The sequence below is a fragment of the Pseudonocardia abyssalis genome (assembly GCF_019263705.2).
Classification (GTDB): Bacteria; Actinomycetota; Actinomycetes; order Mycobacteriales; family Pseudonocardiaceae; genus Pseudonocardia; species Pseudonocardia abyssalis.
This window is the reverse complement of sequence record NZ_JADQDK010000001.1, coordinates 3,116,099-3,172,541: the sequence shown is the minus strand read 5'-3', so window position 1 is coordinate 3,172,541 and position 56,443 is coordinate 3,116,099. Positions and strand designations below refer to the sequence as shown.

The following is a 56,443-nucleotide window of genomic DNA, read 5'->3' as shown; positions in this document are numbered from 1 at the left end:
CGCGATCACCGAGGGCGACGACCTCGTCGGCACGGTGTTCCTGCGACCCGGACCGGGTCCGCGGGTCGCGCACCGGGCCGAGGTGATCCGGCTGATGGTCGACCCGTCCCGGCAGGGCCGCGGCTGGGGCTCCGCGCTGCTGACCGCCGCCGTCGCGCACGCCCGCGCACTCGGCCTGGAGCAGCTGCTGCTCTCCGCCCGCGGCGGGACGCCCCTGCCCGCGTTCTACACCGCCCGCGGCTGGACCGCGGCCGGTGTCTGGCGGGGCGCCCTGCACCTGGGCCCGGACGATCGCCGCGACGAGCACTGGTTCCAGCTCGTCCTGTGAGTATCGGGCCGCCGGCGGGCCGCTCTGCCCGACGAGCCGTCACGGAGGAGTGCGCGATGTCGGAACTGCGCTACGTCGAGTCGGGGGACGGAACCGAGCTGGCCATCGAGCGGGTCACCGGCGGCCCCGAGGACCTGGTGCTGGTGCCGGGCGCGGTGAACGTCCGGCAGGCGTGGGCCGAGGTCGCGGCCCGGCTCGACGGGCGCTTCGCCTGCTGGCTGCTCGACCGCCGCGGCAAGGGGGACTCGGGCGACACGCTCCCGTACTCGCTGGGGCGGGAGGCCGACGACCTGGCCGCCGTCGCCGCGTCCTTCGGTGGGCCGGTCGGTTTCGCGGCCCACTCGTCGGGCGCGGTCTGCCTGCTGATCGCGGTGTCCCGCGGGATGCCGGTCACCCGGACGGTCCTCTACGAGCCGCCGTGGTCGGCCGTGGGCGTCCCCGATCCCGGGGTCGACGCGATCGAGGCGCTGATCGCCGCCGGTGACCGGGACGGCGCGCTGAGGTTCGCGCTGCGCGAGCTGGTGCAGATGCCGCCGGAGGCGATCGCGGGGCTGCGGGCCGGTCCGGCGTGGCCGCTGTGGCTCTCGCTGGTGCACACCTGGCCGCGCGAGATACGCGGGCTGCAGGCGATGTCCCCCGCCCTCGCCTGGGACACGGTCACCGCCCCGGTCCTGCTGCTCGACGGCGCGGTCTCCGGCCCGTCGCTGCGGGCCTCGACGGCCGCGGTGGCCGCGGCCCTGCCCCGCGCGACGGTCACCGTGCTGCCGGGGCAGGCGCACGCGGCCCTCGCCACGGCACCGGATCTCGTCGCGGGCGCCATCCTGTCCTTCGCCGACGGGTGACGCCGGAACATCCGAGCGTTCTGTCGGGGGTGCGGGTTACCGTCCCTCCCATGGGGGACGGACTGGTGCAGGCCAGGGGCCTGCGGAAGCGCTTCGGCGAGTTCGAGGCGGTGCGCGGCGTCGACGTCGACGTCGCGCCGGGGGAGGTGTTCGGCTTCCTCGGCCCCAACGGGGCGGGCAAGTCGTCCACGATGCGGATGATCGCGTGCGTGTCGCCGCGCACCGGCGGCACCCTGCAGGTGCTCGGCATGGACCCCGACGTCGACGGGCCGCGGATCCGCGCGCGCATCGGCGTCGTGCCGCAGCTCGACAACCTCGACGCGGAGCTGACGGTCCGGCAGAACCTGCAGGTCTACGGCCGCTACTTCGGGCTGTCGAAGGCGCACGTGCGCGAGAAGGCCACGGAGCTGATGGAGTTCGCGCAGCTCACCGACCGTGCCGACGATCCCGTCGAGCCGCTGTCGGGCGGGATGAAGCGCCGGCTCACCATCGCGCGCGCCCTGGTCAACGACCCGGAGCTGCTGCTGCTCGACGAGCCCACCACCGGGCTCGATCCGCAGGCCCGGCACCTGCTGTGGGAGCGGCTCTACCGGCTCAAGCGCGAGGGCGTCACGCAGATCATCACCACTCACTACATGGACGAGGCCGAGCAGCTGTGTGACCGGCTCGTCGTCATGGACGGCGGGGTGATCGCCGCGGAGGGCTCGCCCACGGAGCTGATCGCGCGGTACGCCACCCGCGATGTGCTGGAGCTGCGTTTCGCACCCGAGGACCGACCCCCGGCCGAGGCGTTCGCCCGGCTGGCCGACCGCGTCGAGGAGCTGCCCGACCGGCTCCTGCTCTACGCGGCCGACGGCGAGCACGTCCACACCGAGGTCGCCCGCGCCGGACACCGGCCGCTGTCGGCGCTCGTGCGGCGCTCCACGCTGGAGGACGTGTTCCTGCGGCTCACCGGCCGGACGCTGGTCGACTGATGGCCGCCACCTCCACCCTCGCGCCGTCCACCGGGTGCGCGCCGTCCCGCGTCGGGGGCGTGCTGCTCGTCGTCGAGCACTTCTGGATCTGGTACCGGCGCAACTGGCGGGCCACCGCGGTCTCCTCGATCCTGCAGCCGCTGCTGTTCCTGCTGGCGTTCGGCGTGGGTTTCGGGTCGCTGGTGGGCGACTCCGGGGCCACGGGCGGCGCGCCCTACCTCGTGTGGCTGGCCCCCGCGCTGCTGGCGGTGTCGGCGGTGCAGAGCGCGGCGTTCGAGTCGACGTACCCGGTGCTGTCCGGGTTCAAATGGCAGCGGGTCTACCACGCGATGGCGGCCGGGCCGATCACGCCGGGACAGGTCGCGCTGGGCCAGCTGTCGTGGACCACGGCGAAGATCACCGGGTCGGGCGCGGTCTACATCGGGATCATCGCCCTGTTCGGCGGCGTCGCTCGGCCCACCATCGTGCTGTCGCTGCTCGCCGCGGCGCTCACGGGTGCGGCGGTCGCGTCGCTGGTCACGGCGTTCGCGGCCACGGTCGAGAGCGAGGGCGCCGCGTTCAACTCGCTGTTCCGCTTCGTCGTCGTGCCGATGACGCTGTTCTCCGGCACGTTCTTCCCGGTCGACCGGTTGCCGGGCTGGGTCCAGCCGATCGCGTGGATCTCGCCGCTGTGGCACGGCACCGAGCTGGCCCGCGACGCCGCGCTCGGGGTGTGGCGCCCGCTCGCCGCGCTCGGCCACGTCGTGGTGCTCGTCGGGCTGCTCGCCCTGGGCACCGCGCTGTCGGTCCGCTTCTTCCGACGGAGGCTCGCGTTGTGATCGGCTTCCTCCCACGCGGCGGCTACGCCGGCCGGTCCCTGGTCCTGCTGGAGCGCTCCGCCCTGATCTCGCGCCGCGGCTGGCTGGTGTTCGTCTCCGGCTTCTTCGAGCCGGTGTTCTACCTGATCGCGATGGGTCAGGGCCTGGGCTCGCTGGTCGGCACGCTGCCCGGCCCCGACGGCGCGCCCATCAGCTACGCGGCGTTCATCGCGCCGGGGCTGCTGGCGGCGTCGGCGATGAACGGGGCGGTGTTCGACTCCACGTTCAACGTCTTCTTCAAGCTCAAGTACGCCAAGCTCTACGACGCGATGCTGGCCACGCCGCTCGGCCCCGTCGACATCGCGCTCGGCGAGATCGGCTGGGCGCTGATCCGCGGCGGGCTCTACGCGCTGGGCTTCCTGTCGGTGATGGCCGGGTTCGGCCTGCTCACGTCGCCGTGGGCGCTGCTCGCCCTGCCCGCGGCACTCATCGTGGCGTTCGCGTTCGCCGCGGTGGGGATGGCGGCCACGTCGTTCATGCGGTCCTGGCAGGACTTCGACCTCGTCACGCTCGCGATCCTGCCAATGTTCCTGTTCTCCACCACGTTCTTCCCGCTCTCGGTCTACCCGCCGGTGCTGCAGACGGTGGTGCAGTGCCTGCCGCTCTACCACGCCGTCGAGCTCATGCGCGGGCTCACGACGGGTGCGGTGCACGTCGGGATGCTGGGCAACCTGGCCTACTTCGCGGTGATGATCGTGCTGGGGGTGGCGGTCACGTCGCGGCGGTTGGACAGGCTGTTGTTGCGCTGATGTCGCAGGGTTGCAACCGTCGGGCGACTCGGGTGGCCCACGTCGGTCGCGGGGCAGATGATGTGCCCATGACCGTCACGTCCCGACGCTCCGCCACCGCCGACCTCGTCCGTGGATCCGCCGTCGCGGTGCTCGCGGTCGTCCAGATCGTCGTCTCCGGTCTCGGGGGCAGCGGGGCCGTGGGGGAGTCGGTCGGGGTGGTGGCGCGCGACTACGCGACGCCGCTGCTCGCCGCGGGTTGGGCGTTCGCGATCTGGGGCCCGATCTACGTCGGGTTCCTCGCCTACGCGGTCTACCAGCTGCTCCCGTCGCAGCGCGGCCGCGAGGTGCACCGCCGCACCGGGTGGTGGCTCGTCGCGTCGGCGGTGCTCAACCCCGCCTGGATCCTCGCGTTCGGGGCCCGGTGGGTGCCCGTCGCCGAGCTGTTCATCATCGGGCTGCTGGTCTGCCTCGCCACGGTGTTCGGGCGCCTGAGCCGCGAGCCGGCCACCGGCGTGCTGGAGCGGATCGTGTTCCGCGGGTCGATCGCCCTCTACACCGGCTGGGTGTCGCTGGCCACCGTGCTCGGCACCGCCTCCACCGGCGTGTGGGCGGGCCTCCCCGGCACCGGCGCGCTCCCCGCGATCGCCGCCGTCGTCGTCCTGCTCGCCGCGGCCGGGATCCTGATGTGGGTGGTCCTGTCGGGCACCGCGGTCGTCGGGTACGCCGTGGCCGCCGTGTGGGCCCTGGTCGGCATCGTGCTCGGCGACGCGCCCGTGGCCGTCGCGGGGGCCGGGGTGATCGCGATCCTCGCGGTGGTCGGGGCCACCGCCCGCCGCATCACGACCGCGGGCAACCCGATGCGCGCAGCGTTCGGCTGACCTGCGTCGGGATCGGTCCGCGCCGCCCGCGTCACGGCAGGTCGACCCGCAGCAGCACCCCGTCGACGGACTCGACGAGCCCGCCCTCCGCGGTGAACGGTGCGTCGAGCCGCGGGTCCTGCGCGACAACGGCGACGGCTCCGCTGTCGTCGATCCGCAGCACCACCCCGTCGCTCACGGCCACCGCCCGGCCGCCCGCGTCCAGACCGACCGCGGCCCGGCCCAGGGAGAGCTGCTCCGGTGGCACGCCCTTCGCGAGCTGCACCGCGACCGGGACGTCCGTCCGGGTCGGGGAGGCGACCACGGGTCCGAGCACGCGGTCACCGTCGAGGGCCATCAGCCGCCCGTCGGCCAGCACCCAGCCGCGGCCGTCGGCCCGCACCACGCCACCGGCGATCGCGCCGTCCACCACGCGGACCGCAGCGCCGCCGTCGATCCGGAAGGCCCCCACCGCGGTGGCCAGCAGCGGCGGACGCCCACCCAGATCGGGGACCAGTGCCGATCCCTCGCGCGCCGCCGGGTGCTCCACCGGCGCGGACCGCACCTGGTCCCCGCCGGGGAGCGCGTGCACCAGCGTCAGCAGGTCCTCGTCGGGGCCCGCGACCTCCAGCCACCACGCGCCGCCCCCGCCGTCCGGCCAGACCTGACCGAGGTACCCGTCGCGGCGCGGTCCGAGCGTCGTCGTCGCGCCGTCGGGGGAGACGACCGCGAGGTCACCACCGCCGATCCGCCCGCCCGCCCACCGCCCGTCGACGCCGAGGGGGACGCCGAGCTGGTCACCCCCGGTGTGCGCGACCGGTACGAGCGCGACGGGCGGGCCCACCGCGGGCGGGTCGGCGACGCAGCCGGTGGGGACGGGCGGGAGGTCGGCGAGCGCACCGGTGGCGTCCGGCAGTCGCCACAGCGCGTCGGCGGTGCCCAGGACGATCGCGCCGTCGGGCAGCGCCACCAGCGCGTACGGGATCCCCGGCAGCGGCGACGGCACCGCGCTCATGCCCCCGGCCGGGTCGATCCGCGCGAGCCACCCGTCGACGGCGAGCCAGATCCCGCCGTCGGCGTCGACGGTGATCGGGCCGGTGGAGGTCAGGACGCTGGAACGGGCGTCGCTGGTGAGCCCGCACGCCGGGTCGGCGGCCCCGGCCAGCACCTGCGCGGCGATCCCGGTCGAGGTCGGTGCGAGGCGCTCCAGGCGGCCGTCGGACAACCGCAGCGCGGTCCCACCGGCCGTCGGGCGCACGTCGCGGAGGTCGATGCCGTCGGTGTCGTCGGGGTCGCGGATCGTGACGACCGGCAGGTAGACCGCGGGGACCTCCTGCACCCCGCCGTACGCGGCGAGGTCGAATCGACGCACGGAGCCACGCGGGTCGGCGTCGGCGTGCAACCACACCGACCCGTCCGTGCCCACCCGGCTCACCGATCCGACGTCGTCCACGCGCACCCGGGTCGGGTCGCCGGGCGCCGTCCCGGTGACGAGCAGTGCGCCGCCGCCGACCAGGCGCGCGATCCGCCCGCCCGCGACGCCGAGCACCGCGTCCCCGTCGGTCCGGGCGACGACCCGGGCCCGTCCGGACGCGTCGGGGACGACGAGACCGTCGCCGCCGAACACCACGGGCACCCCGTCGAGCGCTCCCAGCCCGGAGCCCTGCTCGGACACCGACGCGGGCAGCACGGGTTCGCCGGAGCGCAGCGGACGGTCGGCGTCGAGCACGGCGATGCGCACGAACGGCCCGTCGACCATGCGCTCCGGGACCCGCGGCACTCCCGGGAGCACCGCGGTGCCGACGGCTGCGACGAGCGCGCACGCGAGCACCCCGCGACCGGGTGCGGGGACGGCGAGGGCGAGGGCGAGCACACCCAGCGCCGCCATCCCCGCGACCACCGGCCCCGGGACGGCGGTGACGCCCCACGCGGCCACCGTCACCGCGACGGCGCTCGCCGTCGCGGCACCGGAGGCGGCGAGCAGCGCCCGCCCCGCCGTGGACCGGAGACCGGCCGTCGCGGCGACGGCGAGCGCCACGACCACGACTGCCACCGGGGTGCCGACGACCTCCCAGCCCGCCCACGGCCCGGACCCGCGCCACCACGGCAGGGCGAGCGCGCCGGCGCCGATCAGGGAGAACGCCGCAGCGACGAGCACCCTGCGGTTGCTCACCGGGCACCCCCCTCGCGTCGGTACGGCGACGCAACGGCCGTCCTACCGGAGCTCGATCACGAGCGGGTAACGTCCCGGGCCTATCCATCCCCTGGAGGGCTGATGATCACCGGAAGCCTGGTCGCACTGGTCACCCCGATGCGGGAGGACGGCGCGGTCGACCACGAGGCGCTCGCGAAGGTCGTCGACCGCGCGATCGAGGGCGGCACCGCGGCCATCGTGTCGGTCGGGACGACCGGCGAGTCGGCCACGCTCGACGTCGCCGAGCACACCGACGTCATCCGCCGAACGATCGACGTGGCGGCGGGCCGCGTACCGGTGATCGCCGGCACCGGCGCCAACTCCACCGCGGAGGCGATCCACCTCACGGCCGCGGCGAAGCGGGCGGGGGCCGACGGGGCACTGCTCGTCACGCCGTACTACAACAAGCCGCCGCAGGAGGGCCTGTACCGGCACTTCCGGGCGATCGCCGAGGCCGTCGACATCCCGCAGTACCTCTACAACGTGCCCGGTCGCACGGCCGTCGACATGCTGCCGTCCACGGTGGAGCGGCTCGCCTCGGTGCACAACATCGTGGGGCTCAAGGAGGCGCTGGGCGATCTCGACCGCGTCCGCGACCTCGTCGCACTGGCGCTGCCCGACTTCGCCCTCTACTCCGGCGACGACGGCACGGCCCGCGCCAGCATCCTCGCCGGCTTCCACGGCGACATCTCGGTCACGGCCAACGTCGCGCCCGAGATGATGGCGCGGATGTGCGCGGCCGCGCTGGCCGGTGACGCGGAGCTCGCCGCGCTGATCGACGGCGACCTGGCCGCGCTGCACCGCGCCCTGTTCTCCGAGCCGAACCCGATCCCGGTCAAGTGGGCGCTGGCCGAGCTGGGGCTCATCCCGCCGGGCATCCGGCTGCCGCTGGTGCCGCTCGACGAGGTGCACCACGACGACGTGCGCGCGGCGCTGCGGTCGGCGGGGCTGCTCTAGTCGGTCCGGGATCTCCACGCGGAAGACCCCGCCGTCGCGGTCGGCGACCACCAGCCCGCCGTCGACGGCACCCGTCCGGTACCCGTCGATCTCCGCGAGCACCTCGGCCGACGTTGGTGGTGCACGGCGCGGCCCGCGGCGAACGTGTGTCCGGTGAGGGGCACCGCGGAGGCCGTCCGTCCCGACCGGCGATCAGTTCGGGCCACGACGGTCGTCCTCAGGGCGTGACTCGCATCGTCGCCGACATCTCGGTCTCCCTCGACGGTTTCGTGACCGGGCCCGATCCCGGCCCCGCCGACGGGCTGGGTGCAGGGGGCGAGGCCCTGCACACGTGGGCGTTCTCCGACGACCCCGACGACGCCCGGATCCTGCGCGAGGGCACCTCCCGATCGGGTGCCGTGATCCTCGGCCGCCGGTTGTTCGACGTCGTCGACGGGCCGCACGGGTGGAGCGAGGAGGTCGGATACGGCGCGCGGGAGGCCGCCGCACCGGCCTTCGTCGTCGTGACCGGCGCACCGCCGGAGTCGGTGCGGCTCACCGGACTGGACTGGACGTTCGTCACCACCGGCCTGCGCGACGCCGTGGCCGCGGCCCGGGAGCGCGCCGAGGCGGTGGACCTCGACGTCGTCCTCATGGGGGGCGGCGCGGTGGTCGGGTCGGCGCTGGCCGCGGGCCTGGTCGACGAGCTCATCCTGCACCTCGCCCCCGTCGTGCTGGGTACGGGGACGCCGCTGTTCACCGGCGGTGGATCGTGCGCGCTGGTGCAGCGCAGCGTCGTCGCGACCGCGAACGCGACGCACCTGACCTACGACGTCGTCCGGTCCTGAGCGCGCGCCGCGGTGCGGGCGATACCGTCGATCACCGTCGGCCACACCCACCGGGCCAGGTCGTGGCCCATCCCCGGCACCTCGAGTAGCTCGGCTCCCGGGATCGCCGCGGCGGTCGCACGCCCGCCGGAGGGCACGATGACCTTGTCGCGCTCGCCGTGCAGCACGAGTGCGGGCATGGTCAGCCCGCTGAGGTCGGCGGTGCGGTCGCGCTCGCCGACGCACGCCGCGAGCTGGCGGCTGCTGCCGTCCCCGACCTCCCGGGACATGGAGCGGCGCATCGTCACGCGCACGTCCTCGTCGTCCTGCCCGGTGCGGTCGGCGGACCCGATCCGGCGGAACGCCGCCACCATCGCCTCGACGGGGTCGGCCGACGGTGGGCGGAGGAAGTCGGGGATGCGCGTCCAGTGGACTCTGCCGGTGCGTCCGTCACCGGGCCGCCCCATGATCGAGACGAGGGAGCGGGTGAGGTGCGGGTGCCGGATCGCGACCTCCTGCGCCACCATCGACCCCAGCGACGCCCCGACGACGTGCGCGCCCCGCGGGTCGAGGTGTGCGATGAGGCCCGCGGCGTCGTCGGCCATGTCGCCGAGCGTGTAGACGGGCGTGGCGCGACGGCGCAGGAACTCCCACGCGGTGATGCCGGGGCCGCGGACGTGGGTGGAGCGGCCGACGTCGCGGTTGTCGAAGCGGACGACGTGGAAGCCGCGGGCGGCGAGATCCGAACAGAAGTCGTCGCGCCACCAGTCCATCGACAGGTTCAGGCCCATGATCAGCAGGACGGTGGGGTGCTCGGGGTCGCCCAGGGACTCGTAGCAGAGCTCGATGTCCCCGACCCGCACGAATCGCTCGTTCATCGCGCGGACGTTCGACGCCGGGTCCGCGCCGGTTCAGGTCCGCAGCAGCGCCGGGTTGTCGTAGCGCCCGGCCCGCGCCCGCTGCTCACGGACGGCGTCCGGGTCGCCCAGCCGGGCCCGGTGCCGCGCTGCGCGGACGGCGAACTCGCCCAGCCCGGCCCGGTCGGCGCGGTCGGCCAGCACGTGGCACTCCGCGACGGCCGCGGGCTCGTCGAACGACGCCGTGACCGCGCACAGGGTGTCGCGCACGTGCAGCTCGATCCAGCAGCACACGTCGGCGTCGGCGACGAGGGTGTCGCAGGTGGAGCGCAGCGCGGCGGCGGCACCGGCGGGGTCGCCGAGCCGGGCCCGGGCCGAGGCCAGGCCGCGCCCGGTGAGCGCGACCCAGCAGGCGTCGTCGAGGACCTCGGCCAGGGTGCGGGCGTCGGCGAACACCGTCGCGGCGTCGGCGGCGCGGCCCGCCCGCAGCAGCACCTCGCCGTGCAGGAACTCCACCCACGGGCGCATCGGGGTCCAGCCGAGCTCGGCCACGAGCGCGCGGGCCCGGTCGATGTCGGACCCGGCCTGCTCGTCCTCGTCGCGCTGCAGCCGGGCCCGGCCGCGCATGGCGAGCGCCGCCGCGGTGGCGCGGGGCCGGTCGGCGGCTTCGCCGAGCGCGACGGCCCGGTCCAGCTCCCGCACCGCCCCGCCCGAGGCGAGCGTGTCGACGAGGGCGAACCCGCGCCCGTAGGCCACCCCGGCCTCCTGCTCCGGACGCCCCTCCGCCGCGGCGTCGGCCCGGGCGAGCTGCACCAGCGCCCCCGCCTGGTCGCCGGTCGCGGTGGCCACGAACCCCAGCTCGCGACGGGCGAGCGCGGCGACGTCGGCCAGGCCCTCCCGGGTGGCGAGGCGGTCGGCCTCGCGCAGGGCGGCGGCCGCGCCGCGGTCGGTGCTGGCGACCGCGTGCACGACGCCGCGGCCGTAGTGGGCCAGCGCCTGCGCGAGCACGGCGTCGTCGCCGAGCGCCCGGGCCCGGCGCACCGCCCCGGCGAGGATCGCGGTGCCGTCGCGGGCCGCGCCCGCGTCCATCACCTGCTCGCCCACCCGGACCAGGTCGCGGACGGCGCCCCGGCCGGCGGGGGAGAACGACCGGGTGCGCTGCGCGCGTTGCACCCGTGCCCCGGCCGCGGCGAGATCGAGGCGACGGCCGTGCAGCCACGCCGCGAACTCCGGCACGTCCGGCTCGGCGCCCTCCAGCAGCGGCAGCGTCGCCTCGGCGAGCGGCCACGCGGTGGGGGTGCGGCCGGCGAGCACGTCGAGGACGTCGACGTGCACGCCGTCGGCCACGTCCCAGGTCAGCGGGTCGCCGCCGAGGCGCACCGCGTCCCCGAGGGCGCGCCGGGCCTGGCTGAGCGTCCAGCGCAGCGCCGCCTGGGGGTCGACGGCGTCGGGGAACAGCAGGTCGATCACGCGGCTGCGCGGGACCGGACCGGTGGAGCACAGCAGCAGTGCGACGAGCGCCCAGGGCTTGCGGCCGCGCGGCAGCGTCGCGCCCCCCAGCTGGGGCGGCCCCAGCAGCCGCACGACCGTCATGGCCCCATCCTCCCGCGAACCCTCCGCCGCCGTCAGGTCCGAACGGCTGTGACCAGCAGATACTCCGTCTCCCACGCACCGTCCGTGCGCGTCTGTTCGAGCATCCGGAGGAACGCGGCGTCCAGCTCGGCGGCCCGGTCGACGTCCAGGCCGCGGTACACCGCGATCGTCGGGCCGTAGTTGGCCTTCCACCACTCGCGGAAGGCCACCGGGGAGTCGGCGACGGCGAACGTCGTGGTCCGCCGCTGCGCCCGCAGCTCGCGCACCCCGTCGCCGAACAGTCCCCGGAGGTGCTCCTCGTCGCCCCACAGCGGCGCGGGCGAGGCACCGGGCGGGGGCGCGGGGGCGAACGGCTTCATCGTCGCGAACAGGCGTCCGACGAAGCCCTCCGGCGTCCAGCTGAGCAGCCCGATCGTGCCGCCGGGCCGGCACACGCGCAGCAGCTCGGCCGCCGACCGGTCGTGGAACGGCGCGAACATGACACCGACGCAGGACAGCACGGTGTCGAACTCGCCGGTCTCGAACGGCAGCGCGTGGGCGTCGGCCTCGACCCACTGCAGGTGTGCCCCGCGGGCCGTGGCGATCACCTCGCCCGCGGTCAGCAGCTCCGGGGTCAGGTCGGAGGCGACGACGTCCGCGCCGGTCAGCGCGGCGGGGATCGCGGCGTTGCCGGTGCCCGCGCCGACGTCGAGGACGCGCTGTCCCGCCGTGACGCCGGCGAACTCGACGAGCGTGGCCCCGAGGTCGGGGATGAGGTCGGCGGCGACGGTCGGATAGTCGCCGGACGCCCAGAGGGCGCGGTGCTTCGTGCCGATGGCGGAGAGGTCCGTTGCTGTGGTCACGGCGCCACCGTGGCGGCCGCGCGTGTGCGGGAGCGTGTGCGTCGGGAACGGGGGCTACCCTGGGGCAGCGTGACTGCCGCGTCCGTGTTCCCTGACCTCGAAGCGCTGCTCCCGCGCGTCTCCAAGCCCGTCCAGTACGTGGGCGGTGAGCTGAACGCGCAGCTCAAGGACTGGGACGCGGCCGACGTCCGGTGGGCGCTCATGTATCCCGACGCGTACGAGGTGGGGCTGCCGAACCAGGGCGTCCAGATCCTCTACGAGGTCCTCAACGAGCGTGCCGACGCCCTGGCCGAGCGCTGCTACTCGGTGTGGCCCGACCTCGAGGCCCTCATGCGCGAGCACGGCGTGCCCGCGTTCACCGTCGACGGCCACCGCCCGCTCGGGGCGTTCGACCTGCTCGGCATCAGCTTCTCCACCGAGCTGGGCTACACGAACCTGCTCACCTCCCTCGACCTCGCCGGCATCCCGCTGCACGCCGCCGACCGGTCCGTCGACCACCCCGTGGTCGTCGCGGGCGGGCACGCCGCGTTCAACCCGGAGCCGATCTCGCGCTTCGTCGACGTCGCGGCGATCGGCGACGGCGAGGAGGTCGTCGGCGACATCACCGACGTCGTGCGGGAGTGGAAGGCCGAGGGTCGTCCCGGCGGACGGCGCGAGCTGCTGCTGCGCCTCGCGGCCACCGACGGCTGCTACGTGCCCTCGCTGTACGAGGTCGGCTACGGTGAGGACGGCGCGATCGCGTCGGTCACGCCCGTCGAGGACCGCGTGCCGCGCACCGTCACCAAGCGCACCACCACCGAGCTCGACGAGTGGCCCTACCCGAAGGCGCCGCTGGTGCCGCTGGCCGAGACCGTGCACGAGCGCGCGTCGGTCGAGATCTTCCGCGGCTGCACCCGCGGCTGCCGCTTCTGCCAGGCCGGGATGATCACCCGGCCGGTGCGGGAGCGGTCGCTGGAGGGCATCGGCAAGATGGTCGACGCGTCCGTCCGCGCCACCGGGTTCGACGAGGTCGGGCTGCTGTCCCTGAGCTCGGCCGACCACTCCGAGATCGCCGAGATCACCAAGGGCCTTGCCGACCGGTACGAGGGCACCAACACGTCGCTGTCGCTCCCGTCGACGCGGGTCGACGCCTTCAACATCGACCTCGCCAACGAGATCAGCCGCAACGGCCGCCGCTCCGGGCTGACGTTCGCCCCCGAGGGCGGCTCCGAGCGGATCCGTCGCGTGATCAACAAGATGGTGTCGGAGGAGGACCTCATCCGCACCGTCTCGGAGGCCTTCGCGCAGGGCTGGCGCCAGGTGAAGCTGTACTTCATGTGCGGGCTGCCCACCGAGGAGGACGAGGACGTCCTGGAGATCGCGGGCATGGCGCACCGCGTGATCAAGGCCGGGCGCATCGCGTCGGGGCGCAACGACGTCCGCTGCACGATCTCCATCGGCGGGTTCGTCCCCAAGCCGCACACCCCGTTCCAGTGGGCCGCGCAGGCCCACCCCGACGTCGTCGACGACCGGCTGCGCAAGCTCCGCGCCGCCGTCAACAGCGACCGCAAGCTCGGCCGCAACATCGGCATGCGCTACCACGACGGGCAGCCGTCGCTGGTGGAAGGGCTGCTGGCCCGCGGCGACCGGCGCGTCGGTGCCGTCATCGAGCGGGTGTGGCGCGAGGGCGGCCGGTTCGACGGCTGGAGCGAGCACTTCTCCTACGAGCGCTGGATGACCGCGGCCGCGGCCGAGCTGGAGCCTCTCGGCGTATCCGTCGACTGGTACACCACGCGCGAGCGCGGCCAGGCCGAGATCCTGCCGTGGGACCACCTCGACTCCGGCCTGGAGCGCGACTGGCTCTGGGACGACTGGCAGGACGCGCTGTCCGGCCGCGAGCAGGACGACTGCCGGTGGACGCCGTGCTTCGACTGCGGCGTCTGCCCGTCGACGGGTACCGACATCGAGGTGGGCCCCAGCGGCACCACCCTGCTGCCGCTGACCGTGGTCAATCCTCTGACGCAGAGTGGCTGACGGCCCCGCCTTCACCGTCCGTGTCGCCGACGAGCGCGACCTCGACGCACTCGCCCGGCTGCGGCGCGCGTGGCTCGAGGAGCGGGCCGGCCGCCCGGTCGACGACCCGGGGTTCGAGGCCTCGTTCGCGCAATGGTGGCGTTCGGAGCTGTCGCGGCGCACGTTCTGGCTCGCCGAGGTCGGCACCGAGCGGGCCGGGTTCACCGCTGTGGGCTCGCTCAACGTCGTCGAGATCGCGCACATGCCGCGGCCCGGGGCGCGCGGGGGAGCGATCGGGCACGTCGGCAACGCCTTCGTGATCGCCGCGTGGGCCGACCGCGGGGTGCCGCGCGCCCTGCTCAGCCACGCCGTCGCGCACGCCCGCGAGCGCCGATACCGGCGGCTGGTGCTCGCCCCGACGCCGGGCAGCGCGCCGTTCTACCGGCGGGCCGGGTTCGGGCCGGCCGGGGAGTCGCTCCTCGTCATGGACCCGGCCGTCCCGGCCTGACGACCCGACCCTCCCCGCGCCCGGCCGGCCGGCCGGCGGCTGACCTATCCTCGGCCGATGGCCCGAGTGAAGGCGGGGGAGGCGGCGAACCCGGCCCCTCCCACGGTGCAGCGGATCCGTGTCCGGTTCGCCAAGCGTGGGCGGCTGCGGTTCCTCTCGCACCGCGACGTCGCGCGCAGCGTCGAGCGGGCCGTCCGCCGGGCCGGGGTCCCGGTCGCGCACTCGCACGGCTTCAGCCCGCACCCCCGCCTGTCCTGGGTCGGCGCGGCCCCGACCGGCACGGCGAGCGAGGCCGAGTACTTCGAGGTCGGCCTGACCACGCCCGTGGAGCCGTCCGCGCTGGTCAGCGCGCTGGATTCGGCCCTCCCGGACGGCATCGACATCCTCGACGCCGTCGTCGCCGAGGCCCCGTCGCTGGCCGACCGGATCGACGCGAGCCGCTGGGTCGTCGAGCTGCCCGGGGTGGCGGTCACCGAGCTGAGCGCGGCCGTCGAGGCGCTGCTCGCCCTGGAGACCCTGGTCCTCGACCGCGTGATGCCCTCGGGCCGTCGCCAGATCGACGTCCGGGCCGCGGTGGCCTCGGCCACCGTGACCGCGGCGGACTCCCGCGCGAGTCACACGTCCGACGGGGGAGTCTGTGCGATACTGACCGCGGTCGTGCGGCAGACGACACCCGCCGTTCGACCCGATGACGTGTTGGGTGCACTCGACGTTGTCGCAGGCCTCAGGCCTCCGGTGCCCCCCAAGGCGACCAGGATGGCTCAGGGACTGCTCGACGACCGGGGTGAGCTCGCCGATCCGCTCGGACCGCCCCGGGTCACCACCCAGGTCTGAGCGGTACGGACGCCCACGTCGTCGAGCAGACCAGGATTGCTGCCCGCGCACCGCGCGGGGAGAGACGTACGTGGCCCCTGAGCGGCCGCCTTCCTCACCGGAGGCGCCCGGGGGCGAAGGAGTTCGATGTCTGACATCGCCACACCCGAACTGCCCGACAAGATGCGGGTGCACGCGCTCGCCCGGCTGCTGGGACGCACCAGCAGGGAGGTGCTGGCCGCACTCGCCGCCCTCGACATCGCAGCCCGCAGTCCGCAGTCCAGCATCGACCGCAAGGCCGCGGAGCTGGTGGTCTCTGCGCTGCAGGGCGACGCGGCGCCCGGGGCTCCCGTCGAGGAGCCCGCTCCTGCCGAGGAGCCCGCTCCTGTCGAGGAGCCGGCCGCGGTCGACGCCGCTCCGGTCGACGCGCCCGCACCCCGCACCCGGCGGCGTCGGGCGACCCGCGCCGCCGCGCCGGCCGGTGCCGCTCCCGTCGAGACGGCCCCCGCGGCCCCCTCTGCTCCGGCCGAGGCCGCTGCTCCCACCGCCGCTGCTCCCACCGCCGCTGCTCCGGCCGCTGCGACTGCGGCCGAGCCGGTCTCCGACCTGGCCGCCGCCGTGGCCGCCGCCGACCTCGCCGCCCCCGAGCTCCCCATCTCGTTCGGCTCCGAGCGCTCCGCCCGGTCCGCCGACGCCCCGCTGGCCCCACTGTTCGCGCCGCCCGCGCCGCTGTTCCAGGCCCCCACCCGTCCCGCCCGCGGTCGCCGCCGCGCGGCCGAGGTCGAGGAGCCCGCCGCCGAGGAGGCGGCCGAGGCCGCGGCACCGGTCGAGCCGGTCACCGCCGAGCCCGACACCACCGCTCCGGGGGCGACCGAGGCCCCGACCGGCGGGCCCGACACCGACGGCTCCGACGACTCCGACGACGACGGGTCGCGCCGCCGCCGTCGCCGCGGGCGTCGCGGCCGCGGGCGTGGCCGCGGGGCCGACGACGACTCCGACGACGAGACCACCGATTCCTCGGACGGCACCGACTCCTCGGACGGCACCGACTCCTCGGACGGCACCGACGACTCCGGGGCCGGCGACTCCGACGAGCCCGACGCGCCCGGTGACGACGCCGCCACCGAGGACGGCGACGCCGCGGAGTCCGGTTCCGACGAGGAGTCCGGCGACGAGGAGAGCTCCGGCTCGCGCCGCCGCCGTCGGCGCCGCCGCCGCGGGTCGAGCGACGAGGCGGGCGACGAGTCCGACCCGCCCGGCACCGTCACCCGCATCCGCGCCCCGCGCGAGCGCTCCGAGCGGTCGTCGGACGACTCCGACGGCGACGGCGTGCAGGGCGTCCGCGGGTCGACCCGCCTGGAGGCCAAGCGCCAGCGCCGCCGCGACGGCCGCGACGCCGGTCGCCGCCGCGTCCCGATCCTGTCCGAGGCCGAGTTCCTGGCCCGCCGCGAGGCCGTCGACCGCGTGATGGTGGCCCGCGAGCGCGGCGACCGCGTCGAGATCGGGGTGCTGGAGGACGACGTCCTCGTCGAGCACTTCGTCGCCGACGGCACCGGGCGTGACGGCGGCACCGGCCGATCGATGGTCGGCAACATCTACCTCGGGCGCGTGCAGAACGTGCTGCCGTCGATGGAGGCCGCGTTCGTCGACATCGGCCGCGGCCGCAACGCCGTGCTCTACGCCGGTGAGGTCGACTGGGACGCCGCCGGTCTCGGCGGCAAGGCCCGGAAGATCGAGCAGGCACTGCACAGCGGCGACCCGGTACTGGTGCAGGTCACCAAGGACCCGGTCGGGCACAAGGGCGCCCGGCTCACCACGCAGATCAGCCTGGCCGGCCGGTTCCTCGTCTACGTCCCGAGCGGCGGCGCGGCCGGGATCAGCCGCAAGCTGCCCGACGTCGAACGCAAGCGGCTCAAGGACATGCTCAAGGAGATCGTCCCCAGCGAGGCAGGGGTGATCATCCGCACCGCGTCCGAGGGCGTCAGCCACGAGGCGCTGGAGCGCGACGTCCGCCGCCTGCAGGCGCAGTGGGAGGTCATCGACGCCAAGGCGAAGGCCACCGGCCCGAGCAAGCCGAAGGCGCCGGTGCTGCTCTACGAGGAGCCCGACCTGCTGATCAAGGTCGTGCGCGACCAGTTCAACGAGGACTTCTCCAAGCTCGTCATCCAGGGCGACGACGCCTGGGACACGCTGCACAACTACATCGGCCACGTCGCGCCCGAGCTGGTCGACCGGATGCACCGGCACGTCGGCACGAAGGACGCGTTCGCCGAGTACCGCATCGACGAGCAGCTGCTCAAGGCCCTCGACCGCAAGGTGTGGCTGCCCTCGGGCGGCACGCTGGTGATCGACCGCACCGAAGCCATGACGGTCATCGACGTCAACACCGGCAAGTACACCGGCTCCGGGGGCAACCTGGAGGAGACGGTCACCCGCAACAACCTGGAGTCGGCCGAGGAGATCGTGCGCCAACTCCGGCTGCGCGACATCGGCGGCATCATCGTCATCGACTTCATCGACATGGTGCTCGAGGCCAACCGTGACCTCGTGCTGCGCCGCCTCACCGAGTGCCTCTCCCGCGACCGCACGAGGCACCAGGTCGCCGAGGTCACCTCGCTCGGCCTGGTGCAGATGACGCGCAAGCGGGTCGGTGGCGGGCTGCTGGAGCACTTCTCCACCACCTGCGAGCACTGCCGTGGCCGGGGCGTCCTCGTCGACGCCGACCCGGTGCCGGAGAAGCAGCCCGACGCCGGACGCGACCAGGCCCGTCCCGGCGAGGGCTCCGGCCGTCGTACGCGCGGGGGGCGTGGCCGGCGCGACGGCGAGGACCGCAACGGGTCCGAGCGCAACGGCTCGGACCGCAACGGCTCGGACCGCAACGGGCACGCCGCCGACCAGGGCGACGATCGCAACGGACACAGCCACGCGGAGACCGTCGAGGTCGCCGGGACGGCCGCCGCCGTCGACGTGGGTGCGCCCGCGGTCGTCCCCGACGTCCGGCCCGACGCGACCGGTGTGGTCGTCGGAGGGGTCGAGGACGCCGTCGAGGAGGCCGTCGTCGAGCGGGAGGCGGCGCGGGTCCGGGCGGTCGACCAGCCCGTCCTCACCGACGTCGACCCCGGCGTCGGTGGCGACGGCAACGGTCACCAGGCCCGCCCGGCCCGCCGCCGCGGACGCGTCACCCGCACCGCGGGGGCGCCCACGGCGACCGAGGGCGACACCCCGGTCGCGGCGGTCCTCACCGTGCCCGAGGTCGCGGCCCCGACGGTCGCTGACCCCGCTGTCGCGACCCCCGTCGTGGAGCCGGCAGCGGCCGCGGTGCCCCCGCAGCCCGAGCCGGCCCCCGCCGTCACCCGGGTGCGCCGCACCCGGCGCGCGGCGTCGCGGCCGGCGGGCCCACCGCCCGCCGTCGACGCCTCGGCCGACCCCTCGACCGGCGGGGGAGACCCGGTTTGACCCCCGCTCCGGCCCTTCCGTACCCTGGGACCCCTGCGCCGCACTCCGTGAACCCTGCGAGTGGCGGCCCGCGAGGAGGAAACTCTCCGCTTCGTCCCCCGAGCTTCAGGAGCAGTGCGTCCATGTACGCGATCGTCAAGACCGGCGGCAAGCAGTACAAGGTGGCCGTCGACGACGTGGTCACCGTTGAGAAGATCAACGGGAAGCCCGGCGCCGAGATCACCCTCCCGGCCCTGCTCCTGGTGGACGGCGACGACGTCACCAGCGCGGCCGACGCGCTGGCCGGTGTCACGGTGGCCGCGAAGGTCGTCGAGCACGCCAAGGGCCCGAAGATCCGCATCCACAAGTTCAAGAACAAGACCGGCTACCACAAGCGCCAGGGGCACCGTCAGCCCCTGACGCGCGTGCAGATCACCGGCATCTCGAAGTAGGGGAGACGCAGCCATGGCTCACAAGAAGGGTGCGTCCAGCTCCCGCAACGGGCGCGACTCGAACGCCCAGTATCTCGGCGTCAAGCGCTTCGGCGGCCAGGTCGTCAAGGCCGGCGAGATCCTGATCCGCCAGCGCGGCACCAAGTTCCACCCCGGCGTCGACGTGGGTCGGGGCGGCGACGACACGCTGTTCGCGCTCGCCGAGGGTGCCGTCGAGTTCGGCTACCGCCGCGGCCGCAAGGTCATCAACATCGTGCCGGTCTCGGTCTGAGGTCTGCACGACCAGTTACATCTCGACGACGGCGGGCCGCCCTTGAGGGTGGTCCGCCGTTCGTCGTGCGAGGGAGAATCAGCTGATGTCGAGGTTCGTGGACCGCGTGGTGCTGCACGCCACGGCGGGGGCGGGCGGCAACGGCTGCGCCTCGGTGCACCGCGAGAAGTTCAAGCCGCTGGGCGGCCCGGACGGCGGTAACGGGGGGCGCGGCGGGTCGATCGTGCTCGTCGTCGACCCCGGGGTGCACACCCTGCTCGACTTCCACCACCGCCCGCACGCGCTCGGCCGCAACGGCAAGCAGGGCCAGGGCGGATTCAAGATGGGTGCCAACGCCGAGGACATCGAGCTCCTCGTGCCCGACGGCACCGTCGTGTTCTCCACCGACGGTGAGATCATCGCCGACCTCACCGGTCCCGGCACGCGCTTCGCCGCGGCCGAGGGGGGTCGGGGTGGGCTGGGCAACGCCGCGCTGTCGTCCAACGCGCGCAAGGCGCCCGGCTTCGCCCTGCTCGGCGAGCCCGGCGAGCAGCGCGACCTCGTGCTGGAGCTGCGCTCCATGGCCGATGTCGGACTGGTCGGGTTCCCGTCCGCCGGTAAGTCCTCGCTGGTCGCGGCGCTGTCCGCGGCCCGGCCGAAGATCGCCGACTACCCGTTCACCACGCTGGTGCCACAGCTCGGCGTCGTCACGGCGGGGGCCGAGGTCTTCACCGTCGCCGACGTGCCCGGCCTCATCCCCGGTGCCTCGCAGGGGCGCGGCCTCGGCCTGGACTTCCTGCGCCACATCGAGCGCTGCTCGGTGCTCGTGCACGTCGTCGACTGCGCCACGTTCGAGCCCGGCCGCGACCCGGCCGCCGACATCGAGGCGCTGGAGGCCGAGCTCGCGCAGTACACGCCCGCGCTCGGCGGGGAGCTGGCCGACCGGCCGCGGCTGATCGCGCTCAACAAGATCGACGTCCCGGACGCCGCCGACATGGCCGAGATCGTTGCCGCCGACCTGACGGAACGCTACGGCTGGCGCGTCCTCGCGATCTCCACGGCGTCGCACGCCGGCCTGCGGGAGCTGTCGTTCGCGATGGCGGAGGAGGTCGCGGCCTACCGGGCCGCGCAGCCGGTCGTCGAGGCGACCCGGATCGTGCTGCGGCCCACCGCCGTCGACGACTCCGGGTTCACGATCGAGCCCGACCCGGAGATCGAGGGCGGGTTCCTCGTGCTCGGCGCCCGGCCGGAGCGCTGGATCCGCCAGACCTCCTTCGACAACGACGAGGCCGTCGGCTACCTCGCCGACCGCCTCGCCCGTCTCGGTGTCGAGGATGCGCTGGCCCGGGCCGGGGCGCACCGTGGGTCGCCGGTCACGATCGGCGACGTCACGTTCGACTGGGAGCCCACCACCCCGGCCGGTATCGCGGTGCTCATGTCCGGGCGCGGCACCGACCGCCGCCTGGAGACCGACGACCGCATCCCCGCCTCGGAGCGGAAGGTGGCCCGCAACGCGCGCCGCCTGCACCGCACCGACGCGGAGCTCGCGCAGGAGCGTGCCGAGGCGGAGGCGGCCGACGAGCTCGACCGCATCGCCGCGCTCGACCGGGAGGACGCGTGGGAGGAGGGGGTCTGGGAGGACGCCGGCCCTGTCCCCGCCGAGCCCGACACCGAACCTGCGGAGGCGTCTCCGCCCTCGGCCCGGTGAGCGGCTCCGCCGCCCGTGCGCGGAAAGGCGTGCTCCGGCCGCCTCTTCCGCGCACGACCTGTCAGGGCACGACCTGTCAGGGCACGACCTGTCAGGGCACGATCCGGGGGGCACGGTGAGTCCGGCCCGCGAGGCGGTGGGCGCGGCGCGGCGGGTCGTCGTCAAGGTCGGGTCGTCGTCGCTCACGTCGCTGTCCGGTGGGCTCGATCCCACCCGGCTCGACTCCCTGGTCGACGCCCTCGCCGCCCGTCGGGCGGCCGGCAGCCAGGTCGTGCTGGTGTCGTCGGGGGCCATCGCAGCGGGCCTCGCCCCGCTCGGGCTGACGAAGCGCCCGCGCGACCTCGCCACCCAGCAGGCCGCCGCCGCCGTCGGACAGCTGCTGCTCGCACAGGCCTACGGTGCGTCGTTCGCGCGGCACGGCCGGGCGATCGGGCAGGTGCTGCTCACCGCCGACGACATGATCCGGCGCGCCCACTACCGCAACGCGCAGCGCACGCTGGAGCGGTTGCTCGGGCTCGACGTGCTCCCGGTGGTCAACGAGAACGACACGGTCGCCACCGACGAGATCCGCGTGGGCGACAACGACCGGCTCGCCGCGCTGGTCGCGCACCTCATCGGGGCCGACGCGCTCGTGCTCCTCTCCGACGTCGACGGCCTCTACGACGGCGACCCCCGCCGCGCGGACTCCACGCTGATCCCCGAGGTCGGCGCGCCCGACGAGCTGGGTGCGGTCCGGATCGCGGCGCCCGGGCAGGGCAGCCTCGGCCGTGGCGGGATGGCCACGAAGATCACTGCGGCGGCGATGGCGTCGTCGTCGGGGATCCCGGTGCTGCTCGCCGCGGCCGAGGACGTCGCCGATGCGCTGGCCCCGGCCGGCGCGAAGGTCGGCACCGCGTTCCGGCCGTCGGGTCGGCGGATGTCGGCGCGCCGGTTCTGGCTGCTCCACGCCGCCGACGTCCGGGGGCGCCTCGACCTCGACGAGGGCGCGGTCGCCGCGGTGATCGGCCGGCGCCGCTCCCTGCTCGCCGCCGGGATCCACGGGATCTCCGGCGACTTCGTGGCCGGTGACGTGGTCGACCTCGTCGGCCCCGGCGAGATCGTCGTGGCCCGGGGGGTCGTCGGGTTCGACGCCGCCGAGCTGCCCGCCCTGATCGGGCACCGCAGCCGCGACCTCGCCCCGGAGCAGCGCCGCGAGGTCGTCCACGCCGACGACCTCGTCCCCCTGTAGAGCGCCCCGACTCGCGGGCGCGGATACAGCGACTCGCGGGCGCGGATACAGCGACTCGCGGGCGCGGATACAGCGACTCGCGGGTGTGCACCTCGCGAGTCGCTGTATTCCTGCCCGCGAGTCGCTGTTCTCCTGCCCGCGAGTCGCTGTTGTTCCGCCCGTGAGTCGCGGGGCCGGGTTGGCGGTGGGGTGGGGGTCCGGCCAGACTCGGTGGGTGTCCGATGTCGACCGTGCCCGCGCCGAACTGGTCGACGGTCTCGTCGCGACGGGGCGGATCCGGTCCGCGGCCGTCGAGGAGGCGTTCCGGGCCGTGCCACGGCACCTGTTCCTCCCCGACGCCCCGACGGAGACGGCCTACGCCGACGACGCGGTCGCCGTGCAGCGCGTCGACGGGGTGCCGACCAGCTCGGCGTCGCAGCCGTCGATGGTGGCGATCATGCTGGAGCAGCTGGACCTGCGGGCCGGGCTGCGGGTGCTGGAGATCGGAGCCGGGACCGGGTGGAACGCGGCGCTGGTCGCGCGGATCGTCGGCCCGTCCGGGCAGGTCACGACGGTCGACATCGACCCGCACCTCGTCGACTCCGCCGGGCGCCACCTCGCCACGGCCGGGGTCACGGGGGTGCGGCTGCGCTGCGGTGACGGTGTCGCGGGTGAACCCGACGGGGCCCCGTACGACCGGATCGTGCTCACCGTCGGCAGCGACGACGTGTGGCCGGAGTGGGTGGGCCAACTCGCACCGGGCGGGCGATTGCTGCTGCCGCTGTCGGTGCGCGGCAGCCAGCTGTCGGCGGCTCTCGACCTCGGTCCGGACGGCCTGCTGCGCAGCCACTCCCTGCGCAGCTGCGGGTTCATCCGGATGCGGGGACCCGGAGCCGTCGACGACGTGCCCGTGGCCCTGCCCGGTGGCGGCGCCCTGTGGGTGGTCACCGACGGTCCCGGCGCCGACCCGGTCGCCGTCGCCGCGGCTCTCGCCGACCCGCCGGGGACCGTCGCCTCGCCGGTCGGACTGGGTCCCGCCGACGTCCGGGACGGGTTCGGCCTCTGGCTCGCGCTCACCGAGCCGGGGGCGGGCCGTCTACTGGCCGACCCGGACGGGGAGCTCCCGGCCGGCCTCGGACCGGGATCCGCGGTGCCGGTGCTGGTGACGCCGACCGGTGCGGCCGCACCGGGGCTCGCGACCGTCACCCCCGGCCCGCACACACCTTCCGGGGCCCGCACCCAGGGCCGGACCTGTGTGCCGACCCCGCAGCCTGTGTGCGAGCCGGGGCGAGCACCGGCGGGCTGCGAGGTGCGGGTGTTCGGGCCCGGTGGCCCCGAGCTCGGCCACCGCATGCACCGCGCCCTCGACGCGTGGGCCGCGGCCGGGTCGCCCGGCGGGCCGGACTGGGTGCTGACCGTCGTCCCCGGTGGCTCTCCGGTGCCGACGGCGACCGCGGTCGTCCGCACCCCGCACGCCCACCTGCTGCTGGAGCCTCAGGCGCGGGGTTCGAGCACCACCAGCGGGATCTCACGGTCCGTGCGCTTCTGATACCCCGCGTAGTTGGCGTACCTCCCGGCGATCTGCGGCCACATCCGCGCCCGCTCCTGCGCCGTGACGATCCGCGCCGTCATCGGCGTGCGCGGCCCGCCCTTGATCGACACCTCGACCTCGGGGCGGTCGCGCAGGTTGAGGAACCAGGCGGGGTGGGTGTCGTCGCCACCGCGCGAGGCGACGATCACCGGGTGCCCGTTCTCGTGCAGCGGCGCCGTCAGCATCACCGACCGCGGTGTCCCGCTGCGCCGGCCGATCGTCGTCAGCTCCAGCACCGGCATACCCATCGCGTCGTACCCGACCCGGCCACCGGTGACCTTCAGCAGCGTGCGGTGGGCGGTGTTCATGGCCTTGAGCAGGAAGTCGGCGGGCATGGACCCGAGTGTGCCACCCCTACAGGACCGCCACCTTCGTGCTCCAGGCGCGCGGCGAGATGGCGGCGGGCGGCCTCGGTGCGGGTGGGCAGGTGGCCCGACCCGAACAGCGGCTCCCCGGGCTCGACATCGCGCAGCACCTGACGGGCGAGCGTCTGCCTGTGCACCTCGGTCGGGCCGTCGGCGGTGGCCATGACCTGGGCGTCGACCATCATCGCGGACGGGCCCGACCCGATCGCGGGGGGAGCGCTCGCCGCACTCGGCGGCCTGCCGACCCCCGCCGAGCTGGCTGCGCACTACGCGGCCCGCAGCGACCGCGACCTCTCCGCCCTCGCCCGGCTTCAATCTCGCCGTCGTCATCGAGGGCACCCACGCCCGCGCACTGGCCGGGCAGGCCGACCCGGCCACCGGCGCGCTGCTGCACCGGCACGCCGTCGGGCTGCTGGAGCGGGCGGCTGCGGTGGCGGGGGTCTGAGACTCAGCCCGACTGCGCCAGTGCGAAGGGCAGCACCGACCCGGCCCCGGCCCGGCGCAGCAGGCGGGCGGCGACCGTCATCGTCCAGCCGGAGTCGATCACGTCGTCGACGAGCAGGACCGGCCCGTCGGGCAGCGCGAACGACGGCTCCTCGAACGCGTTCCACACCGCGGCGAGGCGCTGCGCCGAGTTGGCGTGCGACTCCGGCCGCGGCCCGGCGGGCACCAGCGTGCCGAGCAGCGGGATCCGGCCGATGTCGGAGATGCGCCGGGCCAGGTGGTCGAGCTGGTGGGGGCGGGTGCGAGACCCGATCCCGACCACGCCGACCGGCCGCTGCTCCCAGCCCCACCCGGCGAGCACGCGCACCACGGCGTCGAGGACGTCCTTGGGCACCGGCAGGTCGGTGCTGGACACGGGCTCGCCGGTCTCGGGGTCGATGTCGGGGCCGAACTCGTCGTCGGGGACCGCCTCCGGGTCGAGCAGCGCCCGCAGACGGGTGCCCCAGCCGATGTCGGACAGCCGCCCGATGACCCGGCCCGCCTCGGCGAGCTCGCCCGCCGGGATCTTGCCGGACGCGGGGACGTCGAGGTCCTTCATCCCCGACGGCCACTGCTTGCGCGGCGCCACCTCGACGCCCGGGCGCGCGATCCGCTCGGCCGCGGCCTCGGCGGCGCCGGATTCGACGTCGGTGCTCCAGACCGTGCCCGCGCAGACGTCGCAGCGCCCGCACGGCTCGGCGCCCGGGTCGTCGAGCTGTTCGCGCAGGAACACGAGCCGGCAGCGGTCGGTGTCGAGGTAGCCGAGCATGGCCTGCTGCTCGGCCTTGCGGGCGTCGGCGATGCGGCGGTGGCGCTCCTCGTCGTAGACCCAGTCCTCGCCGGTGGCGACCCACCCGCCCTTGACGCGCTTGGCCGCGCCGTCGGAGTCGAGCACCTTGAGCAGCATCTCCAGCCGGGTGCGGGAGAGGTCGACGCGCGTCTCGATCGCGGCGGTGGACAGCGGGTCGGGCCCGAGCACCCGCAGCGTCTGGCGCACCACCGGCTCGGGCGGGAAGGCGAGCGAGGCGAAGTAGCGCCAGATGTCCTGGTCCTCGTGGCCGGGCAGCAACACCACCTCGGCGCGGTCGACGGCGCGCCCGGCGCGGCCGATCTGCTGGTAGTACGCCACCGGCGACGCGGGCGCGCCCAGGTGGACGACGAACCCGAGGTCGGGCTTGTCGAACCCCATCCCCAGCGCGGAGGTGGCGACGAGGGCCTTGACGCGGTTGGCCAGCAGGTCGCCCTCCGCCGCGAGGCGTTCCTCGGGCGGGGTCTTCCCGGTGTAGGAGGCGACGGGGTGGCCGCGCTCGCGCAGGAACTCCGCGACCTCCTCGGCCGCCTGGATCGTGAGCGTGTAGACGATGCCCGCACCGGGCAGCGTGTCCATCTGCGCGGCGAGCCAACCCAGCCGGTCGGCCGCCGTGCGCAGCTTGACGACCGACAGCCGCAGGCTCTCCCGGTCGAGCGAGCCGCGCAGCACCAGCGGCTCACCCGCTGACAGGCCCAGCTGCTCGGTGACGTCGACGACCACGCGGTCGTTGGCGGTGGCGGTGGTGGCGAGCACCGGGATGCCGTCGGGCAGCTCGGCGATCAGTGCGCGCAGGCGGCGGTAGTCGGGCCGGAAGTCGTGGCCCCAGTCGGACACGCAGTGGGCCTCGTCGACGACGAGCATCCCGGCCGACGCGGTGAGCCGGGGCAGGACGCGGTCGCGGAAGTCGGGGTTGTTGAGCCGCTCGGGGCTGACCAGTAGGACGTCGACCTCCCCGGCCTCGACGGCGTCGTAGGTGCGCTCCCAGTCGGCGGTGTTGGCCGAGTTGACCGTGGCGGCGCGGATCCCGGCGCGCGCGGCGGCGTCGATCTGGTTGCGCATGAGCGCGAGCAGCGGCGACACGATGACGGTGGCACCCGCGCCGTCCTGGCGCAGCAGTGCGGTGGCGACGAAGTACACCGCGGACTTGCCCCACCCGGTGCGCTGCACGACCAGCGCCCGCTTGCGCAGCGCCACCAGCGCGTGGATCGCCGTCCACTGGTCCTCGCGCAGCCGGGCGTCGGGACCGGCGAGCGTCACGAGCACCTCTTCGGCGCGGGCGCGGAGATCCTGCTCGGTGGTGGTCATGGCGTCGATAGTTCACGAGGGGTCCGACAGTCCGGGCACCGCACCGCCGTTGCGGGGACCGCACCGCCGCCCGGGCAGCGGTGCGGTCCCCCCGACGGCGGTGCGGTGCACGAGTTCCGCGGAACGACCTCGCGCGGCCCCCGTCCCCGCGCATCCTGTCCGGCGTGGATCTCCCGATCGCCGGCCCGCTGCTGCGGCCCCGCCTGCTCGCCGCCGGCGTCACCGACGACGAGCTGCGCCGTCTGCGCCGGGCGGGCGAGCTGGCCGTGCTGCAGCGCGGGGCCTACGCCGACCCCGCCGATCCGCGGCTGGAGCGCCCGGAGGGTCGGCACGCCCTCCTCGTGGCGGCGGCGGTCCCACGGGTCGCACCCGACGCCGTGCTCAGCCACGTCTCCGCCGTGGTGCTGCTCGGCCTGCCGGTCTGGAACGTGGCGCTGGGCCGGGTGCACACCACGCGGGCCCGGCGCTCCGGCGGCGTCCGGACCGGCCGGTTGCACGTCCACACCGCCCCGCTCGACGCCGACGAGGTCGTCGAGATCGGCGGGTTCCGGGCGACGTCCCCGGCCCGCACGCTCGCCGACATCGCGCGGACCGTCGGGTTCGAGCAGGCCGTCGTCATCCTCGACGCGGCGCTGCACCGGCACCTGGTCACCCGCGAGGAGCTGTGCGCGGCGCTGGAGCGGATGCCCCGGTGGCCGGGCCTCCCGGCGGCCCGCCGGGCGATCGCCTTCGCCCTCCCCGGCGCCGAGAGCCCGGGGGAGTCCCGCAGCCGGGTGGCGATGGCCCGGTCCGGGGTGGCGCCCCCGGTGCTGCAGAGGCAGGTGCGGTCGCCGGGCGGTGACGTGCTCGGCACCGCCGACTTCGGCTGGCCCGAACACGGCTGGGCGGGCGAGTTCGACGGCCTGGTGAAGTACGGCCGGCTGCTCGCGCCCGGGCAGCGACCGGCGGACGTGCTGGTCGCGGAGAAGCGCCGGGAGGACGCGATGCGCACGGCGCTGCGGGGCCTGACCCGCTGGACGTGGGGGGAGATCGACGGCTTCACGGAGGTGGCGCGCCGGCTCCCACGCTGACCGCACCGCCGTTCTCCCCGCCGCACCGCTGCCGGGACGGCGGTGCGGTCGGGGGAACGGTGGTGCGGTGCGGTGTGGGGCACACACCCTCAGCGCATCCACCGCGCGCAGGGCAGGATGGCCGCGTGAGTGCTCCCCAGTCGCCGCTGTTCGGGTCCGTCGCCGACGTCGCCGAGCGGCTGGCCGGAGTGGGCTACCTCGCCTCGACGGCCGTCGCCACCACCGTCTACCTGGCCGACCGCCTGGGAAAGCCGCTGCTCGTCGAGGGGCCCGCGGGCGTCGGCAAGACGGAGCTGGCGAAGGCCGTCGCGCAGGCCACCGGGTCGGGCCTGGTGCGGCTGCAGTGCTACGAGGGCATCGACGAGGCCCGCGCGCTCTACGAGTGGAACCACGCCAAGCAGCTCCTGCGGATCACCGCGGGCCAGGGCAAGGAGTCCTGGGACGAGACGCGTGACGACGTGTTCTCCGAGGAGTTCCTGCTGCCTCGCCCGCTGCTCACGGCGATCCGGCGCAGCGAGCCCACCGTGCTGCTCATCGACGAGATGGACAAGGCCGACGTCGAGGTCGAGGGCCTGCTGCTCGAGGTGCTGTCCGACTTCCAGGTCACGGTGCCGGAGATGGGCACGATCAGCGCCACCCGCAAGCCGTTCGTGCTGCTCACCTCGAACTCCACGCGCGAGCTGTCGGAGGCCCTCAAGCGCCGCTGCCTGTTCCTGCACCTCGACTTCCCCGACGCCGACCTCGAGCGCCGCATCGTCGCGTCCCGGGTGCCGGAGCTGACGGAGGCGCTGGTCGACGCGCTGGTCCGCACGGTGCGCGTGCTGCGGACCCTGGAGCTGCGCAAGTCCCCGAGCGTCGCGGAGACGATCGACTGGGGCCGCACCCTGCTCGCGCTGGGCCTCGACACCCTCGACGACGACGCCGTGCGCGCCACCCTCGGCGTGGTCCTCAAGCACCAGTCCGACACGGTGAAGGCCGCCGCCGAGCTCCGCCTGAACTAGACGAGCCGGTCACCGGGGGACGGCAGCGGCTCCTGTCGCTCGTCCTGGACCTGGACCTCCAGGCGCGCGGCGACCGCAGCCGGGTGCCACAGCTCGTCGAACGGGCCCATGAGCGAGTAACCGCCCGCGGCACCGTGGCGGCGGACCCGGCGCGCCAGCAGCCTCAGCCCGGCCACGGGACCGCCGACGGCGACCAGGGCGAGCACGACCGCGACGACGTCGGACCCTGCCACGACCTCGGACACGGCACCAGGCTAGCGGCCCGGCCGGACGGCCATCCGCTCCACGAACGCGGCGAGCTGCCCGGTGACCGACCCCCAGCCCTCGGCGAACCCCAGCTCGGCGTGCCGTGCCCGGTCGGCCGGATCGCCGTGCCGCACGAGGATCCGGTAGTCGGTGCCGTCCGGATGGTCGGCCAGCGTGATCTCCGCCGTCATGGGGACGGGGGCGGGGACGGCGGGTCGCCAGGCGCTGTCGATCGCGTTCGTGAACACGATCCGCTCCCCGTCGTCGACGACGAGGAAGGTCGCGTCCATGTGCGGGTCGAACCGCTCCCCGTCCTCGCTCATCCGCGTCACGAAGGCGCCGCCGGGCCGGACCTCCAGGCGCTCGACGCGGCACACCGTCGGGGCCGGGATCCACCACCGCTCCAGCCGCGACGGATCGGTCCACGCGCTCCACACGGCGTCGCGCGGGGCGCGGATGACGCGCTGCAGGGCCAGGTCGAGATCGGGGTTCATCGTCGTTCCTCCGTGGGATCGGTGACGAGCTGTTCGAGCCGGTCGGTGCGGCCCTCCCAGATGCGGCGCTGCTCGGCGAGCCAGTCGTCGAGCAGCGCGAGCCGGGCGGGGCGCAGCGTGCAGGTGCGCACCCGGCCGTGCTTGGACGTGCTGATCAGGCCGTTCGTCTCCAACACCCGCACGTGCTTCATGAAGGAGGGCAGGGTCATCGGGAACTCGCGGGCGAGGTCGCCCACGCTCGTCGGGCCGCGGCCGAGGCGTCGGACGACCTCGCGCCGCGTCGGGTCGGCGAGCGCGACGAGCACGCCGTCGAGCTCCGTCAAACACTGTGCCATGCGGCTAAGTGTTACACGGTCGAACACTCAGCTCAAGGGCTCACCGTCCGGCGGGCCCGCCGCGTCGCCAGCACCATGCGCACGAGGTAGGCCGGCGACGGCGGCGTCCACCCGAGCTGCCGCGAGGTGCCCAGGTCGTCGCGGTTCGCCCAGTGCTCCACGACCTTCCCGTCCGCGACGCGGAACCAGTGCGTCTGGGTGGTCGCGAAGGACCGCCCGGTGGCCGGGAACGCCTGCTCCGGGCGACCGTCGGCGCCGTAGCCGACGAACGTGCCGGTCTGGCGGCCGGACATCGTCGTGCGCACGACGACCAGGTCGCCGTCGACCGCCGTCTCGTGGACCTCCCAGGTCAGGTCGTCGAAGATCCCGCGCATCCACTCCGCGGTCGCGTGGAATGCCGCGGGCCCCGGCCGCGGCAGGCCGCCGGCTCGGCGACGGCCTCGCGGTTGACGGCGTCGGGGTGCACCACCTCCGCGAACTCCGCCAGCGACCCGCGGGCCATCAGGTGGATCGAGCGGACGGCAGCGTCGGTACCGGTCACGGTCGCTCCCCGTTCGACGATGGAACCTGCTTCAATTCATTTGAACGCAGTTCCACGCAAGAGGCAAGGAGTTCGCGTGGCCCGTCGGTACTCCACGGCCCTGCGTGCCGAGCAGACCGCGCAGGCCCGTCGTCGCATCCTCGACGCCGCGCACACCGCGTTCACCGGCAACGGCTACGCGGGCACCACGCTGGCGGGGGTCGCGCAGGCGGCGGGGGTGAGCGTCCAGACCGTCTACAACGCGGTGGGCGGGAAGCCCGCCCTGCTCAAGGCCGTCTACGACGTGGCACTCGCCGGCGACGACGAGCCGGTGCCGATGGCGCAGCGCCCCGCGGTGCGGGCGATGCTCGCCGCCGCGGACGGCCGCGGGTGCCTGGCGCTCTACGCCGGGGCGGCCCGCGCGATCGGCGAGCGCACCCAGCCGGTCCTCACGGTGCTGCTGACCGCGGGCGACGCCGACCTGCGAGCCCTCGCCGACACCGTCGAGGACGAGCGGGCCGCGGGCACGCGGGCCGTGGCCGGGCACCTCGCGCAGCGGTTCGGGCTGCGCGACGGGCTCGACGTCGAGGACGCCGCGGCCGTGCTGTGGGCCCTCACCGCCCCCGACGTCGCCGACCGGCTCGTCCGCCGGCGGGGCTGGGGCTGGGACCGGTTCGAGGCCTGGCTGGGGCGGACGATGGCCGACGCCGTGCTCAGTACTGCGACCCGCAGCCCCGCGACGGGGTGACCCCCGCCAGCACGTCCGCGGCCCGTGCCCGGCCGAGGTTCGCCGACCGCCAGTCGCCGGAGGAGTCCGTGCGCGCCGCGATCGGGCCGAGCGCGCAGGTCCGCAGGGGCTCGGGCAGCCCGTCCAGCACCGGCACCGCGTCGGCCGAGAGCTGCGAGAGGTAGGAGGCGTCGATCTGGCCGGTCGCGGCGTAGCGCGCCACGTTCTGCCCGGCCACGAACCGCTCCGGGTCGAGCACGGCCAGCGCCACCAGCGCGACCGCCCCGGCGACGACCATCCCGCGCAGCGGCCGTCGGGGCCGCCGCGCCAGCACCGTGGACAGCACCAGCAGGAACCCCAGCCCCAGCCACAGCTCGCAGGCCAGCACCAGCAGCCGCAGCACCGTGAACCCGTAGGCCTCCTGGTAGAGCCACATCCGGCTCAGCGCCGACGCCACGATCACCAGCGACAGCACGGCGAGCGCACCGAGGAGCCCGCGCCGCCCCGCCCGCCGCGGCGCCCAGCGCGCACCCAGGACGATCACGCCGAGCGCGAGCACCGTCACCGCGAGCAGCTGCCAGAACCCGCTGCGGGCGTACTCGGCGTAGGTGAGCCCGGTCGTGCCGAGCACGTGGGCGTCGGAACCGAACAGCGTGGCGAACTGCACCGCGACGAACACCGCGAACAGCCCCACCAGCAGCCCGACGGGCAGCGCCCACTCCGCAGGCCGCAGCCGCGACGGCGGCACGAGGCGCGGCTGCGGCGGGTCGGGCGGGGCGACGAGCAGGAAGCAGGCGCCGACCGTGCCCACCGCGCCGAGCCCGGACAGCCACAGCACCCGCGCGACGCCGTCGACGTCCCAGGCCGGCACGAGCCCGTCGACGAGACCGGCGAACGCGGCGTCGGCCGAGGCCAGCAGCGCCCCGAACACCGCGACCAGCCCGATCCCGACCGCGGCCGAGAGTGCCATCCGCAGGTTCACGCGCGCCACGGACAGGCCCCGGCCGGCCCACCGCACCCCCCGCAGCGCCGCCACCGGCAGCACGAGCGCCCCGGTGACGACGCCGCGGAAGGAGCGCCCGCCGACGGCGAGCGACCCCGCCGCGCACGCCGCCAGCAGGCAGATCGTGACCAGCCACTCCGCGTCGCGGACGGCGGCCACCCCGGCGAGCACCACGGCGAGCAGCCCCCACGCCGCGTCTACGGGGTGCGGCGGACGGCGGACCACCCACGTCGTCGCGGCCAGCACCAGCGCGGCGACGACCCAGCCGACCCCCGCCGCGTCCTCGGGCACCGCGACCGCGAGCCCCGCCCCTCCGGCGACCGCGGCCCCCAGCACCGCCCGCGGCGCGGGCGCCGTCGGACCGGTCCAGCGCGCCGGGAACAGGGGAGGGGTCGGTGGGAGCAGGCGCTCCGGGGGTGCGGCGGGCGCCTTCGTCAGGTCCACGGGCGTGCTCATGCCGGCACCGGCAGGGTCACGCGGATGCGGCACCCGGGTGTCGAGGGGGCCACCGCGATCCGGCCCCCGTGCAGGTCCACGACCCACCGCGCGATCGCCAGCCCCAGCCCCGTCCCACCACCCACGGCCCGCTCGCCGCGGGTGAACCGCCCGAACACCCGCTCCCGGTCCTCCGGGGCGATCCCCGGTCCCTCGTCGCGCACCTCGATCACGATGTCCCCTCCCTCGCGCCGTCCGCTGACGTGCACCTCGCTACCGGGCGGGCCGTGCCGCGCGGCGTTGTCGAGCAGGTTGACCAGTACCTGGTGCAGCCGCTCCGGGTCGGCGTGCACCGTCGTGCCCTCGGGCACGTCGATCCGGAACGCGATCCCGCGCCCGGCCATCCGTGCGGTGACCCCGGCCTCCGCGACCGCGTCGGCGAGCAGCGGTTCGAGGTCCCCGTCCTGGCGCTGCAGCACGTGGGTGCCCGCGTCGATCCGCGACAGGTCGAGCAGTTCGGTGACCAACCGGCCCAGCCGCTGCGTCTGCGCGAGCGCGGTGTCGAGCGTGGCGGGCTCCGCCACCCCGTCGACGACGTTCTCCAGCACCGCCTGCAGCGCCGCGATCGGCGTACGCAGCTCGTGGGAGACGTTCGCGATCAGCTCGCGGCGCTGCTGGTCGGCGGCCTCCAGGTCGGTCGCCATCCGGTTGAACGCCGCAGCGAGCTCCCCGACCTCGTCGCGCGACGTCGCCCGCACCCGCCGGGAGTAGTCGCCCGACGCCATCGCGCGCGCCGCGTCGATCATCTCGCGGACCGGGCGCGTCATCCCGTTGCCGAGGACCTGCGCGGTGAGCAGCACCAGCACGATCGTCACCAGCGTCGTGGAGATCGGGGGCTGCCAGCGGAACTCGAACCACAGGTACGCCAGGCCCACCCCGCCGGACGCCAGGAGCAGGATGCTGATCTTGAGCTTGATCGACCGCACCGGGTCCAACGGACGCATCACGCCGGCACCTCGCACGCGTAGCCGACGCCGTGCACGGTCCGGATCAGGTCCGCGCCGAGCTTGCGGCGCAGCGCCTTCACGTGCGAGTCGACGGTCCGGGCGCCCGCGCCGTCCGACCAGCCCCACACCTTCGCGAGCAGGGCCTCCCGCGTCACGACGGTGCGCGGCTGCCCGGCCAGATGGACGAGCAGGTCGAACTCCAGCGGCGTCAGGTGCGCGGCGGTCCCGGCCCGGCTGACGTGCCGGGTGGCGGTGTCGATCTCCAGCTCGCCCAGCACGATCCGGGTCTCCGCGCGCTCCTGCGCCCGGTCGACGCGGCGCAGCAGCGCGTGCACCCGCGCGGCCAGCTCGCGGATGGAGAACGGTTTCGTCAGGTAGTCGTCGGCACCGACGGCGAGCCCGACGAGCAGGTCGGTCTCCGCGTCGCGCGCGGTCAGCATCAGCACCGGGATCGGGCTGCGCCGGGAGAGGGGGCGGGCCTGGATGCGGCGGCAGACCTCCAGGCCGTCGAAGCCGGGGAGCATGACGTCGAGGACGACGAGGTCCGGCTCGACGGCCGCCACCGCGGCCATCGCCGACGGCCCGTCGTGCGCCACCTCGACCGCGTACCCCTCGGACCGCAGCCGCGCGGCCACCGATGCGGCGATCGTCGGCTCGTCGTCGACGACCAGAACCCTGCGCTGAGCCATGGCAGGGAACCTACTGACGAACTGTGGAGGGGTCCCGGGATCGCTGTGGAGATCCTGTGGAGGAGGCATGATGGGGGTCGTGGACACCGCCCGCATCGCCCACGACCACGGCCTGCCCGGCCACCTGGTCGACTTCGTGGGGGCCCTGCGCCGGCACGGCGTGGCCGTCGGGCCCGGCGAGACCGTCGACGCCGCGCGTGTCCTCGGCGCGCTCGACCTCATGTACCGCGAGCACCTGCGCGAGGGCCTCGCGGCCGCGCTGCTGCGCCGCTCCGGGCAGCGCCAGGTGTTCGACACCCTCTTCGAGCTGTACTTCCCGGCCGCTCTCGGCGCGGGCACCGGCGAGGTCGAGGTACCGCGGGTCGACGACGCCGAGGACGGCCCCGTCGACGTCGACGCCCTGCGCGACATCCTCGCCGACCTGCTGCGCGACGGCGATACCGACGCGCTCGAGGAGCTCGCCCGTGCCGTCGTCGACGCGCTGGGCAACTCCGGGGCCCAGGGCAACGGGATCCGCGGGGCGGGCGGGCAGCCGAGCTGGTCGGCGTACCAGGCGCTGCGGATGCTCTCCCCGGAGACGCTGCTGGCCCGGATCATGGACGAGCTCCGCACGGGCGGCGCGGAGGAGAACACCTTCGCCGACGAGGTGCTGCGCCGCGAGATCCGCGACCGGATCGCCGCGTTCCGCAAGATGATCACCGACGAGGTGCGGCGGCGGACGGCCGAGACGCGCGGGCGCGAGCAGGTGGCGAAGACCGCGGTGCCCAAGCAGACCGAGCAGGTCGAGTTCCTCTCCGCCCACGCCGAGCAGCTCACGGCCCTGCGCCGCACCGTGCACCCGCTGGCCCGGCGCCTCGCGAGCCGGCTCGCCGTCCGGCGCAAGGCGGCCAAGCGCGGCACGCTCGACATGCGCCGCACGCTGCGCCGCTCGATGTCCACCGGCGGCGTGCCGATGCGCCCGGCCTACCGCACGCGCCGTCCCGGGCGCCCCGAGCTGGTGATCCTCTGCGACGTCTCCGGCTCCGTCGCCGGGTTCAGCCACTTCACGCTGCTGCTGGTCCAGGCGCTGCGCGAGCAGTTCTCCAAGGTGCGGGTGTTCGCGTTCGTCGAGCGCGCCGACGAGGTCACCCACCTGTTCGAGCCCGGGGCCGAGCTGTCCGGCGTCATGCAGCGGGTGCTGCGCGAGGCCGAGCTCGTCGCGTTCGACGGCCACAGCGACTACGGCAGCTCCTTCGGCGGGTTCGTCGAGCACTGGGGCGAGGCGATCACGTCGAAGACGTCGCTGCTGGTCCTGGGCGACGGCCGCACGAACTACCGCGACCCCAACCTCACGGTGCTGCGCCGCATCGTCGGCGCGGCCCGGCACGCCCACTGGCTCAACCCCGAACCCCGTCGGCAGTGGGGCAGCGGCGACTCCGCCGCGCTGCGCTACGCCGACGTCATCCCGATGCACGAGTGCCGCACGGCCGCCCAGCTCGCCGACGTGGTGGAGGCCCTCCTCCCGATCTGACTCCCGGATTTGACGGGCCCGACGGCGGTCGGCAGGGTCGCCCGGCATGGGGACCCGCACGAAGCTGATCGTCGCCGTCGCACTCGTCGGACTCGTCGCGTCGGTGGTGGCGATCGTGGCCTACGCACCGGGCTGCGACGACGCCTCGCCCGCCGACGCCGCGGCGCTGGTCGAGTGCGTCACCGTCGACGACGTCCGGGCCCACCAGCGGGCGCTGCAGGACATCGCCGACGCGAACGGCGGCAACCGCGCGTCGGGGACGCCGGGGTACGACGCGTCGGTCGCCTACGTCGCCGAGCAGGCCCGTGCGGCCGGGCTGACGGTCACGACGCAGGACTTCGAGTTCCCGTTCTTCCAGGTGGAGAGCGAGTCGCTGGCGCGCAACGGGCGCGGGTACGCCGCCGGCACCGACTTCGCGACGATGACGTTCTCCGGCAGCGGCGACGTCACCGGCACCGCGGTGCCCGTCGACGTGGCGCTCCCGCCGGCCGGGCCGTCCACCAGCGGGTGCGAGGCCGACGACTTCGACGACTTCCCCGCAGGCTCCGTCGCGCTGCTGCGCCGCGGCACGTGCCCGTTCGGCGACAAGGCGGCCAATGCGGTCGACGCGGGCGCGAGCGGCGTGGTGATCGTGAACTCCGGCGACACCCCGGAGAACTCCGCGGTCCTGCAGGGCACGCTGACCGGCCCGGTGGGGATCCCGGTCGTCGGGGCGACCTCCGCGCTCGCCGACGAGCTGGCCGACGCCCGCGTCACCCTCTCGACCGTCACGGTCAACGAGACCCGCTCCTCCACCAACGTCCTCGCCGAGACCCGCGGCGGCACGGGGGAGCGCGTGCTGATGGTCGGCGCCCACCTCGACTCGGTGCCCGAGGGCCCCGGCATCAACGACAACGGCAGCGGCAGCGCCGCGATCCTCGCCGTCGCGCAGCGGATGGCGTCGGCGTCGACCGAGCGCACGGTGCGGTTCGCCTGGTGGGGGTCCGAGGAGCTGGGCCTGCTCGGCGCGACCGACTACGTGGCGACGCTGTCCGCCCCCGAGGCCGAGCGGATCGACGCCTACCTCAACTTCGACATGGTGGGCTCCCCCAACGCCGTCCGCTTCGTCTACGACGGCGACGACTCCGACGCCGAGGGTGCCCCCGCCGGCCCGGACGGCTCGGCGGAGATCGAGGACGTGTTCGAGGCGTTCTACGACGGGCGCGGGCTGGCGTACGAGGGCACCGACTTCGACGGCCGCTCCGACTACGGCCCGTTCATCGAGGCCGGGATCCCGGCGGGCGGGCTGTTCACCGGGGCGGAGGGCGTCACGACGCCGGAACAGGCCGCGGCGTACGGCGGGGAGGCCGGCACGGCGTACGACCCCTGCTACCACGCCGCGTGCGACACCTACGACAACGTGGACGTCGAGGTGCTCGACCAGAACGCCGACGCCGTCGCCCACACCGTCCTGACCCTCGCCGGCCGGTAGCGGACGTGCCGGTCGTCGAGGGCGCCCGTCGGGGCGGCGGCCGCGGCGCTCCTCGGCGAGCGGTCCCACCCGTACTGCGACTCGTCGACCCACCCGGGGACGACACGCGTGCGACGACGGGAGATCGCGGGGAGGAACATGCTCGAACTGATGTTCGAGTCCGGGTAGTGTCATGGTCGTGGACCTCGCCTGGCAGCCCTCGCTCCTCGCCTGGCAGCCCTCGCTCCTCGACGGGCCGGCGACCGAGGTCGACGCCGGGTTCCACGGGTTGCGCCGCCTCGAGCTGGGCGAGGGCGCGTGGGTCGATCACGCGCCGGCCTGGTGCCACGGAGCCGACCCCCTGTTCGCCGACCTGCTCGCCGCGACGCCGTGGGGCCCGCAGCGGGAGGTCCGGATGTACGACCGGGTGCTCCCCGAACCGCGGCTGACGCACCGCTGGGGGGCCGCCGACGCCCCGGATCCGTTGCGCGCCATGGCGTCGCGGCTGGGGGAGCGGTACGGCGTCGCGTTCACGCAGATCGGCGTCAACCTCTACCGCGACGGTGCCGACAGCGTCGCCTGGCACGGCGACCGGGTGGCGCGAGAGCTGCCGTCGTCGACCGTCGCACTCGTGTCGCTGGGCGCGGTGCGGCCGTTCCGGCTGCGGCCGCACGGTGGTGGGGGGACGTCGGTCGGGTACCTCCCCGGTCCGGGCGACCTGCTGGTCATGGGCGGGTCGTGCCAGCGCACCTGGCAGCACTCGGTGCCGAAGTGCGCGGTCGCGGGCCCGCGGATCAGCATCCAGTTCCGTCACGCCCACCTGCGCTGATTACCCTTCGGCGGGTGCAGCGGAAGATCGGTGTGATGGGTGGGACGTTCGACCCGATCCACCACGGCCACCTGGTGGCCGCCAGCGAGGTCGCCGACCGCTTCGGTCTGGACGAGGTCGTCTTCGTCCCGACCGGGCAGCCCTGGCAGAAGGGGGCGCGGCCGGTCAGCGCGGCCGAGGAGCGGTACCTGATGACGGTGGTCGCCACCGCGTCGAACCCGCGGTTCTCGGTGAGCCGCGTCGACATCGACCGCGGCGGGCCCACCTACACCAAGGACACGCTCACCGACCTGCGGGCCGCGATGCCCGACGCGTCGCTGTTCTTCATCACCGGCGCCGACGCGCTCGGGGCGATCCTGTCCTGGCGCGACGTCGAGGACCTGTTCGCGCTCGCGCACTTCGTCGGCGTCACCCGCCCCGGCTACGAGCTCGAGGACGACCACCTGCCCGAGGGTGCCGTCAGTCTCGTCGAGGTGCCCGCGATGGCCATCTCGTCCACCGACTGCCGCCGCCGGGTCGCGGAGGGGCACCCTGTCTGGTACCTGGTACCGGACGGCGTGGTGCAGTACATCGCGAAGCGGAGGCTCTACCGGGAGGGGGATCCGGCGTGACGAAGCCGATCATCGGCACGGCGGCCGGGCTGGCCAAGCTGGCGGCCGAGGCGGGACGCGACGCGCTCGGCGCCGTGACCGAGGCACGGGGGAAGCGGTTCCCGCTCGTCGTGGTGACGGGGGCGGCGGGGTCGGGCAAGACCGTGCTGGCCCAGCACCTGCAGCGGTCGCGGCTGCGCAGCTACACGCCGTCGGCGGCGCGCTCGGAGCAGGAGGAACACATCGACCAGCCGCTGTGGCGCGGCCGCGGCGTCCGGTTCCGGGTCGTGCCCGGGCACGGCGAGGGCGGCGTCCGCTACGCGTCGCTGGCCCGGTTGCTGCACACCGAGCCCGTCGTCGGTGTCGTGCACGTCGTCGCGAACGGATTCCGCAGCCGTCGTGAGGACGGCGCCGAGCCGGCCACCGCGGCACTCTCGCTCGACGACCTGCTCGCCCAGCAGCGGCTCCAGGAGCAGGCCGAGCTGGAGGAGACCCTCACCCACCTCAAGATGGCGATCTCGGCGCACCGCCGCCCTCGCTGGCTGGTGCTGGCGCTGGCCAAGAGCGACCTCTACGCACCCGAGCTGCCCGCACTGCGGGAGACGCACGGGCCCGGCGGCTCGTCGCCCACGGCGCAGAGCATCGACGCGCTGCGCTCCTTCGTCGGCACCGGCGGTCTGCGCTGGGAGGCGCTGCCCGTCGCGACCTGGCTGGAGGACTACCGCTGGCACGACGAGGTGCGCCCCACCGGCATCGACGTCGCGCAGCGCGACGAGCTGCTCCGCGTGTTCCGGGAGCGGATCTCCGCCCTCGTCGGTCACGTCTGACGGGCCAGGAACCGCTCCACGATCGGCGCGAGGACGTCGACGTAGTAGGTGTCGACGCCGTGCGCGCAGGAGTGGCCGGTGGCGGTCATGCGGGTAGGACGCCGCCCGGCGTCCGGACTCATCGGCCCCGCCTGGGACACTGTCCGGATGCTCACTCCGACAGGCAGCGTTCGATGACCGCCACCGACCAGGCGCTCGACATGGCCCGGGTGGCGGTGTCCGCGGCCGCGGACAAGCTGGCCCAGGACATCGTCGTGCTCGACGTGTCCGAGCAGCTCGTGATCACCGACTGCTTCGTGATCGCCTCGGCGCCCAACGAACGGCAGGTGCAGGCGATCGTCGACGAGGTCGAGGAGAAGCTGCGGCTGCACGGCGCCAAGCCGACGCGCCGCGAGGGCACCCGCGAGGGCCGCTGGGTGCTGCTCGACTTCGTCGACGTCGTCGTGCACGTCCAGCACACCGAGGAGCGCGGTTTCTACGGTCTCGACCGACTGTGGAAGGACTGTCCGCGGATCGAGTTCCCCGAGGCGGCCGCTCCTTCCGGGGCCGGGGCGGAGTGACTCTCCGTCAGCTCGTGCTGCTGCGGCACGGGCAGACCGACCACAACGCCAGCGGCCGGATGCAGGGCCACCACGACTCCCGCCTCACGGCCGTGGGGTTCGCGCAGGCCGAGGTCGTCGCCCCCGAGGTCGCCCGGCTCAAGCCCGCCCGTCTGATCAGCTCCGACCTGCGCCGGGCCGCCGACACCGCCGGGGTCGTCGCGGCGGCCTGCGGTCTGTCCGTCGAGATCGACCCGCGGCTGCGGGAGACGCACCTGGGCGACTGGCAGGGCCGCACGGTCGAGGAGATCGAGGCGAAGTGGCCCGGGGCGATCGCCACCTGGCGCCAGGACCCGTCCTGGGCGCCGCCCGGCGGAGAGTCGCGGATCGAGGTCGTGCGCCGCACCACCCCCGTCGTCGACGAGCTGGACGACTCGATGGCCGACGGCCCCGAGTCCTCGACGGCGGTGCTGGTCGCGCACGGCGGGATGATCGCCGGGCTGGTCTGCGGGCTGCTCGCGATGCCGATCGAGTCGTGGCCCGCGATCGGGGGCATCGGCAACTGCCGCTGGGCCGCCCTCGCCCGCCGCGCCGACCACCCGCGCTGGCGCCTCGTCGGCTACAACATGGGCACCGAGGGGTGAGCGACGGTCCGCGGCTGCTGGTGTTCGGCGACTCGCTGAGCTTCCACGGCCCGGACCGCGCCGAGCCCGCCGACGACCCCCGCCTGTGGCCCAACGTCGCCGCCGCCGAGCTGGGCGGACACGCCGACCTCGTCGCCGGCATCGGCTGGACGGCTCGCCACGCCTGGCACGCACTGACGACCGACCCGCACGTCTGGACGCTGCTGCCGCACGTCGACGCGCTGGTGTTCGGGATCGGCGGGATGGACACGCTGCCGTCGCCGCTGCCGACCGCGCTGCGGGAGCTGATCCCCGTCGTGCGGCCCGAGGCGCTGCGCCGCCGGGTCCGCTCCGGGTACCTGCGTGCGCAGCCGCGGCTCGCACGGGCGTTCGCGCGGACCCTGCCCGGCGGCGGGCCGGTGGCGCTGCCGCCGCACCTCACCGTCTCCTACCTGGACCGCTGCCGCGAGGCCGTACTGGCGATCCGGCCCGGCATCCCCGTGATCGCGTCGGTGCCACCGGTGCACCGCGCCGCCGTCTACGGGGCGGTGCACCCTGGCCGCCCCGCGGCCGAGCGTGCGATCCGGGCGTGGGCGGGACCGGCGGGGGTGTCGCTGCTCGACCTGCGCGCGCTCGTCGGCGACCATGTGCTGGGCGGGCACGGCAATCCCGACGGCATGCACTGGGGCTGGGCGGGGCACGCCGCGGTCGGCCGGGCCTGTGCGGAGACCGTCCGCGCGCTCGTGCCCTAGTGTCCTGTGGTGTCCGTTTCCGTGGTGACCGACTCCACCGCCTACCTCCCACCCGGGGTCGCCGCCTCGCGCGGGGTGCGCGTGGTGCCGCTGGAGGTGCGGCTCGGTGGGCGCGCCGGTCGTGAGGGCGTCGACATCGACACCGCGACGCTCTCCGCCGCGCTCGCCGACCACCGCGTCGACGTGCAGACCTCCCGCCCGACGCCCGCCCAGTTCGCCGCCTGCTACCGCGAGGCCCTCGACGCGGGTGCGCGGTCCGTGGTGTCGGTGCACCTGTCGCGGGAGCTGTCCGGGACGTGGGAGGCGGCCCGGATGGCGGCCGAGGAGGTCGGGCCCGACCGGGTGCGGGTCGTCGACTCCCGGGCGGCCGCGATGGGCCTCGGGTACGCCGTGCTGGCGGCCGTCGACGCCGCGGAGGCCGGCCGGTCCGGTGCCGAGGTCGAGGCCGCCGCGGCCGACGTCGCCGCGCGGTGCCGGGTGTTCTTCTCCGTCGACACCCTCGACCGGCTCCGCCGCGGCGGCCGCATCGGGGCCGCCGCCGCGATGCTCGGCACCGCACTCGCGGTCAAGCCGCTGCTGCACGTCGTCCAGGGTCGGATCGTGCCGCTGGAGAAGGTGCGCACGACCGCCCGCGCGGCCCAGCGGCTCGTCGACCTCGCGGTGCGCGCGGCCGGCGACGGCCCCGTCGACCTCGCGGTGCACCACCTCGGGGCCGCCGCCCGCGCAGAGGAGGTGGCGGCCCGGCTGCGGGAGCGGGTACCGGCCGTGGCCCGGCTGCTGGTGTCGGAGGTCGGTGCGGTGATCGGGGCCCACGTCGGGCTCGGCCTGCTCGGGGTCGTGGTGGTGCCGCAGGACCCGCCCCGGGACGGCTGACGCACCGCCGACTCTCGAACAGCGACTTCTCGCACAGGCCGCAACCCGGGCGACCGGCCGGAGGGGTGCGGCGGGGGGCGAGCCGTCCGCGAGGGCGTCGCGTGAACGGAACCGGGTTGCCGTTCCGGGGCCGACGGACAGCGACACGGTTCCGTTCAGCTGTGGAGGGGCGGGGTCGGGCGCTCGCACGGCCGGAGCCTGTGCGACGGACTGCAGCCCCTGTGTCCAGCCGCTCGGTGTCCGTCGGGCCGCCCCGGTACGGCCTCTCCCGGGAGGCGGAGCTGTGTGTGGGGCACGACCTCGGAGGGGGGAGCACGTCCGGTCCGGGTCGTCCGGTCCGGGTGGTGGGATCGGCGGATCCGCCTCCGGCCGGCACATGCCGGGGGTGCCCATCGTGCCAGCCGGGGGTGACAACGGGCGGGTGCGCCGGTCGGGTTGTGCACATCGCGGGCCGGCCGTCCACAGCCGGGCAACTCGTCGCTGCGACCGGCCCGCGGGGTCCTAGCGTCGGGGTGTGGCCAGACGCGAACCCCCCGGTGGCCGGCTCGCCTCGGCGCTCGGGGCGCCGGGCCCGCCCGAGCGCATGCCGCCGGACGGCACGTGGCCGCCGGCGCTCCGTGACCCGGGCGGGTCCGGGCAGGATCCGCCGACGGTGCCGCTGCTGCCGGCCGGTCGGTACCCACCGGCCGGTGGGCCCGCGCCGCGGTGGTCGCCGGGTGGCCGCGCGGGTCGCGATCCCCTGCACACCGATGAGCCCGTACCCGTCGACGACCCCCTGCCCGTCGACGACCCCCTGCCCGTCGACGACCCCCTGCCCGGCGGCGCCCCGTGGGCGGCGCGGGACGGCGGTGTCGCGGCCCCACCCGGCCGGTCGGGTCTGCGGGCGCGGATCGTGGACGCGGTCGTCCCGGCCGCCTGGCGCGAGGCGCGGGTCGACCCCGGCCGGCCCGGGGCGAAGGCGTTGGCGCTGGTCGCCGCCCTGGCCGCGGTGGTCGCGGCGGTGGGGGTGTGGATGGACCGGCCGCGCACCGAACCGGTCGCGGCCCTCCCCGCGGTCGTGGTCACCGACGCCCCCGAGGCCCCGGCCACCACGGAGCCGGCGGAACCCGCGGGTCCGCTGGTGCTCAGCGTGTCGGGCAAGGTCGCCCGGCCCGGCCTGATCGAGCTCCCCGGCGGCTCCCGCGTCGCCGACGCGCTCGAGGCCGCGGGCGGGGCCCTGCCCGGCACCGACCTGTCCGCGCTCAACCTGGCCCGCCGCGTCGTCGACGGCGAGCAGATCGCGGTCGGCGTACCCCCGGCCCCGGACGCGGCCCCGGTGGCCGGCGGCGGCACCGGCGCGGCAGCGGGGCAGGGCACGTCCACCGGCGGCCCGATCGACCTCAACACCGCCACCGAGTCCCAGCTCGACGCCCTGCCCGGCGTCGGACCGGTCACCGCCCGGCGGATCCTGGAGTGGCGCGGGCGCAACGGGCGCTTCACCCGTGTCGAGCAGCTGCGCGAGATCGAGGGCATCGGCGAGCGGCGGTTCGCCCAGCTCCGCGAGCTGGTGGTCGTGTGAGCACCCCGGATCCCGCCCGGCGCCCGCCCGACCTGCGCCTGGTCCCCGCCGCCCTCGCCGCGTGGGCCGTCGTGCTGGTCGGGCTGGGCATCGGCCCCGTCGCGGCGACCGTGGTCACGGTGCTCGCCGCCGTCGCGGTAGCGGTCGGCCTGCGCCGTCGGTCGTCGGTGCTGCTCGCGGCCGCGGCGTGCGCGGCGGCGGCCGGACTCGTGGTGGCCGCGCACGGCGTGCTCGTCGCCCAGCACCCGCTGCGGGCGGCGGCGCAGGCGGGGGCGGCCGCCACGCTCCGGGTCGTCACGACCGACGACCCGTCGCCGATCCGGGCGGCGGTCCCGGGATCCGCTCAGGTGCTCGTCGAGGCCGGGCTGGTGCACGCCGAGGCGACGGGCGGCAGCTGGGACACCGGGGGCCGGGTGCTGCTCGTCGCGCCCGCCGAGGACTGGGCGGGGCTGCTGCCCGGCCAGGCGGTCACCGCGCAGGGTCTGCTCGCCCCGGCCGGGCGCAGCGACCTCACCGTCGCGGTGCTGCGGGTCCGCGGCGCACCGGCCGACGTGGCGGCCCCGCCGTGGTGGCAGACCGCGGCCGGAGCGCTGCGCGCGGGGCTGCACGACGCCGCAGCCACGCTCCCGGACGCCCCCGGCGGGCTGCTGCCGGGCCTCGCGGTCGGCGACACGACCCGGCTGCTCACCGAGGTCGAGGACGACTTCCGCGCCTCCGGTCTCACCCACCTCACGGCGGTGTCCGGGGCGAACCTCGCGATCGTGGCGGGGGCGGTCCTCGCCGTGGCGCGCCTGTTCCGCACGGATCCGCGCTGGTCCGCTGCGGCCGGTGGGCTGGCGGTGCTCGGGTTCGTCGTGCTGGCCAGGCCCTCGCCCAGCGTGGTGCGGGCCGCGGCGATGGGAGCGGTCGTGCTGCTGGCCCTCGCACTGGGCCGCGGCCGCTCGGCGGTGCCCGCACTCGCCGTCGCGGTGCTGGTGCTGCTGCTGGTCGATCCCGCCCTGGCCGTCGATCCGGGGTTCGCGCTGTCGGTCCTGGCCACCGGTGCGCTCGTGCTCGTCGCACCGGGCTGGGCCGCCGCTCTGCGCCGGCGGCGGCTGCCGACGTGGGCGGCGGAGGCGCTCGTGGTGCCTGCGGCCGCGTTCCTCCTCACTGCACCGGTCGTGGCCGGATTGTCCGGACAGGTCGCACCGGTCGCGGTGCTGGCCAACCTGCTCGCCGTGCCGGCCGTCGCGCCCGCGACGGTGCTCGGGGTGCTCGCCGCGCTCGTCTCGCCGGTCAGCCCGGCGGCGGCGCAGGTGTGCGCGTGGCTGGCGTGGCCGTTCGCGGGCTGGCTGGTGCAGGTCGCCGACCGGGCCGCCGCCGTCCCGGACGCCGCCCTGGCGTGGCCCGACGGCGTCCTCGGCGGGCTGCTGCTGACGCTCGTCCTCTCCGTGCTCGTGCTGCTCTGGGGCGCACCGCGCGGCCGGGCCCTGCTGCTCGCCGTCCTGCTCGGGCTCGCGCTGGTGCTGGTGCCGACCCGCGTCGTGCCGCCGGGGTGGCCCCCCACGGGCTGGGCGCTGGTCGCCTGCGACGTCGGGCAGGGCGACGCGATCGTGCTGGCCACCGGTGAGCCGGGGCGGGCGGTGCTCGTCGACGCCGGGCCGGACACCGGGCCCGTCGACGCCTGCCTCGACCGGTTCGGGGTACGGACCCTGGCCCTGGTCGTGCTCAGCCACCTGCACGCCGACCACATCGGTGGCCTCGACGGCGCGCTGCGTGGGCGCACGGCGGGTGGGGTGGCGGTCGGACCGGTGCAGGCCCCGCGGGGCGGGCTCGCGGCCGTCGCGGAGTCGGCGGCCGAGTACGGCGTGCCGGTCGTCGCGCTGGCCGCCGGGCAACGCCTGGAGTGGCCGGGCCTGGCCGTCGACGTGCTCGGACCGCTCCATCCCGACCCGTGGCTCGACCCCGACGACGGGACCGCGGTCAACGACGGGTCACTGGTGCTGCGTGCGACCACCCCGGCCGGCACGGTACTGCTCAGCGGCGACGTCGAGCTCGCCGCGCAGGCCGACCTGGTGTCCTCCGGCGTCGACCTGCGCGCCGACGTGCTCAAGATGCCGCACCACGGCAGCCGCTACACCAGCATCGAGTTCCTCAACGCCGTGTCCCCACGCGCGGTGCTGGTGAGCGTCGGGCTGGGCAACAGCTACCGCCATCCCGACCCCGGCCTCGTAGGGGGACTGGAACGGGCCGGGATCGTGGTGGCGCGCACGGACGAGTCGGGTGACGTCGCCGTGCTGGGTACCGACGAGCTGGTCCGGCGGGGCGATCCGCTGCCGGCCCGCCGGCGCAGGATCAGCGGCGGTTGGCGAGGGCCTCGCGCACCGCCGCGCTCGTGGAGGGCACGGTGGCGGTCGGGCCGATCTGGCCGGCCACGGCGTCGAGGGTCTTGAGGCCGTCGCCGGTGATCAGCAGGACGGTCTCGGCGTCGGGGTCGAGCTTGCCCTCGGCGAGGAGCTTGCGGGTCGTCGCCACGGTGACCCCGCCCGCGGTCTCGGCGAAGACGCCCTCGGTGCGGGCCAGCAGCCGGATGCCCTCCACGACCTCCTCGTCGCTGACGTGGCCGACCGCGCCGCCGGTGCGGCGGACCGTGTCGAGGACGTAGGGGCCGTCGGCGGGGTTGCCGATCGCCAGCGAGCGGGCGATGGTGTCGGGCCGCACCGGCTGGATCCAGTCGTTGCCGTCGTCGAACGCCTTCGCGACAGGGGAGCAGCCGGTGGCCTGGGCACCGAACACCGTGTAGGGGGTGGCCTCGACCAGGCCGAGCGTGCCGAACTCCTGGAAGCCCTTGTCGACCTTCGTCAGCTGTGACCCCGACGCCACGGGGATCACGATCTGCTCGGGCAGGCGCCAGCCGAGCTGCTCGGCGACCTCGTAGCCCAGGGTCTTGGAGCCCTCGGCGTAGTACGGGCGCACGTTGACGTTGACGAACGCCCAGTCCTCGTGCTCGGCCGCGAGCTCGGTGGCCAGGCGGTTGACGTCGTCGTAGTTGCCGTCGACGGCGAGCAGGGTGCCGTCGTACACGGCGGTGGTGAGCACCTTCGCCTGCTCGAGCGACTTCGGGATCAGGACGACGGAGTCCCAGCCGGCCCGGGCGGCCGCGGCGGCCACGGCGTTGGCCAGGTTGCCGGTGGAGGGGCAGCACAGGACGGTGAAGCCCAGCTCGCGGGCGGCGGCCAGCGCCACGGCGACGACGCGGTCCTTGAAGGAGTGCGTCGGGTTGCCGGTGTCGTCCTTGACCCACAGGTTGCGGATGCCCAGCGCCGCGCCGAGGCGGTCGGCCTTGATCAGGCGGGTGAGGCCGGGCTCGGTGTTGGGGTGCTCCTGCACGGTGGACGGCACGGGCAGCAGGCCGCGGTAGCGCCAGATCGACCGGGGGCCGGCCTCGATGGAGGCCCGGGTGACGTCACCGAACTCGTAGGCGATCTCCAGGGGCCCGAAGCACTGGGGGCAGGCGAACTCGGCGGCGAGCGGGATCTGGTGGCCGCACTCCCGACAGGACAGGGCGCGTGCGGGGCCCAGGTCGAAGGACGTGGGCGTCGTGACGTCGGCAAGCAGCGACATTGAAGTACTCCTCATCTTCCCCGCACCGTGCGGGTCGGAATTGGCACCGTGTTCGAGCACGCCGTCCGATGGATCGGACGCTGTACGTGTCTCGCCGGTTGCCGGGGCTTCAACGGGCCGTTCCCTCTGCCCCTCTGGATGAGCCATGTTCAGTTGTGCCGGTCACGTTACGACACGCAGACGCCCGGCCCAAGTCCTGCCCGCCATGTGGGAGCCGGGTCACGAGATGCCGGTGCCGTGCGCGACGATGGCGGGCGTGGCTCCCGCACCGGTCCGGCTCGTGCTCGGCGAGGAAGAACTGCTGGTCGAGCGCGCGGTCCAGGACGTCGCGGCCGAGGTCCGCGCCGCCGAGCCCGGGGCCGAGCTGCGCCGCTACCGGGCCACCGAGCTGTCACCGGTCGACCTGGCCGACGCGCTGAGCCCGTCGTTGTTCGCCGACGCCCGCATCGTGGTCGTCGCCTCCGCGCACGAGGCGGGCAAGGAGCTGGCCACGGCGGTGATCGACCAGGCGGCCGACGTCGCGGAGGGCATCACGCTGGTCCTCACCCACGCCGGCGGGGCGCGCAACAAGGCCCTCGTCGACACCCTGAAGGCGAAGGGTGCCGCGGTCACCCGGTGCGACAAGGTCACCCGCCACGAGGAGCGGGCCGACTTCGTGCGTTCGGAGATCCGCCGGGTCGGCGGGAAGATCGCCCCCGACGCGGTCGGCGTGCTGATCGAGGCCGTCGGCTCCGACCTGCGGGAGCTCGCCTCCGCGGCGGGGCAGCTGGTGGCCGACACCGGTGGCGTCGTCGACGAGAAGGCCGTGCGCCGCTACCACCGCGGCCGGGCGGAGACCACCGGTTTCGCCGTCGCGGACAAGGTGGTGGCGGGCGACCGGGCCGGCGCGCTGGAGGCACTGCGCTGGGCGCTCGTGCTGGGCGTGCCGCCGGTGCTGGTGTCCGACGCGCTGTCCGACGCGGTGCGCACGCTCGCGAAGGTCGGGTCGGCCGGCCGCGGCGACCCGAACCGCCTCGCCGGGGCGCTGGGGATGCCGCCGTGGAAGGTGCGCAGGGCCCAGGGCGCGGTGCGGTCGTGGCGACCCGAGGCCATCGCCGACGCGGTGGCGCTCACGGCGCAGCTCAACGCCGACGTCAAGGGCGCCTCCCCGGAGCCGGCATACGCCCTGGAGCGCGCGGTCCTGTTGCTGTGCGCGGCCCGCGGCATCCGCTAGGAGCGCGCTGACAGCTCGGGCGAGGGCACCACCTGCACCCCCCGCTCGCGACGGCCGGAACCTTCTCGGCACCCTCCTGGGACGCACGGAACGGCGCCGCCCCGGAGGACGACGCCGTTCGTGGAGGAGCGGGGATCAGGCGGCGGAGGTGACCTTCTTGGCCATCGCCGACTTGCGGTTCGCCGCCTGGTTCTTGTGGATGACGCCCTTGCTGGCGGCCTTGTCCAGCGCCTTGCTGGCGGCCCGCTGCAGCTCGACGGCCTTGTCGGTCTCACCGGCGGCCGCGGCCTCGCGGAAACGACGCACCGCGGTGCGGACGGCGGACTTGACCGACTTGTTGCGCTGACGCGCCTTCTCGTTGGTCTTGACCCGCTTGATCTGGGACTTGATGTTCGCCACGCGATTTGCCTCGAGCTCTCTGCCGCTGATGTCTGTCTACGCTGTGGATCTGCCCAGGCGGCATCTGCACAACTGAACACGCCGGGCACTCGATCGTCCATGCTACAGCCGGGAGCGGGCCGACCCGACATCGGCCCGAGTTACCTGGCCGTTGCACGCGGCAGTGGCTCTCGCGCGCCGCCGTGGGTGAGGATGACGCCCGACGGCCGCCCCCCGCGGCCGGTGGCGAGGAGGACCGTGACCCGAGCACCCGAGCGTCGCCGGAGCGAGCCCGACAGCCCGGATCCGGCCGGGGAGGGCTCTGCGCTCTTCGACGGCTACCTGGAGCCCGACCGACCCTACGCCGGGGCGTTCGACGAGATGTTCCATGCCGACGGCCGGGTGCGGTCGCACTACCGCGCGCTGCACGACGCGATCGCGCCCACCGCCGCCGCCGACCTCGCGGTCCGGTCCGAGGCGCTGGACCGCGCCTACGTCGACCAGGGCATCACGTTCTCGCTGTCCGGCCAGGAGCGCCCGTTCCCGCTCGACATCGTGCCGCGCGTGATCAGCGCGGGGGAGTGGAGCCGGCTGCAGAAGGGGATCGTGCAGCGCGTCCAGGCGCTCGAGGCGTTCCTCGCCGACATCTACGGCGACGCCGAGATCGTCCGCGACGGGGTGCTGCCGCGCCGGCTGATCACCAGCTGCGAGCACTACCACCGCGCCGCTCACGCGCTGAACCCGCCGAACGGTGTGCGCATCCACGTCGCCGGGATCGACCTGGTCCGCGACGAGGCCGGCACGTTCCGGGTGCTGGAGGACAACCTCCGCAACCCCTCCGGGGTGTCCTACGTCATGGAGAACCGCCGCACGATGGCGCGGGTGTTCCCCGACCTGTTCAGCCGCCAGCGCGTGCGCGCCGTCGGCGACTACTCCACGCACCTGCTCCGCGCCCTGCGCTCGGCCGCCGCGGCCAACGAGGCCGACCCGACGGTCGTCGTGCTCACCCCCGGGGTGTTCAACTCGGCCTACTTCGAGCACTCACTGCTCGCGCGGCAGATGGGCGTCGAGCTCGTCGAAGGGCGCGACCTGTTCTGCCGCGACAACGTCGTCTACATGCGCACGACCGAGGGCGAGCAGCAGGTCGACGTCATCTACCGCCGCATCGACGACGAGTTCCTCGACCCGCTGCAGTTCAAGCCGGGCTCGGTGCTCGGCGTCGCGGGCGTGATGAACGCGGCGCGCGCGGGCAACGTGGTGATCGCCAACGCGGTGGGCAACGGTGTGGGCGACGACAAGCTCGTCTACACCTACGTCCCGGAGATGATCTCCTACTACCTCGGCGAGAAGCCGCTGCTGCCCAACGTCGACACCTTCCGCTGCTGGCTCGACGAGGAGTGCGGCCACGTGCTCGACCGGCTCGACGAGCTGGTCCTCAAGCCCGTCGAGGGCTCCGGCGGGTACGGGATCCTGTTCGGCCCCAACGCCTCCAAGGCGCAGCTCGCCGCCGCGCGCAAGGACATCCGCGCCGACCCGCGCGGCTGGATCGCCCAGCCCGTCGTGCAGCTCTCGACGGTGCCGACGAAGGTCGACGACCGGCTGGTGCCGCGGCACGTCGACCTGCGGCCGTTCGCGGTCAACGACGGCGACGGCGTGTTCGTGCTCCCCGGCGGCCTGACGCGCGTGGCGCTGCCGAAGGGCAGCCTGGTCGTGAACTCCAGCCAGGGCGGCGGCAGCAAGGACACCTGGGTGCTCGCCGCGCAGCGCTCGCCCGAGGCCGAGCGGGAGCTGGGCCAGCGCGGCCTGGCCTCGATCGCGCCCGCCGGGTCGCCCGCGGCCGAGCACGGCCCCGAGCTGACGATCGGCCAGCAGCAGCAGCAACAACAGCAACAGCAACAGCAGGCCGGAGGTGTCGAGTAGTGCTGGCCAGGAACGCGGAGTCGCTGTACTGGATCGGCCGTTACGTCGAGCGCGCCGACGACACGGCCCGCATCCTCGACGTGTCGGTCCACCAGCTCCTGGAGGACGCCACCGTCGACGCCGACACCACCGCGCGCACGCTGCTCGCGGTGCTCGGCGTCGAGGCCCCGGAGGGCGACCCGCTCGACGCGTGGTCGCTCACCGAGCTGGTCGGCTACTCCGCCGACCAGGCCGGGTCGATCGTCGCGTCGGTGTCGAGCGCGCGGGAGAACGCCCGCGGGGCGCGCGAGGTCGTCTCCTCGGAGATGTGGGAGTGCCTCAACGCCACCTGGAACGCCCTTCCCGAGCGGCAGCGCTACGCCCGGTGGGTGGGCCCGCACGCCTTCTTCTCCTACGTCGAGGACCGCGCGGCGATGTTCTCCGGGCTGGCCGCATCGACGATGAGCCGCGACGACAGCTGGCGGTTCTACCTGCTCGGCCGCTCCGTGGAGCGCGTCGACATGATCGTCCGGCTGCTGCTCTCGCGGGTGTCGGACCGCATGTCGTCGCCGGGCTGGCTCACGGTGCTGCGCAGCGCGGGCGCCGCCGACACCTACCTGCGCACCTACCGCGGGGCCCTCGACGCCACGCGCGTCGTGCAGTTCCTGCTGATGGACAAGCTGTTCCCGCGGTCGGTGTTCCACGCGCTGCGCCAGGCCGAGACCTGCCTGGCCGACCTGGACAACCGCCCGACGTCCCGGATCGGGGCCAAGGCGGAGGCGCTGCGCCTGCTCGGGCGGGCCCGCTCGGAGCTGGAGTTCCTGCGCCCCGAGGAGCTGCTCGACGACCTGCCCGCCCAGCTCATGGGCCTGCAGGAGACCATCCGCGACGTCGGCGAGGCCGTGTCGCTGCAGTACTTCCACGCCGCCCCCTGGGTCGCCTGGACCGCACCGGAGGTTTCCTGATGGGTTGGCGCATCCGGGTCGTGCACGAGACGGGCTACCGCTACGCCGCCCCCGTCCACGAGTCCTACAACGAGGTGCGGCTCACCCCGCGCAGCGACAACCGGCAGAACGTGATCGTCAGCCGGGTCGAGACGGTGCCCCCGACGCGGTCCTACCGCTACGCCGACTACTGGGGCACCACCGTGACCGCGTTCGACCTGCACGCCCCGCACACCGAGCTCGCCGTCACCGCCACCTCGGTCGTCGAGACCGCCGACGCCGTCGCGCCCGCGCGGTCGGCGACGTGGGAGGAGCTGGCCGGGGAGCCCGTGCGTGACCGGTTCACCGAGACGCTCGAGTTCACCGACTACGTCGTGCGCAACCGCGACCTCGGCCGCGCCGCGAAGGCGCTCAAGCGGGGCAAGGACCCGGCCGACGCCGTGCTCGCCGCGTGCCGCTGGGTGCGCGAGCACCTGACCTACCAGGCGGGCACCACCGGAGTGCACACCAACGCGGTCGAGGCGTGGGAGACGCGCAAGGGCGTCTGCCAGGACTTCGCGCACCTCACGCTGCTGCTGCTGCGCGAGATGGGCATTCCCGCCCGCTACGTGTCGGGGTACCTGCTGCCGCGCGCCGAGACCGAGGTCCGCCAGACCGTGACCGGGGAGAGCCACGCCTGGATCGAGGCGTGGACCGGTGGGTGGTGGGGCTACGACCCCACCAACGACATCGAGATCGCCCACCGCCACGTCTGGGTCGCGGTGGGCCGCGACTACTCCGACGTCCCGCCGCTCAAGGGCATCTACTCCGGCGGCACGGCCGCGGCGCTCGACGTCACCGTGGACATGACGCGGCTGGCCTGAGGGTCAGAGGGACGCGACCTTCCGCAGCCGGCCGGTGCGCTCGACGGGCCCTGCCGGCATGTCGCCGGTGGGCACCGCCCCGATCACGACGGAGTTGCCGCCCTGGTGCTTGGCGCGGTACATCGCGGCGTCGGCCCCGGCGAGTGCGGCGGAGGGGTCGACGTCGAGCGGGGCGCGCACCACGCCCACCGACATCGTGACGCCCGCGGCGACGTCCTCGGGCAGGCCGGCGACGGACTCGGCGGCCCGGACCAGGGCGGCGCGCGCCACCGTCAGCGGCGTGGCCGGCATGACGACGACGAACTCGTCGCCGCCGTAGCGGGCGACCATGTCGGGGGCCCGCAGCGCGGTGCGCAGGCACGACGCGACGGCGCGCAGGACACGGTCGCCCGCGGCGTGCGACCGGGCGTCGTTGACGTCCTTGAACCGGTCGAGGTCGATGAGCGCCACGATGTACGGCTGGCTTGTCGCGGCGGCGATCTCCTCGGCGAGGCGCAGGTCGAGCGCGCGGCGGTTGGGCAGGCCGGTGAGGGGGTCCTGCAGGGCCTGTGCGGCGACCGCGCCGTGCTCACGGGTGAGGCGATGGTGCTCGGAGTGGCTGCGCAGCGCCACCAGCCGGGCCTCGCGCAGTGCCCACAGCTCGTCCTCCAGCGCGGCGACGTAGTGCTCCAGGCCGGGCGAGCGCGGCACGCCCCCGCGGGCGGCCCCCTCGACCTTCGCGAACTCGCGGTGCAGGGCCAGCGCGAGCAGCGGCTCGGGGCCGTTGCGGTCGGCGAGCTCGGCGCGCAGGGGCTCCAGCGCCCGGACGGCGTCGTGCGGGCGTCCGGCCGTCATGTGGCAGCGGGCGGTCGCGATCGCCAGCAGGATCCGGTCGTCGAGGAGGAACGCCTGGCGGCCGAGGTCGGCGAGCCGGGCGAGGTGCTGGGGCCCGGGGTGCTGCATCGCGTAGGCGGTACCCACGACGATGCAGTCCTCGACGGGCGGCAGCCCGGCCCCGACGTGCCGGTCGCGGGCGTCGGTCCACAGCCGCTCCGCGACGTGGGCGATCTGCGCGGCCGCGACGAACCGGGTGGCCGCGGCGGCGTCGCGACCGCCGCGCTCCAGGCGCAGGGCCCAGGACAGCTGCAGGCGCACGCGGTTGAGCTGATGGATCAACCGGTCGATCGGCCCGCTCCCGGACTCCGCGACGGCGACTGCGTGCTGCGACACCTCGTCGGCCAGCTCGTGCGCGCCCAGCTTGAGCAGCACCAGCAGCAGGCCGTTGAGCGTGCGCGACATCCGCTGGTTCCGCAGGAGGCCGCGCTCGCCCGCCGGGGGAGGGGCGACGTCGGCCAGGATCGCCAGCGCCGCGGCGGTGTCGGGCAGGGCGGCGTCGCCGTGGTCGAAGATGACCGCCCGGTGCGCCCGCAGGACCGCGACCTCGGCGAGCCAGCACGCGTCGCCGCTGAGCTCGGCGAGCTCGCTGTAGGCGTGCAGCAGGCCGTCGATCTCGACGAGGTTGGCCGCGTCCTCGTCCATGACCCGCACCAGCACCGCCATCCGCAGCAGCTCGGCGACCAGCGCCGAGGGCCCGCGGCGGCGGGCGTGCGCGAGCAGCCCGTCGATGCCCCGCCGGGCGGCGGCGCGACCGGCGGGCGAGGCCTTCTGCTGCCAGACGAACATGCCCCGCGCGCGGGCCTCGACAGCCTGGTCGTCGAGCCGGTGGGCATGGGTGGGGCAGTCGCACTCGGGGGCCCCGGCGATCAGGCTGCACCCCCGGAACTCGATGCGACCGGTCCCGGCGGCGGGTGGAGGTCGCACACCCGGAGAGGTCATGGTCGCGTCCTGCCCCCATCGATGGCCGACCGGGACTGAGCTCGCCGACGCCGGGCTGGGGCCCCGGCGTGCTCTGGGGGCGAGTTCCCGGCAGCCTCACCCCCCGGAAGGCGCAGCCATCGTCGCACGTGCAGGCGCACATGCAACAGTGCGGTCCGCTCAACCACGACGAGGTCGTGCGCTGCGTGATCGACGGGCTACGACGGGTGTGCGGCGGTGCCTCCGAGCAGGTTCCGGGTGAGGATCGAGCGCTCGTCGCGGGCCCGTCCAGTCCGGTGCCGAGCAGGGCCGGTCGAGGAGCGCGCTCCGGCGCCGGCCGGGGAGGAAGGACACGAGCCCGTCGTCCACGTGCTCGCCGTCCTCCGAGGTGTGCACCCGGCGAGGCCGGTGCGGCGAGCACGGCGGTGGCGGCCTGGTCACCGGACCAGGTGACTGCGCCGTATGGCGGTTGCCGCATGATTCCAGCGGCGCCGGGCGGTCCGGCGGCGGAGAGGGGTGGCACCGTGAAGGGTCTGTGGAGCGAGTTCAAGGCGTTCGCGCTGGGCGGCAACATGCTGGACCTGGCCCTGGGCTTCATCATCGGCACCGCGTTCGCGGGTCTGGTCGACAGCCTCGCCGGTGACGTGATCATGCAGTTCGTCGCGGCGATCTTCGGGCAGCCGGACTTCTCCGCGCTGGCGTTCACGCTCAACGGGTCGGAGATCCGCTACGGCGCGTTCCTCACCGTCGTCGTCAACTTCCTGCTGCTCGCCGCCGTGCTCTTCGGCCTCGTGCAGCTGCTCAAGCGGGCCGGGCTGGGCAACTTCAAGGCCCAGGGGAGCCAGGAGTGCCCGTACTGCAAGGAGTTCGTGGCGATCGACGCGACGAAGTGCAAGTTCTGCACGGCCGACATCGAGCCGGGCGTGGCCGACGACGAGTCCCCGCTGATCGCGACGGAGACCCGGGTGGCCGACTGAGCTCCTACCGCGTGGGACCATGGACGGACCCCGCAGCTGAATGGAACCGTGAGTGGCCTCGTACGCCGACAAGACCTTCACCCCGCCGGAACTGATCCGGAACTTCTGCATCATCGCCCACATCGACCACGGCAAGTCGACGCTGGCCGACCGCATGCTGCAGATCACCGGTGTGGTGGAGGAGCGCGCGATGCGTGCGCAGTACCTCGACCGCATGGACATCGAGCGGGAGCGCGGCATCACGATCAAGGCGCAGAACGTGCGCCTCCCGTGGAAGGTGGGCGAGACCGAGCACGTCCTGCACATGATCGACACCCCCGGTCACGTCGACTTCACCTACGAGGTGAGCCGGGCGCTGGAGGCGTGCGAGGGCGCGGTCCTGCTGGTCGACGCCGCGCAGGGTATCGAGGCGCAGACCCTGGCCAACCTGTACCTGGCCATGGAGAAGGACCTCACGATCATCCCGGTCCTCAACAAGATCGACCTGCCCGCGGCCGACCCCGACCGCTACGCCAAGGAGATCGCGCACATCGTCGGTTGCGACGCCGACGACGTGCTGCGCGTGTCCGCGAAGACCGGCCTCGGGGTACGCGAGCTGCTCGACGAGGTCGTCCGGGTCACCCCGGCCCCCGTCGGCGAGGCCGACGCCCCGGCGCGGGCGATGATCTTCGACTCGGTCTACGACACCTACCGCGGCGTCATCACCTACATCCGCGTCGTCGACGGCAGGATCACCCCGCGCGAGCGGATCAAGATGATGTCGACGGGCGCCACGCACGAGATCCTGGAGATCGGGGTCGTGTCGCCGGAGCCGAAGCCGACCGTCGGGCTCGGCGTCGGCGAGGTGGGGTACCTGATCACCGGCGTGAAGGACGTCCGCCAGTCGAAGGTCGGCGACACCGTCACCTCGCTGCGCAAGGGCGCCACGGAGCCGCT

General features: G+C 74.8%; 54 protein-coding genes and 1 riboswitch (2 of these 55 cut by a window edge). Of the genes, 37 read left to right on the top strand and 17 right to left on the bottom strand.

Annotated features, from left to right (window positions below; all coding sequences use genetic code 11):
• The 6 genes from I4I81_RS15390 to I4I81_RS15365 form a co-directional block, all read left to right on the top strand.
• On the top strand, window positions 1–328 hold the 3' portion of the coding sequence (locus tag I4I81_RS15390; protein ID WP_218603721.1) for a GNAT family N-acetyltransferase. It extends 188 nt beyond the left edge of the window; the window shows 328 of its 516 coding nt (coding positions 189–516); its start codon lies beyond the left edge, outside the window; its stop codon occupies window positions 326–328.
• Between the two features lie 56 nt (window positions 329–384).
• On the top strand, window positions 385–1,170 hold the full coding sequence (locus I4I81_RS15385; protein WP_218603720.1) for an alpha/beta fold hydrolase: 786 nt from the start codon (window positions 385–387) through the stop codon (window positions 1,168–1,170).
• 50 nt (window positions 1,171–1,220) lie between these two features.
• A complete protein-coding gene (locus tag I4I81_RS15380) occupies window positions 1,221–2,144 on the top strand; it encodes an ABC transporter ATP-binding protein (protein WP_218603719.1) in 924 nt (307 codons plus the stop codon).
• Complete coding sequence (locus I4I81_RS15375) at window positions 2,144–2,962, top strand: ABC transporter permease (RefSeq protein WP_218603718.1); 819 nt, start codon at window positions 2,144–2,146, stop codon at window positions 2,960–2,962. Before I4I81_RS15380 ends, I4I81_RS15375 begins: the two co-directional genes overlap by 1 nt.
• Window positions 2,959–3,750 (top strand): ABC transporter permease, encoded by a 792-nt coding sequence (locus I4I81_RS15370; protein ID WP_218603717.1) that lies wholly within the window; start codon window positions 2,959–2,961, stop codon window positions 3,748–3,750. Before I4I81_RS15375 ends, I4I81_RS15370 begins: the two co-directional genes overlap by 4 nt.
• A gap of 68 nt (window positions 3,751–3,818) precedes the next feature.
• A complete protein-coding gene (locus I4I81_RS15365; RefSeq protein ID WP_218616125.1) occupies window positions 3,819–4,610 on the top strand; it encodes a TspO-related membrane protein in 792 nt (263 codons plus the stop codon).
• A 31-nt stretch (window positions 4,611–4,641) separates the two neighbouring features.
• Here the strand turns inward: I4I81_RS15365 and I4I81_RS15360 are convergent, their stop codons facing one another.
• Window positions 4,642–6,762 carry a hypothetical protein gene (locus tag I4I81_RS15360; protein ID WP_218616124.1) on the bottom strand — a complete coding sequence of 707 codons (2,121 nt, stop codon included), beginning with the start codon at window positions 6,760–6,762 and terminating at the stop codon, window positions 4,642–4,644.
• A gap of 102 nt (window positions 6,763–6,864) precedes the next feature.
• On the opposite strand from I4I81_RS15360, the gene dapA reads away from it, so the two are divergent.
• Window positions 6,865–7,740, top strand: coding sequence for a 4-hydroxy-tetrahydrodipicolinate synthase (dapA, locus tag I4I81_RS15355; protein ID WP_218604541.1), 876 nt, complete (start codon window positions 6,865–6,867; stop codon window positions 7,738–7,740).
• Window positions 7,741–7,964: 224 nt separating this feature from the next.
• Window positions 7,965–8,567, top strand: coding sequence for a dihydrofolate reductase family protein (locus I4I81_RS15350; RefSeq protein ID WP_218604542.1), 603 nt, complete (start codon window positions 7,965–7,967; stop codon window positions 8,565–8,567).
• On the opposite strand, the gene I4I81_RS15345 is transcribed toward I4I81_RS15350, so the two are convergent.
• From I4I81_RS15345 to I4I81_RS15335, 3 genes are read right to left on the bottom strand one after another with little or no spacing between them, the layout of a single operon-like run.
• Window positions 8,546–9,424, bottom strand: coding sequence for an alpha/beta fold hydrolase (locus I4I81_RS15345; RefSeq protein ID WP_218604543.1), 879 nt, complete (start codon window positions 9,422–9,424; stop codon window positions 8,546–8,548). The two genes, I4I81_RS15350 and I4I81_RS15345, sit on opposite strands and share 22 nt — an antisense overlap.
• Window positions 9,425–9,457: 33 nt before the next feature.
• Window positions 9,458–10,996, bottom strand: a complete 1,539-nt coding sequence (locus I4I81_RS15340; protein ID WP_218604544.1) for an AfsR/SARP family transcriptional regulator — start codon at window positions 10,994–10,996, stop codon at window positions 9,458–9,460.
• A 32-nt stretch (window positions 10,997–11,028) separates the two neighbouring features.
• Window positions 11,029–11,838, bottom strand: a complete 810-nt coding sequence (locus tag I4I81_RS15335; RefSeq protein WP_218604545.1) for a class I SAM-dependent methyltransferase — start codon at window positions 11,836–11,838, stop codon at window positions 11,029–11,031.
• A gap of 69 nt (window positions 11,839–11,907) precedes the next feature.
• Between I4I81_RS15335 and I4I81_RS15330 the strand changes: the two genes are divergently transcribed.
• The 9 genes from I4I81_RS15330 (at window position 11,908) to I4I81_RS15290 (ending at window position 23,752) form a co-directional block, all read left to right on the top strand.
• Entirely contained in the window at window positions 11,908–13,851 is a 1,944-nt protein-coding gene (locus tag I4I81_RS15330) for a TIGR03960 family B12-binding radical SAM protein (protein WP_218604546.1), read from the top strand.
• Window positions 13,844–14,338 carry a GNAT family N-acetyltransferase gene (locus I4I81_RS15325; RefSeq protein ID WP_218604547.1) on the top strand — a complete coding sequence of 165 codons (495 nt, stop codon included), beginning with the start codon at window positions 13,844–13,846 and terminating at the stop codon, window positions 14,336–14,338. The genes I4I81_RS15330 and I4I81_RS15325 overlap by 8 nt, the downstream gene beginning before the upstream one ends.
• Window positions 14,339–14,395: 57 nt before the next feature.
• Entirely contained in the window at window positions 14,396–15,172 is a 777-nt protein-coding gene (locus I4I81_RS15320; RefSeq protein ID WP_218604548.1) for a TIGR03936 family radical SAM-associated protein, read from the top strand.
• 126 nt (window positions 15,173–15,298) lie between these two features.
• Window positions 15,299–18,607 carry a translation initiation factor IF-2 N-terminal domain-containing protein gene (locus I4I81_RS15315; protein ID WP_218616123.1) on the top strand — a complete coding sequence of 1,103 codons (3,309 nt, stop codon included), beginning with the start codon at window positions 15,299–15,301 and terminating at the stop codon, window positions 18,605–18,607.
• 122 nt (window positions 18,608–18,729) lie between these two features.
• A complete protein-coding gene (gene rplU, locus I4I81_RS15310) occupies window positions 18,730–19,038 on the top strand; it encodes a 50S ribosomal protein L21 (RefSeq protein WP_141278010.1) in 309 nt (102 codons plus the stop codon).
• A 13-nt stretch (window positions 19,039–19,051) separates the two neighbouring features.
• Window positions 19,052–19,309 carry a 50S ribosomal protein L27 gene (gene rpmA, locus I4I81_RS15305; RefSeq protein ID WP_218605945.1) on the top strand — a complete coding sequence of 86 codons (258 nt, stop codon included), beginning with the start codon at window positions 19,052–19,054 and terminating at the stop codon, window positions 19,307–19,309.
• A gap of 82 nt (window positions 19,310–19,391) precedes the next feature.
• On the top strand, window positions 19,392–20,996 hold the full coding sequence (obgE, locus tag I4I81_RS15300; protein ID WP_218616576.1) for a GTPase ObgE: 1,605 nt from the start codon (window positions 19,392–19,394) through the stop codon (window positions 20,994–20,996).
• Window positions 20,997–21,111: 115 nt separating this feature from the next.
• Window positions 21,112–22,224, top strand: a complete 1,113-nt coding sequence (gene proB, locus I4I81_RS15295; protein ID WP_218606130.1) for a glutamate 5-kinase — start codon at window positions 21,112–21,114, stop codon at window positions 22,222–22,224.
• Between the two features lie 214 nt (window positions 22,225–22,438).
• Window positions 22,439–23,752 carry a methyltransferase domain-containing protein gene (locus I4I81_RS15290; protein ID WP_226363385.1) on the top strand — a complete coding sequence of 438 codons (1,314 nt, stop codon included), beginning with the start codon at window positions 22,439–22,441 and terminating at the stop codon, window positions 23,750–23,752.
• Here I4I81_RS15290 and I4I81_RS15285 read toward each other — a convergent pair.
• Both I4I81_RS15285 and I4I81_RS15280 read right to left on the bottom strand, forming a co-directional pair.
• Complete coding sequence (locus I4I81_RS15285; RefSeq protein ID WP_218604372.1) at window positions 23,698–24,129, bottom strand: nitroreductase/quinone reductase family protein; 432 nt, start codon at window positions 24,127–24,129, stop codon at window positions 23,698–23,700. The genes I4I81_RS15290 and I4I81_RS15285 overlap by 55 nt on opposite strands.
• A gap of 478 nt (window positions 24,130–24,607) precedes the next feature.
• On the bottom strand, window positions 24,608–26,758 hold the full coding sequence (locus I4I81_RS15280; RefSeq protein ID WP_218604371.1) for a RecQ family ATP-dependent DNA helicase: 2,151 nt from the start codon (window positions 26,756–26,758) through the stop codon (window positions 24,608–24,610).
• Window positions 26,759–26,922: 164 nt separating this feature from the next.
• Here I4I81_RS15280 and I4I81_RS15275 point away from each other — a divergent pair, with 164 nt between their 5' ends.
• Window positions 26,923–27,828: a type IV toxin-antitoxin system AbiEi family antitoxin domain-containing protein gene (locus I4I81_RS15275; protein ID WP_218604370.1), complete on the top strand. Its 906-nt coding sequence runs from the start codon at window positions 26,923–26,925 to the stop codon at window positions 27,826–27,828.
• 125 nt (window positions 27,829–27,953) lie between these two features.
• Window positions 27,954–28,829, top strand: a complete 876-nt coding sequence (locus I4I81_RS15270) for an AAA family ATPase (RefSeq protein WP_226363384.1) — start codon at window positions 27,954–27,956, stop codon at window positions 28,827–28,829.
• Here I4I81_RS15270 and I4I81_RS15265 read toward each other — a convergent pair.
• Genes I4I81_RS15265 through I4I81_RS15245 form a run of 5 tightly spaced genes read right to left on the bottom strand, consistent with a single transcriptional unit; the run spans window position 28,826 to window position 30,445 of the window.
• On the bottom strand, window positions 28,826–29,074 hold the full coding sequence (locus tag I4I81_RS15265) for a hypothetical protein (RefSeq protein WP_225926491.1): 249 nt from the start codon (window positions 29,072–29,074) through the stop codon (window positions 28,826–28,828). The two genes, I4I81_RS15270 and I4I81_RS15265, sit on opposite strands and share 4 nt — an antisense overlap.
• A 9-nt stretch (window positions 29,075–29,083) precedes the next feature.
• On the bottom strand, window positions 29,084–29,569 hold the full coding sequence (locus I4I81_RS15260; protein ID WP_218604369.1) for an SRPBCC domain-containing protein: 486 nt from the start codon (window positions 29,567–29,569) through the stop codon (window positions 29,084–29,086).
• Window positions 29,566–29,904, bottom strand: a complete 339-nt coding sequence (locus tag I4I81_RS15255; protein WP_218604368.1) for an ArsR/SmtB family transcription factor — start codon at window positions 29,902–29,904, stop codon at window positions 29,566–29,568. The genes I4I81_RS15260 and I4I81_RS15255 overlap by 4 nt, the downstream gene beginning before the upstream one ends.
• Before the next feature lie 32 nt (window positions 29,905–29,936).
• Window positions 29,937–30,278, bottom strand: a complete 342-nt coding sequence (locus tag I4I81_RS15250; protein ID WP_267460849.1) for an ester cyclase — start codon at window positions 30,276–30,278, stop codon at window positions 29,937–29,939.
• Entirely contained in the window at window positions 30,254–30,445 is a 192-nt protein-coding gene (locus I4I81_RS15245) for a hypothetical protein (RefSeq protein WP_225924596.1), read from the bottom strand. The genes I4I81_RS15250 and I4I81_RS15245 overlap by 25 nt, the downstream gene beginning before the upstream one ends.
• A gap of 76 nt (window positions 30,446–30,521) precedes the next feature.
• Here I4I81_RS15245 and I4I81_RS15240 point away from each other — a divergent pair, with 76 nt between their 5' ends.
• Window positions 30,522–31,172 carry a TetR/AcrR family transcriptional regulator gene (locus tag I4I81_RS15240; protein ID WP_218604367.1) on the top strand — a complete coding sequence of 217 codons (651 nt, stop codon included), beginning with the start codon at window positions 30,522–30,524 and terminating at the stop codon, window positions 31,170–31,172.
• Here the strand turns inward: I4I81_RS15240 and I4I81_RS15235 are convergent.
• Genes I4I81_RS15235 through I4I81_RS15225 form a run of 3 tightly spaced genes read right to left on the bottom strand, consistent with a single transcriptional unit; the run spans window position 31,138 to window position 34,285 of the window.
• Window positions 31,138–32,610, bottom strand: a complete 1,473-nt coding sequence (locus I4I81_RS15235) for a DUF4153 domain-containing protein (protein ID WP_218616122.1) — start codon at window positions 32,608–32,610, stop codon at window positions 31,138–31,140. The genes I4I81_RS15240 and I4I81_RS15235 overlap by 35 nt on opposite strands.
• On the bottom strand, window positions 32,607–33,593 hold the full coding sequence (locus I4I81_RS15230; protein ID WP_218606307.1) for a sensor histidine kinase: 987 nt from the start codon (window positions 33,591–33,593) through the stop codon (window positions 32,607–32,609). Before I4I81_RS15230 ends, I4I81_RS15235 begins: the two co-directional genes overlap by 4 nt.
• Entirely contained in the window at window positions 33,593–34,285 is a 693-nt protein-coding gene (locus I4I81_RS15225) for a response regulator transcription factor (RefSeq protein ID WP_218606306.1), read from the bottom strand. Before I4I81_RS15225 ends, I4I81_RS15230 begins: the two co-directional genes overlap by 1 nt.
• A 67-nt stretch (window positions 34,286–34,352) precedes the next feature.
• Between I4I81_RS15225 and I4I81_RS15220 the strand changes: the two genes are divergently transcribed.
• The 11 genes from I4I81_RS15220 (at window position 34,353) to I4I81_RS15170 (ending at window position 46,268) form a co-directional block, all read left to right on the top strand.
• Window positions 34,353–35,795, top strand: a complete 1,443-nt coding sequence (locus tag I4I81_RS15220) for a vWA domain-containing protein (RefSeq protein ID WP_225924594.1) — start codon at window positions 34,353–34,355, stop codon at window positions 35,793–35,795.
• A gap of 46 nt (window positions 35,796–35,841) precedes the next feature.
• Window positions 35,842–37,266 carry a M20/M25/M40 family metallo-hydrolase gene (locus tag I4I81_RS15215; RefSeq protein ID WP_218605311.1) on the top strand — a complete coding sequence of 475 codons (1,425 nt, stop codon included), beginning with the start codon at window positions 35,842–35,844 and terminating at the stop codon, window positions 37,264–37,266.
• A gap of 178 nt (window positions 37,267–37,444) precedes the next feature.
• Window positions 37,445–38,074 (top strand): alpha-ketoglutarate-dependent dioxygenase AlkB, encoded by a 630-nt coding sequence (locus I4I81_RS15210; protein WP_372478398.1) that lies wholly within the window; start codon window positions 37,445–37,447, stop codon window positions 38,072–38,074.
• A gap of 14 nt (window positions 38,075–38,088) precedes the next feature.
• A complete protein-coding gene (gene nadD, locus I4I81_RS15205) occupies window positions 38,089–38,685 on the top strand; it encodes a nicotinate-nucleotide adenylyltransferase (RefSeq protein WP_218605313.1) in 597 nt (198 codons plus the stop codon).
• Window positions 38,682–39,491: an ATP-binding protein gene (locus tag I4I81_RS15200; protein ID WP_218605314.1), complete on the top strand. Its 810-nt coding sequence runs from the start codon at window positions 38,682–38,684 to the stop codon at window positions 39,489–39,491. Before nadD ends, I4I81_RS15200 begins: the two co-directional genes overlap by 4 nt.
• A 173-nt stretch (window positions 39,492–39,664) precedes the next feature.
• A complete protein-coding gene (rsfS, locus tag I4I81_RS15195) occupies window positions 39,665–40,051 on the top strand; it encodes a ribosome silencing factor (RefSeq protein ID WP_218605315.1) in 387 nt (128 codons plus the stop codon).
• Complete coding sequence (locus I4I81_RS15190) at window positions 40,048–40,674, top strand: histidine phosphatase family protein (protein WP_218605316.1); 627 nt, start codon at window positions 40,048–40,050, stop codon at window positions 40,672–40,674. Before rsfS ends, I4I81_RS15190 begins: the two co-directional genes overlap by 4 nt.
• A complete protein-coding gene (octT, locus tag I4I81_RS15185) occupies window positions 40,671–41,405 on the top strand; it encodes a diglucosylglycerate octanoyltransferase (protein WP_218616121.1) in 735 nt (244 codons plus the stop codon). Before I4I81_RS15190 ends, octT begins: the two co-directional genes overlap by 4 nt.
• A gap of 9 nt (window positions 41,406–41,414) precedes the next feature.
• Window positions 41,415–42,278, top strand: a complete 864-nt coding sequence (locus tag I4I81_RS15180) for a DegV family protein (protein WP_218616120.1) — start codon at window positions 41,415–41,417, stop codon at window positions 42,276–42,278.
• A 514-nt stretch (window positions 42,279–42,792) separates the two neighbouring features.
• Window positions 42,793–43,836 (top strand): helix-hairpin-helix domain-containing protein, encoded by a 1,044-nt coding sequence (locus tag I4I81_RS31600; protein WP_372478397.1) that lies wholly within the window; start codon window positions 42,793–42,795, stop codon window positions 43,834–43,836.
• Window positions 43,833–46,268: a ComEC/Rec2 family competence protein gene (locus I4I81_RS15170; RefSeq protein WP_218616119.1), complete on the top strand. Its 2,436-nt coding sequence runs from the start codon at window positions 43,833–43,835 to the stop codon at window positions 46,266–46,268. The genes I4I81_RS31600 and I4I81_RS15170 overlap by 4 nt, the downstream gene beginning before the upstream one ends.
• Here the strand turns inward: I4I81_RS15170 and thrC are convergent.
• Window positions 46,171–47,439, bottom strand: coding sequence for a threonine synthase (gene thrC / locus I4I81_RS15165; RefSeq protein ID WP_218602221.1), 1,269 nt, complete (start codon window positions 47,437–47,439; stop codon window positions 46,171–46,173). The genes I4I81_RS15170 and thrC overlap by 98 nt on opposite strands.
• An 8-nt stretch (window positions 47,440–47,447) precedes the next feature.
• Window positions 47,448–47,584, bottom strand: a riboswitch (SAM riboswitch).
• A gap of 102 nt (window positions 47,585–47,686) precedes the next feature.
• Here thrC and holA point away from each other — a divergent pair.
• Window positions 47,687–48,652 carry a DNA polymerase III subunit delta gene (gene holA / locus I4I81_RS15160; RefSeq protein ID WP_218602239.1) on the top strand — a complete coding sequence of 322 codons (966 nt, stop codon included), beginning with the start codon at window positions 47,687–47,689 and terminating at the stop codon, window positions 48,650–48,652.
• Between the two features lie 135 nt (window positions 48,653–48,787).
• On the opposite strand, the gene rpsT is transcribed toward holA, so the two are convergent.
• Window positions 48,788–49,051, bottom strand: a complete 264-nt coding sequence (gene rpsT, locus I4I81_RS15155; RefSeq protein ID WP_218602222.1) for a 30S ribosomal protein S20 — start codon at window positions 49,049–49,051, stop codon at window positions 48,788–48,790.
• Between the two features lie 192 nt (window positions 49,052–49,243).
• Here rpsT and I4I81_RS15150 point away from each other — a divergent pair, with 192 nt between their 5' ends.
• From I4I81_RS15150 to I4I81_RS15140, 3 genes are read left to right on the top strand one after another with little or no spacing between them, the layout of a single operon-like run.
• Window positions 49,244–50,950: a circularly permuted type 2 ATP-grasp protein gene (locus tag I4I81_RS15150; protein WP_218602223.1), complete on the top strand. Its 1,707-nt coding sequence runs from the start codon at window positions 49,244–49,246 to the stop codon at window positions 50,948–50,950.
• Window positions 50,950–51,894 carry an alpha-E domain-containing protein gene (locus I4I81_RS15145; RefSeq protein WP_218602224.1) on the top strand — a complete coding sequence of 315 codons (945 nt, stop codon included), beginning with the start codon at window positions 50,950–50,952 and terminating at the stop codon, window positions 51,892–51,894. Before I4I81_RS15150 ends, I4I81_RS15145 begins: the two co-directional genes overlap by 1 nt.
• Complete coding sequence (locus tag I4I81_RS15140; protein WP_218602225.1) at window positions 51,894–52,736, top strand: transglutaminase family protein; 843 nt, start codon at window positions 51,894–51,896, stop codon at window positions 52,734–52,736. The genes I4I81_RS15145 and I4I81_RS15140 overlap by 1 nt, the downstream gene beginning before the upstream one ends.
• Before the next feature lie 3 nt (window positions 52,737–52,739).
• Here I4I81_RS15140 and I4I81_RS15135 read toward each other — a convergent pair whose 3' ends face one another.
• On the bottom strand, window positions 52,740–54,551 hold the full coding sequence (locus I4I81_RS15135) for a diguanylate cyclase (protein WP_218602226.1): 1,812 nt from the start codon (window positions 54,549–54,551) through the stop codon (window positions 52,740–52,742).
• Between the two features lie 503 nt (window positions 54,552–55,054).
• Between I4I81_RS15135 and mscL the strand changes: the two genes are divergently transcribed.
• Window positions 55,055–55,507 carry a large conductance mechanosensitive channel protein MscL gene (mscL, locus tag I4I81_RS15130; protein WP_218602227.1) on the top strand — a complete coding sequence of 151 codons (453 nt, stop codon included), beginning with the start codon at window positions 55,055–55,057 and terminating at the stop codon, window positions 55,505–55,507.
• A gap of 52 nt (window positions 55,508–55,559) precedes the next feature.
• Window positions 55,560–56,443 carry the start of a translation elongation factor 4 gene (gene lepA, locus I4I81_RS15125; protein WP_218602228.1) on the top strand. Its footprint extends 958 nt past the window's final position, so only the first 884 of its 1,842 coding nucleotides appear in the window; its start codon is at window positions 55,560–55,562; its stop codon lies off the right edge, out of view.

Bases quoted from the DNA above. Each gene is read 5' to 3' on its own strand.
- I4I81_RS15230 (WP_218606307.1), bottom strand. From the start codon at position 33,593: ATGCGTCCGTTGGACCCGGTGCGGTCGATCAAGCTCAAGATCAGCATC.
- I4I81_RS15320 (WP_218604548.1), top strand. From the start codon at position 14,396: ATGGCCCGAGTGAAGGCGGGGGAGGCGGCGAACCCGGCCCCTCCCACG.
- I4I81_RS15140 (WP_218602225.1), top strand. From the start codon at position 51,894: ATGGGTTGGCGCATCCGGGTCGTGCACGAGACGGGCTACCGCTACGCC.
- I4I81_RS15225 (WP_218606306.1), bottom strand. From the start codon at position 34,285: ATGGCTCAGCGCAGGGTTCTGGTCGTCGACGACGAGCCGACGATCGCC.
- holA (WP_218602239.1), top strand. From the start codon at position 47,687: ATGGCGGGCGTGGCTCCCGCACCGGTCCGGCTCGTGCTCGGCGAGGAA.
- I4I81_RS15135 (WP_218602226.1), bottom strand. From the start codon at position 54,551: ATGACCTCTCCGGGTGTGCGACCTCCACCCGCCGCCGGGACCGGTCGC.
- I4I81_RS15285 (WP_218604372.1), bottom strand. From the start codon at position 24,129: ATGCCCGCCGACTTCCTGCTCAAGGCCATGAACACCGCCCACCGCACG.
- rpmA (WP_218605945.1), top strand. From the start codon at position 19,052: ATGGCTCACAAGAAGGGTGCGTCCAGCTCCCGCAACGGGCGCGACTCG.
- I4I81_RS15255 (WP_218604368.1), bottom strand. From the start codon at position 29,904: ATGGCACAGTGTTTGACGGAGCTCGACGGCGTGCTCGTCGCGCTCGCC.
- I4I81_RS15365 (WP_218616125.1), top strand. From the start codon at position 3,819: ATGACCGTCACGTCCCGACGCTCCGCCACCGCCGACCTCGTCCGTGGA.
- I4I81_RS15385 (WP_218603720.1), top strand. From the start codon at position 385: ATGTCGGAACTGCGCTACGTCGAGTCGGGGGACGGAACCGAGCTGGCC.
- I4I81_RS15260 (WP_218604369.1), bottom strand. From the start codon at position 29,569: ATGAACCCCGATCTCGACCTGGCCCTGCAGCGCGTCATCCGCGCCCCG.
- I4I81_RS15215 (WP_218605311.1), top strand. From the start codon at position 35,842: ATGGGGACCCGCACGAAGCTGATCGTCGCCGTCGCACTCGTCGGACTC.
- I4I81_RS15235 (WP_218616122.1), bottom strand. From the start codon at position 32,610: ATGAGCACGCCCGTGGACCTGACGAAGGCGCCCGCCGCACCCCCGGAG.
- I4I81_RS15250 (WP_267460849.1), bottom strand. From the start codon at position 30,278: ATGCGCGGGATCTTCGACGACCTGACCTGGGAGGTCCACGAGACGGCG.
- rsfS (WP_218605315.1), top strand. From the start codon at position 39,665: ATGACCGCCACCGACCAGGCGCTCGACATGGCCCGGGTGGCGGTGTCC.
- rplU (WP_141278010.1), top strand. From the start codon at position 18,730: ATGTACGCGATCGTCAAGACCGGCGGCAAGCAGTACAAGGTGGCCGTC.
- I4I81_RS15220 (WP_225924594.1), top strand. From the start codon at position 34,353: ATGATGGGGGTCGTGGACACCGCCCGCATCGCCCACGACCACGGCCTG.
- I4I81_RS15340 (WP_218604544.1), bottom strand. From the start codon at position 10,996: ATGACGGTCGTGCGGCTGCTGGGGCCGCCCCAGCTGGGGGGCGCGACG.
- I4I81_RS15150 (WP_218602223.1), top strand. From the start codon at position 49,244: ATGACGCCCGACGGCCGCCCCCCGCGGCCGGTGGCGAGGAGGACCGTG.
- thrC (WP_218602221.1), bottom strand. From the start codon at position 47,439: ATGTCGCTGCTTGCCGACGTCACGACGCCCACGTCCTTCGACCTGGGC.
- I4I81_RS15375 (WP_218603718.1), top strand. From the start codon at position 2,144: ATGGCCGCCACCTCCACCCTCGCGCCGTCCACCGGGTGCGCGCCGTCC.
- I4I81_RS15380 (WP_218603719.1), top strand. From the start codon at position 1,221: ATGGGGGACGGACTGGTGCAGGCCAGGGGCCTGCGGAAGCGCTTCGGC.
- dapA (WP_218604541.1), top strand. From the start codon at position 6,865: ATGATCACCGGAAGCCTGGTCGCACTGGTCACCCCGATGCGGGAGGAC.
- I4I81_RS15345 (WP_218604543.1), bottom strand. From the start codon at position 9,424: ATGAACGAGCGATTCGTGCGGGTCGGGGACATCGAGCTCTGCTACGAG.
- I4I81_RS15280 (WP_218604371.1), bottom strand. From the start codon at position 26,758: ATGACCACCACCGAGCAGGATCTCCGCGCCCGCGCCGAAGAGGTGCTC.
- I4I81_RS15315 (WP_218616123.1), top strand. From the start codon at position 15,299: ATGTCTGACATCGCCACACCCGAACTGCCCGACAAGATGCGGGTGCAC.